At 44.0% G+C, this 57,671-nt stretch carries 56 protein-coding genes and 1 pseudogene (2 of these 57 cut by a window edge); 35 read left to right on the top strand and 22 right to left on the bottom strand.

Annotation, left to right across the window (positions count from 1 at the left end):
• Window positions 1–646 carry the 5' portion of an MFS transporter gene (locus GPLA_RS04300; protein ID WP_007103611.1) on the bottom strand. It extends 626 nt beyond the left edge of the window, so only the first 646 of its 1,272 coding nucleotides appear in the window; the start codon lies at window positions 644–646; its stop codon lies beyond the left edge, outside the window.
• A gap of 263 nt (window positions 647–909) precedes the next feature.
• Between GPLA_RS04300 and GPLA_RS04295 the strand changes: the two genes are divergently transcribed.
• Entirely contained in the window at window positions 910–2,841 is a 1,932-nt protein-coding gene (locus GPLA_RS04295) for an amylosucrase (protein WP_007103610.1), read from the top strand.
• 102 nt (window positions 2,842–2,943) lie between these two features.
• Here GPLA_RS04295 and GPLA_RS04290 read toward each other — a convergent pair whose 3' ends face one another.
• Window positions 2,944–3,978, bottom strand: a complete 1,035-nt coding sequence (locus GPLA_RS04290) for a LacI family DNA-binding transcriptional regulator (protein ID WP_051997632.1) — start codon at window positions 3,976–3,978, stop codon at window positions 2,944–2,946.
• 184 nt (window positions 3,979–4,162) lie between these two features.
• Here GPLA_RS04290 and GPLA_RS04285 point away from each other — a divergent pair, with 184 nt between their 5' ends.
• The 5 genes from GPLA_RS04285 to GPLA_RS04265 all read left to right on the top strand — a co-directional run bounded on the left by GPLA_RS04285 (window position 4,163) and on the right by GPLA_RS04265 (window position 7,250).
• On the top strand, window positions 4,163–4,825 hold the full coding sequence (locus tag GPLA_RS04285; protein ID WP_007103608.1) for a glutathione S-transferase family protein: 663 nt from the start codon (window positions 4,163–4,165) through the stop codon (window positions 4,823–4,825).
• A gap of 69 nt (window positions 4,826–4,894) precedes the next feature.
• The gene (locus GPLA_RS04280; RefSeq protein WP_040513880.1) at window positions 4,895–5,089 is read left to right on the top strand and encodes a CPXCG motif-containing cysteine-rich protein; all 195 of its coding nucleotides are present in this window, start codon (window positions 4,895–4,897) and stop codon (window positions 5,087–5,089) included.
• A 25-nt stretch (window positions 5,090–5,114) separates the two neighbouring features.
• The gene (locus tag GPLA_RS04275; protein ID WP_007103606.1) at window positions 5,115–5,471 is read left to right on the top strand and encodes a hypothetical protein; all 357 of its coding nucleotides are present in this window, start codon (window positions 5,115–5,117) and stop codon (window positions 5,469–5,471) included.
• Window positions 5,472–5,553: 82 nt separating this feature from the next.
• Window positions 5,554–6,459, top strand: a complete 906-nt coding sequence (locus tag GPLA_RS04270) for a hypothetical protein (protein WP_226993053.1) — start codon at window positions 5,554–5,556, stop codon at window positions 6,457–6,459.
• Window positions 6,460–6,581: 122 nt separating this feature from the next.
• A complete protein-coding gene (locus GPLA_RS04265; protein WP_007103604.1) occupies window positions 6,582–7,250 on the top strand; it encodes a hypothetical protein in 669 nt (222 codons plus the stop codon).
• Window positions 7,251–7,312: 62 nt separating this feature from the next.
• Here GPLA_RS04265 and GPLA_RS04260 read toward each other — a convergent pair whose 3' ends face one another.
• A complete protein-coding gene (locus tag GPLA_RS04260) occupies window positions 7,313–8,710 on the bottom strand; it encodes a PhoH family protein (protein ID WP_007103603.1) in 1,398 nt (465 codons plus the stop codon).
• Window positions 8,711–9,060: 350 nt separating this feature from the next.
• Here GPLA_RS04260 and rapA point away from each other — a divergent pair, with 350 nt between their 5' ends.
• The 3 genes from rapA (at window position 9,061) to GPLA_RS23880 (ending at window position 13,992) form a co-directional block, all read left to right on the top strand.
• Window positions 9,061–11,892, top strand: a complete 2,832-nt coding sequence (gene rapA, locus GPLA_RS04255) for an RNA polymerase-associated protein RapA (protein WP_007103602.1) — start codon at window positions 9,061–9,063, stop codon at window positions 11,890–11,892.
• Between the two features lie 709 nt (window positions 11,893–12,601).
• The gene (locus tag GPLA_RS04250) at window positions 12,602–13,504 is read left to right on the top strand and encodes a DUF3530 family protein (RefSeq protein WP_407636142.1); all 903 of its coding nucleotides are present in this window, start codon (window positions 12,602–12,604) and stop codon (window positions 13,502–13,504) included.
• Between the two features lie 155 nt (window positions 13,505–13,659).
• Window positions 13,660–13,992, top strand: a complete 333-nt coding sequence (locus GPLA_RS23880; protein ID WP_226993052.1) for a hypothetical protein — start codon at window positions 13,660–13,662, stop codon at window positions 13,990–13,992.
• Between the two features lie 17 nt (window positions 13,993–14,009).
• Here the strand turns inward: GPLA_RS23880 and GPLA_RS04240 are convergent, their stop codons facing one another.
• Genes GPLA_RS04240 through GPLA_RS04230 form a run of 3 tightly spaced genes read right to left on the bottom strand, consistent with a single transcriptional unit; the run spans window position 14,010 to window position 17,279 of the window.
• Window positions 14,010–15,254 (bottom strand): AmpG family muropeptide MFS transporter, encoded by a 1,245-nt coding sequence (locus GPLA_RS04240; protein ID WP_007103598.1) that lies wholly within the window; start codon window positions 15,252–15,254, stop codon window positions 14,010–14,012.
• Between the two features lie 46 nt (window positions 15,255–15,300).
• Window positions 15,301–16,251, bottom strand: coding sequence for a GGDEF domain-containing protein (locus GPLA_RS04235; protein ID WP_007103597.1), 951 nt, complete (start codon window positions 16,249–16,251; stop codon window positions 15,301–15,303).
• A gap of 11 nt (window positions 16,252–16,262) precedes the next feature.
• Window positions 16,263–17,279 carry a response regulator gene (locus tag GPLA_RS04230; protein ID WP_007103596.1) on the bottom strand — a complete coding sequence of 339 codons (1,017 nt, stop codon included), beginning with the start codon at window positions 17,277–17,279 and terminating at the stop codon, window positions 16,263–16,265.
• Between the two features lie 265 nt (window positions 17,280–17,544).
• Between GPLA_RS04230 and GPLA_RS04225 the strand changes: the two genes are divergently transcribed.
• Both GPLA_RS04225 and GPLA_RS04220 read left to right on the top strand, forming a co-directional pair.
• Window positions 17,545–18,396, top strand: coding sequence for a thymidylate synthase (locus GPLA_RS04225; RefSeq protein ID WP_007103594.1), 852 nt, complete (start codon window positions 17,545–17,547; stop codon window positions 18,394–18,396).
• Window positions 18,397–18,543: 147 nt separating this feature from the next.
• A complete protein-coding gene (locus tag GPLA_RS04220) occupies window positions 18,544–19,422 on the top strand; it encodes an EamA family transporter (protein WP_007103593.1) in 879 nt (292 codons plus the stop codon).
• Window positions 19,423–19,494: 72 nt separating this feature from the next.
• Here the strand turns inward: GPLA_RS04220 and GPLA_RS04215 are convergent, their stop codons facing one another.
• Window positions 19,495–20,787 (bottom strand): outer membrane protein transport protein, encoded by a 1,293-nt coding sequence (locus GPLA_RS04215; RefSeq protein WP_007103592.1) that lies wholly within the window; start codon window positions 20,785–20,787, stop codon window positions 19,495–19,497.
• Window positions 20,788–21,057: 270 nt separating this feature from the next.
• Window positions 21,058–21,690, bottom strand: coding sequence for a CPBP family intramembrane glutamic endopeptidase (locus GPLA_RS04210; protein ID WP_007103590.1), 633 nt, complete (start codon window positions 21,688–21,690; stop codon window positions 21,058–21,060).
• Window positions 21,691–21,958: 268 nt separating this feature from the next.
• Between GPLA_RS04210 and GPLA_RS04205 the strand changes: the two genes are divergently transcribed.
• A complete protein-coding gene (locus GPLA_RS04205; RefSeq protein ID WP_007103589.1) occupies window positions 21,959–22,429 on the top strand; it encodes a Dps family protein in 471 nt (156 codons plus the stop codon).
• A 58-nt stretch (window positions 22,430–22,487) separates the two neighbouring features.
• Here GPLA_RS04205 and GPLA_RS04200 read toward each other — a convergent pair whose 3' ends face one another.
• The 5 genes and pseudogenes from GPLA_RS04200 to rppH all read right to left on the bottom strand — a co-directional run bounded on the left by GPLA_RS04200 (window position 22,488) and on the right by rppH (window position 27,916).
• Complete coding sequence (locus tag GPLA_RS04200; protein WP_007103588.1) at window positions 22,488–23,270, bottom strand: RhlG family 3-oxoacyl-ACP reductase; 783 nt, start codon at window positions 23,268–23,270, stop codon at window positions 22,488–22,490.
• A 157-nt stretch (window positions 23,271–23,427) separates the two neighbouring features.
• Window positions 23,428–24,268, bottom strand: a pseudogene (lgt, locus tag GPLA_RS04195) (prolipoprotein diacylglyceryl transferase).
• Window positions 24,269–24,277: 9 nt separating this feature from the next.
• Window positions 24,278–25,078, bottom strand: coding sequence for a sulfite exporter TauE/SafE family protein (locus GPLA_RS04190; protein ID WP_007103587.1), 801 nt, complete (start codon window positions 25,076–25,078; stop codon window positions 24,278–24,280).
• Window positions 25,079–25,093: 15 nt separating this feature from the next.
• Entirely contained in the window at window positions 25,094–27,382 is a 2,289-nt protein-coding gene (gene ptsP / locus GPLA_RS04185; RefSeq protein WP_007103586.1) for a phosphoenolpyruvate--protein phosphotransferase, read from the bottom strand.
• A gap of 9 nt (window positions 27,383–27,391) precedes the next feature.
• Window positions 27,392–27,916, bottom strand: a complete 525-nt coding sequence (rppH, locus tag GPLA_RS04180) for an RNA pyrophosphohydrolase (protein WP_007103585.1) — start codon at window positions 27,914–27,916, stop codon at window positions 27,392–27,394.
• 146 nt (window positions 27,917–28,062) lie between these two features.
• On the opposite strand from rppH, the gene GPLA_RS04175 reads away from it, so the two are divergent.
• Both GPLA_RS04175 and mutH read left to right on the top strand, forming a co-directional pair.
• Window positions 28,063–28,617, top strand: coding sequence for a lysoplasmalogenase (locus GPLA_RS04175; RefSeq protein ID WP_007103584.1), 555 nt, complete (start codon window positions 28,063–28,065; stop codon window positions 28,615–28,617).
• Window positions 28,607–29,278: a DNA mismatch repair endonuclease MutH gene (gene mutH / locus GPLA_RS04170; RefSeq protein WP_007103583.1), complete on the top strand. Its 672-nt coding sequence runs from the start codon at window positions 28,607–28,609 to the stop codon at window positions 29,276–29,278. Before GPLA_RS04175 ends, mutH begins: the two co-directional genes overlap by 11 nt.
• Window positions 29,279–29,349: 71 nt before the next feature.
• Here mutH and GPLA_RS04165 read toward each other — a convergent pair whose 3' ends face one another.
• From GPLA_RS04165 to GPLA_RS04155, 3 genes are all read right to left on the bottom strand, one after another.
• Window positions 29,350–30,780 (bottom strand): aldehyde dehydrogenase family protein, encoded by a 1,431-nt coding sequence (locus GPLA_RS04165; protein ID WP_007103582.1) that lies wholly within the window; start codon window positions 30,778–30,780, stop codon window positions 29,350–29,352.
• Window positions 30,781–30,790: 10 nt separating this feature from the next.
• A complete protein-coding gene (locus GPLA_RS04160) occupies window positions 30,791–32,431 on the bottom strand; it encodes an acetolactate synthase large subunit (RefSeq protein ID WP_007103581.1) in 1,641 nt (546 codons plus the stop codon).
• Window positions 32,432–32,607: 176 nt separating this feature from the next.
• Complete coding sequence (locus tag GPLA_RS04155) at window positions 32,608–33,996, bottom strand: CYTH domain-containing protein (RefSeq protein ID WP_007103579.1); 1,389 nt, start codon at window positions 33,994–33,996, stop codon at window positions 32,608–32,610.
• A gap of 156 nt (window positions 33,997–34,152) precedes the next feature.
• Between GPLA_RS04155 and GPLA_RS04150 the strand changes: the two genes are divergently transcribed.
• The 13 genes from GPLA_RS04150 (at window position 34,153) to rpoS (ending at window position 44,936) form a co-directional block, all read left to right on the top strand.
• Window positions 34,153–34,752, top strand: coding sequence for a TIGR04211 family SH3 domain-containing protein (locus tag GPLA_RS04150; RefSeq protein WP_007103578.1), 600 nt, complete (start codon window positions 34,153–34,155; stop codon window positions 34,750–34,752).
• A gap of 73 nt (window positions 34,753–34,825) precedes the next feature.
• Complete coding sequence (locus tag GPLA_RS04145) at window positions 34,826–35,464, top strand: LysE family translocator (protein WP_040513879.1); 639 nt, start codon at window positions 34,826–34,828, stop codon at window positions 35,462–35,464.
• A gap of 43 nt (window positions 35,465–35,507) precedes the next feature.
• Complete coding sequence (locus GPLA_RS04140) at window positions 35,508–36,011, top strand: DUF2062 domain-containing protein (RefSeq protein ID WP_007103575.1); 504 nt, start codon at window positions 35,508–35,510, stop codon at window positions 36,009–36,011.
• A gap of 1 nt (window position 36,012) precedes the next feature.
• Entirely contained in the window at window positions 36,013–37,776 is a 1,764-nt protein-coding gene (locus GPLA_RS04135; protein ID WP_007103574.1) for a TIGR03545 family protein, read from the top strand.
• A 206-nt stretch (window positions 37,777–37,982) separates the two neighbouring features.
• Window positions 37,983–38,261 carry a cell division protein FtsB gene (gene ftsB, locus GPLA_RS04130; protein WP_007103573.1) on the top strand — a complete coding sequence of 93 codons (279 nt, stop codon included), beginning with the start codon at window positions 37,983–37,985 and terminating at the stop codon, window positions 38,259–38,261.
• Between the two features lie 6 nt (window positions 38,262–38,267).
• Window positions 38,268–38,963, top strand: a complete 696-nt coding sequence (gene ispD / locus GPLA_RS04125) for a 2-C-methyl-D-erythritol 4-phosphate cytidylyltransferase (protein WP_007103572.1) — start codon at window positions 38,268–38,270, stop codon at window positions 38,961–38,963.
• The gene (ispF, locus tag GPLA_RS04120) at window positions 38,960–39,451 is read left to right on the top strand and encodes a 2-C-methyl-D-erythritol 2,4-cyclodiphosphate synthase (RefSeq protein WP_007103571.1); all 492 of its coding nucleotides are present in this window, start codon (window positions 38,960–38,962) and stop codon (window positions 39,449–39,451) included. Before ispD ends, ispF begins: the two co-directional genes overlap by 4 nt.
• A 2-nt stretch (window positions 39,452–39,453) precedes the next feature.
• Window positions 39,454–40,506: a tRNA pseudouridine(13) synthase TruD gene (gene truD / locus GPLA_RS04115; protein ID WP_007103570.1), complete on the top strand. Its 1,053-nt coding sequence runs from the start codon at window positions 39,454–39,456 to the stop codon at window positions 40,504–40,506.
• Entirely contained in the window at window positions 40,503–41,249 is a 747-nt protein-coding gene (gene surE, locus GPLA_RS04110) for a 5'/3'-nucleotidase SurE (protein ID WP_040513877.1), read from the top strand. The genes truD and surE overlap by 4 nt, the downstream gene beginning before the upstream one ends.
• A gap of 89 nt (window positions 41,250–41,338) precedes the next feature.
• Window positions 41,339–41,977 carry a protein-L-isoaspartate(D-aspartate) O-methyltransferase gene (locus GPLA_RS04105; RefSeq protein WP_007103568.1) on the top strand — a complete coding sequence of 213 codons (639 nt, stop codon included), beginning with the start codon at window positions 41,339–41,341 and terminating at the stop codon, window positions 41,975–41,977.
• Window positions 41,978–42,058: 81 nt separating this feature from the next.
• Complete coding sequence (locus tag GPLA_RS04100; protein WP_007103567.1) at window positions 42,059–43,000, top strand: DUF368 domain-containing protein; 942 nt, start codon at window positions 42,059–42,061, stop codon at window positions 42,998–43,000.
• Between the two features lie 67 nt (window positions 43,001–43,067).
• Complete coding sequence (locus GPLA_RS04095) at window positions 43,068–43,886, top strand: peptidoglycan DD-metalloendopeptidase family protein (protein WP_007103566.1); 819 nt, start codon at window positions 43,068–43,070, stop codon at window positions 43,884–43,886.
• Between the two features lie 66 nt (window positions 43,887–43,952).
• Complete coding sequence (gene rpoS / locus GPLA_RS04090) at window positions 43,953–44,936, top strand: RNA polymerase sigma factor RpoS (protein ID WP_007103565.1); 984 nt, start codon at window positions 43,953–43,955, stop codon at window positions 44,934–44,936.
• Window positions 44,937–45,028: 92 nt separating this feature from the next.
• On the opposite strand, the gene GPLA_RS04085 is transcribed toward rpoS, so the two are convergent.
• Entirely contained in the window at window positions 45,029–45,406 is a 378-nt protein-coding gene (locus tag GPLA_RS04085) for a hypothetical protein (protein ID WP_007103564.1), read from the bottom strand.
• Window positions 45,407–45,421: 15 nt separating this feature from the next.
• Window positions 45,422–45,604 (bottom strand): hypothetical protein, encoded by a 183-nt coding sequence (locus tag GPLA_RS04080; RefSeq protein WP_007103563.1) that lies wholly within the window; start codon window positions 45,602–45,604, stop codon window positions 45,422–45,424.
• A gap of 306 nt (window positions 45,605–45,910) precedes the next feature.
• Between GPLA_RS04080 and GPLA_RS04075 the strand changes: the two genes are divergently transcribed.
• Window positions 45,911–46,690 carry a BPSS1780 family membrane protein gene (locus GPLA_RS04075; protein WP_007103562.1) on the top strand — a complete coding sequence of 260 codons (780 nt, stop codon included), beginning with the start codon at window positions 45,911–45,913 and terminating at the stop codon, window positions 46,688–46,690.
• A 129-nt stretch (window positions 46,691–46,819) separates the two neighbouring features.
• Here the strand turns inward: GPLA_RS04075 and GPLA_RS04070 are convergent, their stop codons facing one another.
• Window positions 46,820–47,215 carry a DUF3718 domain-containing protein gene (locus GPLA_RS04070; protein WP_007103561.1) on the bottom strand — a complete coding sequence of 132 codons (396 nt, stop codon included), beginning with the start codon at window positions 47,213–47,215 and terminating at the stop codon, window positions 46,820–46,822.
• 230 nt (window positions 47,216–47,445) lie between these two features.
• Here GPLA_RS04070 and GPLA_RS04065 point away from each other — a divergent pair, with 230 nt between their 5' ends.
• Window positions 47,446–47,778, top strand: a complete 333-nt coding sequence (locus GPLA_RS04065; RefSeq protein WP_007103560.1) for a PBPRA1643 family SWIM/SEC-C metal-binding motif protein — start codon at window positions 47,446–47,448, stop codon at window positions 47,776–47,778.
• Window positions 47,779–47,816: 38 nt separating this feature from the next.
• Here GPLA_RS04065 and GPLA_RS04060 read toward each other — a convergent pair whose 3' ends face one another.
• Window positions 47,817–48,569: a phosphatase gene (locus tag GPLA_RS04060; protein ID WP_007103559.1), complete on the bottom strand. Its 753-nt coding sequence runs from the start codon at window positions 48,567–48,569 to the stop codon at window positions 47,817–47,819.
• Between the two features lie 327 nt (window positions 48,570–48,896).
• Between GPLA_RS04060 and GPLA_RS04055 the strand changes: the two genes are divergently transcribed.
• Together GPLA_RS04055 and GPLA_RS04050 are read left to right on the top strand one after the other, a co-directional pair.
• Entirely contained in the window at window positions 48,897–49,334 is a 438-nt protein-coding gene (locus GPLA_RS04055) for a nucleoside deaminase (RefSeq protein WP_007103558.1), read from the top strand.
• 485 nt (window positions 49,335–49,819) lie between these two features.
• The gene (locus GPLA_RS04050) at window positions 49,820–50,032 is read left to right on the top strand and encodes a helix-turn-helix transcriptional regulator (protein ID WP_007103557.1); all 213 of its coding nucleotides are present in this window, start codon (window positions 49,820–49,822) and stop codon (window positions 50,030–50,032) included.
• A gap of 138 nt (window positions 50,033–50,170) precedes the next feature.
• Here the strand turns inward: GPLA_RS04050 and GPLA_RS04045 are convergent, their stop codons facing one another.
• Complete coding sequence (locus GPLA_RS04045; protein ID WP_007103556.1) at window positions 50,171–51,733, bottom strand: bifunctional GNAT family N-acetyltransferase/carbon-nitrogen hydrolase family protein; 1,563 nt, start codon at window positions 51,731–51,733, stop codon at window positions 50,171–50,173.
• 477 nt (window positions 51,734–52,210) lie between these two features.
• Here GPLA_RS04045 and speA point away from each other — a divergent pair, with 477 nt between their 5' ends.
• The gene (speA, locus tag GPLA_RS04040; RefSeq protein WP_007103553.1) at window positions 52,211–54,133 is read left to right on the top strand and encodes a biosynthetic arginine decarboxylase; all 1,923 of its coding nucleotides are present in this window, start codon (window positions 52,211–52,213) and stop codon (window positions 54,131–54,133) included.
• Between the two features lie 93 nt (window positions 54,134–54,226).
• On the opposite strand, the gene GPLA_RS04035 is transcribed toward speA, so the two are convergent.
• Window positions 54,227–55,369 (bottom strand): serine hydrolase domain-containing protein, encoded by a 1,143-nt coding sequence (locus GPLA_RS04035; RefSeq protein ID WP_040513876.1) that lies wholly within the window; start codon window positions 55,367–55,369, stop codon window positions 54,227–54,229.
• A gap of 224 nt (window positions 55,370–55,593) precedes the next feature.
• On the opposite strand from GPLA_RS04035, the gene GPLA_RS04030 reads away from it, so the two are divergent.
• The 3 genes in view from GPLA_RS04030 to GPLA_RS04020 are tightly spaced (at most 17 nt apart) and all read left to right on the top strand, a layout consistent with a single transcriptional unit that may run on beyond the window.
• Complete coding sequence (locus tag GPLA_RS04030) at window positions 55,594–56,970, top strand: DNA-3-methyladenine glycosylase 2 family protein (RefSeq protein ID WP_007103551.1); 1,377 nt, start codon at window positions 55,594–55,596, stop codon at window positions 56,968–56,970.
• Window positions 56,967–57,464: a methylated-DNA--[protein]-cysteine S-methyltransferase gene (locus GPLA_RS04025; protein WP_007103550.1), complete on the top strand. Its 498-nt coding sequence runs from the start codon at window positions 56,967–56,969 to the stop codon at window positions 57,462–57,464. The genes GPLA_RS04030 and GPLA_RS04025 overlap by 4 nt, the downstream gene beginning before the upstream one ends.
• Window positions 57,465–57,481: 17 nt before the next feature.
• Window positions 57,482–57,671 carry the 5' portion of a DMT family transporter gene (locus GPLA_RS04020; protein WP_007103549.1) on the top strand. It continues 701 nt past the right edge of the window, so the window shows 190 of its 891 coding nt (coding positions 1–190); its start codon is at window positions 57,482–57,484; its stop codon lies beyond the right edge, outside the window.

Here is a 57,671-nt window from a genome sequence, read left to right as displayed (position 1 = left end):
AGGGGTTTTTGAGCAATTTCAAACTACTCATGAAATTAACCGGTTTATGGTTTTTGTTAACTGGCGCGTGCGCTGGATAATCCGCCTTCCAAGCCATGAGGATCAATAAGGTACATAGGCCACCAGCAAGAACGTATAATAGCTTCCAATCAACCCCCTCTCGCACCATCCAAGCCACGATCAGCGGGCCAATGATCGCCCCTACGCCAAAAAAAGCTTCAGCGCCATTCATGGTGCCAGTATGTTCTTTGGTTGAACGAGATATATCGCCAATAAGCGCCAATGCTGCCGTTTTAAACACGCCAACCGCTAAACCCGAGAGAGTGATCAAGCCTAAGATAAACTCGAAACTGTTACCCACTAGGAATAAGTAACATGACAGTGCAAACAAGGCTAAACCCAAAATAATGGTCTTTTTGCGACCAAACCTATCGGCTAAAAATCCTAAAAATAGCCCTGAAAAAGCAATGCCTATCATAAATAATGAATGCATCAAGCTGGCTTCAGTATTGCTCACATCAAATTCACGTTTGACTTCTTTTATGATCTCGCCCACAGAGTCCGAGGTCATAGCAAACATCATAAACATCAAATAGGTAAGCCAGCGGATTAGTGTTGCATTACTTGTGTCTGGAACATTTTTCATTGCTTATGCCTTGTAAAAAGTGGCTTATGCTCAACGGGCTCTTATATCGACCGCATGATTTAGTTGTTCGTTTAACCGGTTCAAAGAGATTAGCCAAAAGAAACTTAATCGATTAAGATAATGTAAATTGAAATTAACAAATAAAAACCTTATTGTAAATACCTTGTAAAAATAAAAGCCGAATCTATTTACAAATAGAAGTGGAAGTACTATTGGTCCCTACAATAGTTTTTAACTTAAACGAATTAGATGATTTGATAACCATGAACTTAGAACTTGAAAGCAAACGCTCCTTAGAGCGTATTTTACATAGCCTTGATCTGTCGAAAATGGCCAAACGTGACCAAAAGTTATTCATTCGCCGTTTACATGAAAAATTTCCTCAGCTGTTTGTCTTATTGTTTGAAATTTACGGCCACCGTTATGACTTTTTCTTTTATTTACAGTCGGTTATACAAACCCTAGCCGATGCTCACACAAAACGTTCACGCAAGCTTAAAGATAAAGATCAGGCTCGCTTGAATGATCCTCACTGGTATCAGCACGAAAATATGTTGGGCATGGCATGTTACGTGGATTTATTTGCCGGTGATCTCAAAGGGCTTAAAGACAAGATCCCCTATCTAGTCGAAACGGGTGTGACCTATTTACACCTCATGCCACTATACGACTCACCCAAAGGTGACAGTGACGGTGGTTATGCCGTATCAAATTATCGCCAAGTCAATACTACGTTAGGCAACAACAAAGATCTTGAATCACTTGCAAATACCCTTGCTGAAGCGGGCATTAGTTTAGTGCTGGACTTTGTATTCAATCACACCTCAGATGAACATCCTTGGGCGCTCGCTGCGAAAGCAGGGGATATAGATTACAGCGAATACTATTATATGTTTGACGACAAACATATTCCGGATCAGTACGAGCAACATTTACGCGAGATTTTCCCGCAGATAAGACGCGGAAATTTCAGCTGGGATGATGACTCAAGCAAGTGGGTATGGACTACATTTAATAATTTTCAGTGGGATTTAAATTACACTAACCCAGCGGTATTTAACGCCATCACCGACGAAATGCTCTATTTAGCAAATCTTGGATGTGAAGCACTTCGCCTCGATGCATTAGCGTTTATCTGGAAAGAAATGGGCACCAATTGTGAGAACCAAGATAAAGCCCACAAACTTATTCAAGCATTCAATTGTTGTTTGCAAATTGCGGCTCCTGCGGTGGTATTCAAATCAGAAGCCATTGTGCACCCAGATGAAGTACTTAAGTACATCGACAAAGACGAATGCCAGTTATCGTACAACCCACTATTAATGGCCTTGATTTGGAACACACTGGCGACGCGCAATACGCATTTACTCACGGAATCGATGCACAAAAGCTTTGCCATATCACCCGACTGCGCTTGGGTTAACTATGTGCGTTGTCATGACGATATTGGCTGGACGTTCGATGACGCGGTCGCGCAGAACTTGGGAGTTAAGGGACAGGATCACAGGCAGTTTTTAAACCAATTTTATACTGGTCGCTTTGAAGGCTCATTTGCGACAGGCGTGGCTTTTGCGGAGAATCCCAGTAACGGGGACTGCCGAGTATGCGGTTCCCTTGCCTCTCTGGCTGGGCTAGAACAGGGCATCAATACCGACAATGACACCTTAATTAATCATGCGATTGCTCGTATTTTAATGGTGCATAGCATCATTTTAAGTATTGGCGGTATACCGCTATTGTACTCTGGGGATGAATTAGCCCTTTTGAACGATTATAGCTATGAGCAAGATGACAGCAAAAAACACGACGGCCGTTGGGTACACCGTATTCCAGTAACAGACGCGGTGATTGCGCAAAGTAACACCCTCAATACTCCGCAACACCAAGTGACGACAGGTTTACAGCAACGCATTGCTATTCGTAAACAGCACAGTCTATTTGGGCAAGCCGGTACGCGTATTTTGAACAGTGATAATCCAGCTATTTTCGCTTTCGAGCGTTATACAGATGAGGGCAAAAAGTTAATTGCCATATGCAGTTTCAGTGAACACCGGCAAGTTATTAGCAGCACTTACCTAGGGCTAGATAATGGTCAAGTTTGGCATGATCTTTTGACTGATTTTGTTAAAACGTCAGCAGCAAACTCTATTAATTTACAGCCCTATCAAGTGATGTGGTTAACGCAGCTGGATTAACACGACTAACGCCCAAGCGTAAAATACGCTAGTTCATCAACGAACCCACAATAACAGTCTGCCAGCAAAAATTTCACGCTGGCGACGGTTATCAATGTTTAGTTACGCACAGCTTTGACGTACCACTAAACGTGTATCTAACAAGACTTCCTGCTTAGCGTCATGACTAAATAATAATCCTGCGGCGACTCGGCCTTTTTCCAAACTTTGCTGGCACACGGTGGTAAGGCCCGGGACACTTCTCTGTGCTTCAGGTATGTCATCAAACCCGGTGACTTGTAAGTCCTTTGGAATATCAATGTTCAACTCCCCGGCCACCCGAATAACCGCCAATGCGATAACGTCACTCATACACAACACCAATTTAGGCAATGGGCTTAACGTAAGGGCTTCTCGAGCAGCTATTTCAGCCATATCAGGGGTATTAAGGGGAATATGCCAAATCTGACTAGGGGAAAACACAACTTGGTTATCGGTTAACGCTCGCACGTAGCCTTTTAAACGACTGCGCGATATTTCTTTTGACTCAAGATCGATATCTGCAGCGGTTAATCGACAAATACGGTTAGAGTCCACCAAACGCAAACCTAAAATCGCCACGCTGTCCGGCTTAGAGACTAACCCGTGGTTTGCTACTGTATAAGCGCCATCCTCGTTGTTGATATTTACTGATGCGCTATCGTGGGTTTCAAAGTCCACGGCTATTAGTGGTTTTCCACTGCGTTGCACCCGTTCAAAAATATCCCCTGTGGGCGCCCCATAAAAGACAAACCCATCGGGTAACGATTCAGAACTACTTTGGGCCTGCTGATTAGACTCACTGGATAACAAGAGTAATTGCTTGTTCTCGTTAACCAATACCTCTGCCACACCTTGTAAAAACTGACTGGCAACCGGATCTGACAAGCTATAACTGATTGAATCAGCAAGCACCACAGCTATGACCCCTGACTCGCCTTTACGCAACGAACGTGCAGCAAAGTTCGGCCCGTGATAGCCCAGTTCTGCTGATTCACGCAAAATACGTTCACGCAATTTAGCTGACAACTGATCCGGACGATTGAATGCATTGGACACAGTCGCAGTGGATACACCAAGCTGCACTGATACTTGTTTAAGGTTGAGTTTTTTATTGATGACCGCGACGTTCCACTCTCATGATGAAGGGTTTAAGTTAGCACAATTGGCCGTATAGCCGCCAGCGCAACAGGACTCGATAACAAGGTAAAAACCACTTATAGATATCTATCAATACTGCGATGTTGAGAAGCCTAGCAACTTGACTGATTATTGAACGACATATAAAAACTCGAGAATCATTATGCTTAAATTGTACGGATTTGACGTCAGTAATTACTTCAACATGATCAAACTCGCCCTTGCTTACAAAGGCTTAGATTACCAAGTAGAAGTTGTTTATCCCAACCAAGAACCTGAATTTTTGACCAAAAGCCCTATGGGTAAAGTACCGGCCCTTGAAACCGAAGATGGCATGATTGTCGAAACAAACATTATTATGGAATATCTCGACGCCAAATACCCTGACAAACCGCTATACCCGGCAGACCCTTTTGCGCAAGCTAGGGTCAAAGAGTTAGTCAAATTCATCGAACTATATCTTGAACTGCCGGCTCGTCGCTGCCATCAAGAAGCCTTTTTTGGCAGTAAGGTTAGTGATGAAACTCGCAAAGACGTCAAACGCGCGCTCTTCAGAGGTATGACAGGGTTGAATAGATTGGCATCTTTTTCACCTTATGTAGCAGGTGAAGAATTTAGCGCTGCTGACATTATGTTTTTGTACAGTGTTGATTTAGCTAGTTCTGTGGCTAAAAAGCTGTTCGAAATAGACCTGCTCGAAGGATCAAACGGGGCTAAAGCATTGATGGCTAAGTTAAATGAGTTACCTGAGGTACAAAAAATAGCAGCGGATCGAAAAACGGCCAATAAAGCCTTTGTGGAGTATGTTACAAGTTTTCAAAAATAAACCTCGATAAACGGTAGGCTCAACAGGGGTTCTTCCTTTACCATATAAGGCTCATATAGGAGAATCATGATGAGCCTTACTTCAAACGCTAAATTCAGCTGCCCATATTGCATGGAAATCAATGATATAGAAATTGATCCGGACAATGATATCGGTCAACAACAGATCGCTGATTGCCAGATTTGTTGCAGCCCTATAGAAATCCTCATTACCCAAGACAATGATAACGACTTCATTATCCAAGCCCGAACCGACAGCGAATAGTCTATTTTTTATACGGAGTTTTACTTTGATTGATATTTTCCATGCGTCAGACTCTTTACGACGCAAATTACAAGCTATAGAAAACGAGCGTGACCTCATGCAATTAGTACTCAAGAACTTAAGTCAGTACCGCTTTTCCACTCGGGTAGCGCATTCAGAATTAGATATCGCGTTTGCCGCATCAGGCGGACCCAGTCACTTCGCCAATGGTGATGCCACTGAGATTGCGTGTACCCCTGCGGTTAATCGCCCAACACAATTCAACGACATACTTTTAGAACGTAAAACAGGCTATATCAACCTGTCTACACCGGCTGGCTTTATACCCTTGGTTGACGCTGTAGAGCGCAATGGTTTTTTGCATAAAAAACTACTTAGTTAAGTTTGCCCCCTTAATGCAGGGTAATAGTACCTGCAGCCGATTAGGCTGCAGGTTATTACTCATACCGTTCTTGCTCACGTTAGTGTTTGCACGAACAGCCCAGAGTGAGCAAATTCGCTTTAATAAAACGCCCCTCGAAAATGACCTCCAGCTCAGCTACACGTGGAAAGATAAAAGCAAAGAACGTCATCAGTTTTCATTTACCCTGCCCCTAAGTGACATCAAAACCAGTCATCACAAACGTTTTGTCCCTCAGCAAGTCACTCGCTATCAGTATATTGCCATGCAAAAAGAACGAAATAACATAGATGCCAAAGATGCTCGTATTGAGATAAAGCGCATCGGGCAGTCGTTGCAAATCAAGGTCAATAGTCGGTCACAACAAGCCGCGAAAAAATATCAGCAGCAACTACTCGAAGCCAAAGATAATGCCTTTGAACAATATCTCAGTGATAACTACTATAGTCATTTTAGCGATTACCTTGGTCAGCAGGGTATCAAGCCAGATCACTTACGTTATATCAGCGAAAACCAAGCTGTGCTCAAACCCTTTGCTCAGGCCATGTATCTAGAGGCGTCAGAGTCAGGGGATATGCGGGCCTTTTTAAACCTGCTGCTTAGCTGGTTGCAAAGTATTCCCTATGACGATTTAGAAAATCGTTTATCGTCAAATGGCGCGGGCTTTTCACCGCCGCTTGCGCTGCTGAGTAACAACCGTGGTGACTGTGACAGTAAGTCGGTATTAATGGCGAGTGTCATACGGGCGTTATTCCCACAAATTGAACTGGTTATGCTGTATTTACCCAATCACGCGCTTTTAGGCATCGCTATCCCCTTGGTGGATGATGAGCAAGGCCTGCAAATAGCCGGCGAACCTTATGTATTGATGGAACCCACAGGACCGGCGTTAATGTCATTAAATGAAACCGCATCAAGCAGCCAACGGGCTATTGATACTGGCATGTATAGCTACGAAATAATTCCTTGAACCCAGCGGGGGCATTAATCAGCGATAATGCCGTCATGTTTGATAATTGCCATATGCTTTAGTTTTGTAGTTGGTTATACCTAACCTGAATAGTCCTCATTCAGTAAAATGGTAAACGCCTCATGAATCCATACGATATCGTACTGTTAATTCACATTCTGTTATTTTGTTATTGGCTCGGTGGTGACGTCGGTGTTTTCTATTCGAGTCAATTCGTCGTAAATGGTCAGCTCAGTAGAGAAACCCGCATGACCGCAGCAAAAATTATGTTGGGATGTGATCTCATTCCAAAAATATGCATGAGCTTAATGCTCACCGTCGGCGGCATACTGGCTCATTATTTAGGCGTACAACACGAAACTTGGCAGTTTGTGGGCATTATCTTACTTGGCCCTGTATGGCTTAGCATGGTGTTGGTTTTGCATTATAAACACCATGCCAGCTATATACCTATGCTGAGCAAAATTGATTTTTTCTTTCGCTGCATCATGATCTTCGCCATTTTGAGCTCATCCGTGTATGCCTATAACACGGGCCGATTAACAGACACGCCTTGGGTGATCTTAAAACTGTTAGGTTTCGGCTTTTTGATTTTCTGCGGCTTGATGATCCGCGTTAATTTACAAGACTTTTCTTTGATCTACGCCAAAATAATCCACAATACCTATGACGAAAGCGATAACCAAAAAATGGTCCGCAGTTTGAACAAAGTAAAACCTTGGGTGATAACAATTTGGCTGATACTCATTTTGGAAGCGTATGTAGGCATTGCCAAACCCTTTTCCGGCTAATGAAAAAAACCGCCAATTTTTCATTGGCGGTTTTCTATTTCTACCGTGCTGCAGTGTGATAATTATAACTGCTCTTCAGCGAACTCCGCTAAGCGACTACGCACCACACCGTCTAGATTGATCGTGGCACTGCCTGAGAAGTTTTTAAATTTCTCTACTATGTAAGTTAAACCTGAGGTGACCGCAGACAAATAATTACTGTCGATTTGCGCCAAGTTACCACTACAAATTAACTTAGTGCCTTCGCCACAACGAGTGATAATCGTTTTCAGTTGAGAAGCAGTCAAGTTTTGTGATTCATCCAAAATCACAATGGCATTTTGAATGCTTCTTCCGCGCATAAAATTAACCGACTTAAACTGAATGTTGGCCTTTTCCATTATGTAGCTCATGGAGCCTTTGACATTTTCATCATTCTTATGCAGCACTTCTAACGAATCGGTAATAGCCGCCAGCCATGGCGCCATTTTCTCTTCTTCGGTGCCAGGTAAAAAGCCGATGGACTCAGCAATTTCTGGAGTGCTACGGGTAACAATGATCTTGTCGTACATGTTCTTCTCGACCACCATTTCAAGTGCCGCCGCTAACGCCAATAAGGTTTTACCACTGCCAGCTGGTCCGGTCAGAATAACCAAATCAATGTGTGGATCTAATAGCGAATGCAACGCCATAGCTTGACCAATATTTTTTGGGCTGATGCCCCATGCTCTGTGCCCCATTAAGCGCTCGTAACCTAAGTCCAAAACGTCTATTTCTTGTTCGTTTACGGACTCCACTACGCCTGCGAAATGCTCGGTATCATCCAATAAATATTCATTTACGTATGCTTCGGGCAACACATCTCGAGCAAGCGTGTGAATGGTATCTCGCCCCTCAGTACGACTATCGACCGCAGTGACTTCGCCCCAAAAATCCCCTTTGAAACGATGGAATCCTTTTGACAGGTACTTAATATCGCTGACTAATTGGTCGGTTCTATAATCTTCGACATGCGCCAGTCCCGCTCCTTTTGCTTTGAGCCGCATATTGATGTCTTTGGTCACAAGCGTGACTTGCCTTGGGCTGGATTGCCCTTGCAAATGCAGTGCGGTGTTGATAATACGATTGTCATTTTCATCACTGGTAAATATATGCTGATCAGCAGGTAGCGCGTGGTCGACAAAAATAGACAAGCTACCTGTTGGCGCATTATCCCCCGCACCAATCCCCTGCATACTGACGCCTTCCATTAATTGTTCTGGGGTAGCGTCGTGGAGTAAATCTTCCATGGCTCGAATCGATACTCGTGCGTCACGAGCAACATCTTTTTTGCTGTCTTTAATGTAATCGAGCTCTTCAAGGACAGTCATCGGGACGACAACATCGTGTTCTTTGAAAGATAAAAAGGCGAGAGGTTCGTGAAGCAGTATATTGGTATCTAGTACATAAATTCTGGTGTCTAACGCTTTTTTTTCTGGCATTCGTCACTCCGTTTGAGTAAAAGGCACTGCATTACAAATCACCAATAAACAGCCAATTTAATTGTTCACTCAACTGCTATTGGCTATCCGTTAGCTAAACAATAAACCACTTTTCGCCCTTATTCATCTACTTTTATTATATGAGCTTTATGAGCCTATAAAGTTCGAGTGACGCCCTAACGCCTATGGTTTTACCTGTGTAAGCTTGGGTTAAGGGCTTTTATGCACAATATGTTTATAAGAAGGTGGATTCGCCTCCATCCCTGGGCACTATTGGTATACAATGCGCGCCGAAATTATTCGGTCCGCATCAAAAAGTCAGTTATGCATACACTGTTGGGAGACACTCTATGGCGCAAAAACACTCATTCGCACTTGGTCAACGTTGGCTAAGCGATACCCAAACAGAACTCGGCTTAGGTACCGTGGTATCCGTTGATAACCGAGCGGTTAATGTGCTCTTTCCGGCCACCGGCGATAGTCGAGCTTATGCAAAGCAAAGCGCCCCCCTTACCCGTATATCATTTGCCGAAGGTGACAAGATCTCTAGCCACGAAGGCTGGGATATGCAAATAACTAGCGTAAGTGATAACAGCGGCATGCTTACTTATGCAGGCATTCGCTTAGACACCCAAGAAGAAGTCCTGTTAAAAGAGACCTTCATCGACCACCATTTTCAATTGAATCAGCCTGAGCAGCGCTTGTTTGCCGGACAATTCGATCACCCCAAGTGGTTTGATTTACGTGAGCAATGCTTGAATCATCAATATGCCCATAGCACTTCGTCGTTGCTTGGGTTTGTCGGTGCTCGGGTTGATCTTATTCCTCACCAGTTACACATAGCAGCTGAAGTTGGTCGTCGCTTTGCCCCAAGAGTACTGTTGGCCGATGAAGTGGGTTTAGGTAAAACCATTGAAGCGGCCCTTATCATCCACCAGCAACTATTAACGGCTAGAGCCGAGCGGGTGTTGATCGTCGTCCCTTCGAGCTTGGTACATCAATGGTTGGTCGAAATGCTGCGCCGGGTCAACTTAGCCTTCTCTATCTTTGACGAGGAGCGTTGCAGTGCCATGGCGGGTGAAAGTGGTAATCCGTTCGAATCAGAGCAATTGGTTATTTGTAGTTTAGACTTTCTCACCCACAACAGCAGCTATTACGAATTGGCCATGCAAGCCCCGTGGGATTTATTGGTCGTAGATGAAGCCCATCACCTGACATGGAGTGAAGGCCAAGCTTCTCAAGAGTATCGCGTGGTACAGGGTTTAGCACAGGTCACAAAAGGCGTGTTGCTGTTAACGGCTACGCCTGACCAACTCGGTCATGAAAGTCACTTTGCTCGTCTGCGCTTACTCGACCCAGCACGTTTCCATGATTATCAAAGCTTTGTTAAAGAAGAACAACAATATAGCCAGTTAGCAAAAGCTATTTCCCCTTTAATATCCGGTGACGTATTAAGTCAACAGGATATTACCGCGATTGAAGCATTCGCAGCAGACGAAGAGCTTGGTGACATCAATGGCATGACGCCAAAGAAAAAGACCCAATTGCTGCATAACCTGCTGGACAGACACGGCACCGGACGATTGTTATTCCGCAACAGCCGAGCGGGTGTCAGCGGATTTCCAAGCCGCCAATTATTTAGCTACGCCCTAGAGCAACCGGAAGAGTATCTTAATGCGCAAGCTGAAGATCCGACTAACCTGTCATTACATCTGACACCTGAACGTAATCCAGACATGGTTAACACTTGGTTCAATGTCGACCCTCGTGTTGATTGGTTTATCGAGAAGCTTCAAGATCTTAAGGGTGAAAAAGTGCTCACTATTTGTGCTAATGCTGGCACAGCGCTGCAGCTTGCAGAAGTATTGCGCGTAAAAGCGGGTACGCGAGCTACCGTATTTCATGAAGGCATGGGCATAGTGGAACGAGATAAAGCCGCTAACTACTTCGCTCAAACCGAGGAAGGCGCACAAGTTCTTATCTGTAGTGAGATCGGTAGCGAAGGGCGCAACTTCCAATTCGCACACCATTTGGTATTGTTCGATTTACCTCAAGTTCCCGATTTACTCGAACAGCGCATCGGTCGTTTAGACCGTATCGGTCAGGCCCATGATGTCTGTATTCACGTACCGTATTTTGACATGAGTGCCCAGCAAGTCTTACTCGATTGGTATCATCAAGGCTTAAATGCCTTTGAGCATACCTGCCCCACAGGTATGACAGTGTATGAAGAGACCCAAGAGTTATTGCACAGCTGCTTAATGTTCCCTACAGACTTCGCGGCAAGTGAAAAGTTAATTAATCAGACGGCGAGTTTACACACAGAGCTAAAAGCCCGTTTGGAGCAAGGACGAGACAAGTTGCTTGAACTTAACTCCTCAGGTAAAGGTCGAGTCGAAAAGCTGCAAAAAGAAATTTTGCAGGTCGAAGACTCACCGACTCTTGAGCTTTTCATGACTCGCCTGTTCGATACGCTCGGCCTCGCCCAAGAAGACAAAGACGAGAGCTGCTATATTCTTCGCCCCACAGAAACCATGGTCGCAGCCTTGCCCGGGCTTGATGAGGAAGGCATGACCATAACGTACGAACGCACCACTGCGACTCGCTTGGAACATGTGAGCTTCTTTAGCTGGGATCACCCCATGGTGCAGCACGCCATGGAAACAGTGACCACAGAAATTACAGGGAAGAGCTCAGTGGCATTAGCCGAGGATAAGTCACTGCCTGCTGGAGCCTATTGGCTTGAATGTTTATTTGTATTGTCAGGCAAGGCTGAGAAATCATTACAACTTGACCGTTTCTTACCACCAACACCTATAAAGATATGCGTAGATACCAACAATAATGTCGTGGAAAGACAGTTTATTAAGCTCGAAAAAGTACGCGGTAAAATGGGTAATCAGTTGATTAAAGCGCTGACTCCTCAGTTAACTCAAGCCTTGACGGTTGCCCAAAACCAAGGCGAGCTAGATGCTGAAAAAGTCCGTAAGCAATGCCAGAAACAAATGAAAGCCCTACTTGGCGGTGAATTGAAACGTATGCAAAGCCTGCAAAAGGTCAACCCGTCGATTCGAGACGAAGAGATCGAACATTTGCAACGTCAAGTTGACAACCTTAAGCAGGTGATTAGTGATGCCCGGGTCAACCTAGAAGCAATTCGTCTGGTCGTCAATAATCCCTAATGACACCGGTTAACTAAGCGCCGTTTACGCGGCCTATATAGAGATAGTATTCAGGGATGAATATTATCTTGTATTAAATAAGCCAAATGGTCAGCTTACTGTATCAGGTTAAGCTCTGAGCATAAAACCAGCCTCGCGCTAGATACTAAGCGCGTTTAAAGCAAAGTGCGATTGTTTATCGCTTAGATATGGCGACCTCAGGCCTACTGGTCATGGTGCTGAATAAGGACGTACATTGCTCCTGTGTTTGCTTGTGTATCCGAAAAACGCGGCAGCCTCGATTTACCCTGAATATGCGACCGGCCTAATTGGGCCAAACTGATGGTCCGCCAACAAAAAAGGTAAACCTTCGTTAACCCATTGGAATGTACTTGAGCGCCTCAGCGACTGGACACGATTGAAGAGAACACGAGTCACTGGGCGATCTCAGCAGTTAAGAGTTCATATGCTGAGCTTAGTCACCCAATATTGAGTGATAGGTTATATACACACACTGATGCACTTAACATGGCTGACCACCCTCAGCTTCAAGCTTACACTGTGTATTTTATTCATCCGGTAACGAAGGAAATCATAGGTGTCAGCACACAGGCGGCATTTTAATCCACGTAAATTAAAGTTACTTCAATTCATGCCCGATAACAGGCTATGACTAGGTGAAAAACGGCTTTTTATGAACATCCGTAGTACCACTATTTGCTGCTTGGCTATGTATTGTGTGGCCTTTGCCATCAATGTTGCAAAAGCCAGCACACTAGGCGATGTACAAAGACAGCTCTTTCCCGATCGGGCAAAAATCCTGCAAGTTAACAACGCTTCAGTGCCCATGATTGAATCCCAGAATACCACCGCTAACCTAAATGGTGTGGCAATCTTAGTCGGTGAATCTGGCCGCTCTCCAGTGAGTCAACAAAACTTGGCAATGTTGACAACATATCTAAATGACCTCGGCTGGGTCACCATGCAAATTTCCCCTCCGACTATTGGATTCGAGCCCGATTTACCTGATGCAGCAAGCCGCGAAGTAAACGAGCAATCCACTGAATCGCCTAATGCTGAAAGTACATCTACAGCCACGACAGAAAATCAAAGCTCAGGGCAAACTGAGCAGCAAGCCCAAGCGAAGAAGGAAACACCGCCAAGCTCTCCGCAATATCAGGTTCATAGCATTAGTAATGCGCATTTTTTGGTTCACGAACAGCAACTAAGAGAGTTGATGCAGGTGACAATGCAGCGAGCACAAACCTATTCGGGGTTCCGCTTAATCATCGCTCAGGGCAGCAGCGCAGCTTGGTTAATAAAGATTTATGCTGAAAAGCAAATCCCCATCCCAGATGCGATGGTTGCCATCAGTGCGTTTTGGCCCCAGCGCAATCTAAACTCGCTCATAGCGAATTACACGGCCAATACAGAAATGCCGATGCTCGACATCTACAGTCAGCAAGATAATAACTGGAGTTTAATCAGTGCCTCAGAACGCGGAAGCACTGCAAGCAAAAACTTAAAATTAGATTATCGTCAACGACAGCTGACCAGCGCATTTAATACGCAAACAGATAGCGCATTTCTGAGTAAAGAAATCTATGGTTGGCTGCATTATTTAGGCTGGTAAGGTAACTTTCAGCAATGTAGTAACCATATAAAATATCTTGTTTATCAGTGGTATAGCAGAATACTCGCCTATTTTTTGCATAATTTTCAAACAAAACCGATTCGAACCACTATACTTTTGTCTAATTCGACTTATGAATACGAGGGTATTAGGCAGTGATAAGCGTACAAAAATTCTTAAATGTTAAATCTCAGCAACTCGCATACTTTGTTCGGGCTTTTTGGAATAACCGCATAGTCTACACCGAGTTAGATATGTATTTTTGGGATACCATGGAAGAATGGTCTCAAGTCAGTCACCTAGCAGATCAGCCGAGTTCACAAAAAGAACGTGTGTTTTGGTACGTTCTACATCAATTACATTTTTGGCCTGAACAGAATTTACGCGAAGACATCAGTCTACGCAGTGATTTGGACTTATGTGTACACTTCTTAGAAAGCCAAGAAGACTACCCTTTCCCTTGTGAGTACTCAGGCGCTAGACCTTAAGTTAAGGTTTAGTGTTCTTATGCTGCACTGCTTTTCGTGTTCCAAGGTGCGATTTTTAACAGCATTAACATGCCAGGTAAGGCACACACGAAGCAAATAATGAAAAACTGCGTATAGCCTACAGATTCTATAATATAACCCGTACCAGCACTCACAAAGGTTCTAGGCACAGCGGCAATACTGGAAAATAACGCAAACTGGGTAGCCGTAAAGTGGCGATTAGTTGATTTAGCCATAAAAGCAATCAATGCCACTGAGCCTAATCCCACGCCAAAATATTCAAAGCCACTGGCAATCGCCAAAACAAGGTGGTTGTATCCCACCATAGACAACATCACATAACCTAAAATAGAAATCAGTTGGAATATGCCAAATATCCATAAGCTACGATTGATCCCCAGCTTTATCATGGCCACCCCGCCTAAAATGGTCCCTGCGGTGGCGCCTATGGTTTTGGCTATTTTGGCTATGGAACCGATCTCCACAGTGGAGAACCCCATATCTAAAAAGAATGGCGTTTCCAGCGCCGTTGCCATGCTATCACCTAGTTTATAAAACATGATAAACAACAAAATAAGCACAGCTTGCTGCCACCCTTGGCGTTGAAAAAACTCAACAAATGGTTCCACCACAGCGGAACGTAATGTTTGCGGTTCTTCCCCGGCTTTGGATGTTTCGTTGATCATCAATGTGGTCACCAACCCCACTAACATGAAGACCGCGATACTCAAATGCGCTACAGACCAAGGATAAAAACCAGCCAAGATCATTGCCAGTGAACCAGGTACAAATGACGAAATACGATAGGCCTGCGCATAAAACCCATTACCTGCACCTAACTCATCATCGGGCAGTAATTCCCGCCGGTAAGCGTCAATCACTATGTCTTGGCTAGCACTAAAGAATGCGATGGCACCGACAATAACAATGATATGACTAATTTCAGTAGCGGGATCATAGAAAGACAACAAACTCATCAATGCTATCAGCGCAATCTGGGTGATAAACATCCAACCTCTTCGTCTTCCCAGCACCGGAACCACAAAGCGATCCATGACGGGAGACCATATAAACTTCCATGTGTAGGGGAAAAGTACAAGGTTGATTAAACCTATGGTGGACAAATCAATGTCTGCTGAACGCAGCCATGCCGGCACAAATTGGATCAATAAATACAGCGGCAAGCCGGAGGAGAAACCAGTGCAAATACAAATAAGCATACGCTTATTTAACAACGCCTGGCGTAACGTTTTATTATTCATGACAACTAGGTATTCTTATAATTATACTGTGAAGATACGGGTTAAATTAGGCAATAACCACCTGGTTGCGGCCGCCCGTTTTAGCTTTGTAAAGGGCTTTGTCTGCATGCTCTAACCAATGCATATGTTGTTCAAATGCAGCGTCGAATTGTGCTATCCCTAAACTGACTGTAAAGGAAATTATGTGCTGTTCATACTCTATTGTTAGCTTTTCAACGGTCTGGCGAATCCGCTGGGCGAGCACCATGACATTTTCAGAGGCGGTGTCGGGCAATAAAATGGTGAATTCTTCTCCACCATACCGACCGCAGATGTCGGTTTCCCTAGACACATCGCTGATCAACTTAGCCAGTTGGCGGATGACTTCGTCGCCAGCAGGGTGCCCATAAGTATCATTAATTTTTTTGAAATGGTCTATGTCCAACATGATCACAGAGGAATGCCCAGGGTTACGCACATTACGTTTAAACTCTCGACTAAACTGCTCTTCCCAATAATGTCTATTGAATATCCCGGTTAAGCCATCCACCCTGCTCAAGCGTTGCAATTCTTCGTTCAATTCATCCACAGCCTGTCGGCTGACAGCTTGGTCGGTGACGTCGTAAACTACTATACAGATTTGGTCCACCCGACCCGATAACGATGCCAGTGGGAAAATAGTGATATTTTGATACATGAATTGGGAAGGGGACGTTATAGGTCGATTGGCGCCAAAACGAAATAAGTAGGGTCTTTGCTCCCAGATAACGAACACCGGGCTTTTCATGGAAAAGACCGGTTCAGCTTTCGCTCGTAACCAAGATTCATCTATCTCTGGGAAACTCGCGAATAGGGATTTATCACGGATCATGCCCGGTGCGATATTACTGTGATTTTCCATAAACAGATTCCACACCTGTACATGATATTCACGGTCGACAACCACAATGCCGACTTCGATAGAGCTAAGTAAATCATGCTTCCAATGCATTTCAGCTATGTCTTTCATATCTTGCACGAACCGCACTCCTAATGTGTTTGTTTTACAAGTTTTTCGTACATTAACCCCATGGCGTTACCCGGGAACAGCAACAACAGATCAAACTGAATATCTTGCGAGCTGATCGCGTACGCTATTTCAATCGCAAGAATTTTGTCCCAGCGCTGACTGTTATTTTCCAGTACTTGGTCGATATCACAATGGCGACCCAAGATAATCGGGTGATTATGACTGAAAGTCACATGTAACTGCTCAGATAAGGCATTCAAACATGCACCCACTAAGATATTCGAAATATCCATGAGCACCTCTAATTCAAATTCTTCGTCGGTACTTTTATGGCTATATTTTAATAACTTACCCATATTAAAAAAATTCGCGTCATTAAATAGCACAAGCGCTTCACCATTAATGCCGGCACCGATAAATCCATGGGACACAGCAGATACGCTATCACTACTTTTCACATCAGAGATAGCCATATGCAGCTCATTATTGGTAATCAGATTCACATTAGGGATCGGTAACTGAATAAACTCACCCAATAACTTAGCGACTTGTTCACCCGCTCGGCCCATGGCGACATTTGCCATTTCACGATACGCGTCAAGTTCAGCTCCTTGGCTATGAGGTTCAATAACAGCGACCGCTTGTGTACGCCCTACGCAGCTAGCATCACCTGAGTACAAGCCATATTGACGGAGAATATCAGTTAGCTTTTGGTTGTCCACAGGCTTGCCAATAAAGGCCAGCGCACCGAGCCCTAACATTTTCGAGTGGGCTTCAGGCTGCACATCCCCCGACACGACTATCACCAGAGTAGGCAAGTCTTGATCTTTTACAACTTGCATAGTTTGGTAGCCATCCATCACTGGCATGTTCAAATCAAGAAACATTACATCCGCTTTTCCTTGCTTGATACACTCAATTGCTTCTTTACCGTTTTGTGCAAAATGCATTTCGACATCCCAGCCATCCGGGATAGAACGAGCCATTTGCCGGCGAGCAAAACCAGAGTCATCACAAATAAGGACTGACATTGTCATATAAAGCACCGATTCCGTTGTTAAAGCATGGTAGTTGAAACCATATGGGCCACAACCTATTGAGCAATGGCGTGCGAAAATACGCTATTAACTTTAAAGTTAATAGTAATATTCAGCAAGCAGACCTTAGTTCACGGTAAAGATAGCTTAACGTTATTAATGCTCAATAAAAGCTCAGATTTTTTTCACCCCAGAGCATAAAAAATGGTGGTAAACCTGATAAGATCTAAGGAGAAATATTTTAATTGAGTAACCATGGGACGTAATGAAACAATATCTTGATTTGTGCCAACGTATTGTCGACGAAGGTGTGTGGGTAAATAACGAAAGAACCGGTAAAAAATGCCTGACCGTCATCAATGCTGACCTGACTTATGATGTGGCAAAAGGTGAGTTTCCCCTCGTCACCACGCGCAAAAGCTTTTATAAGTCAGCCATTGCAGAAATGATCGGTTATATTCGTGGCTACGACAATGCTGCAGACTTCCGAAAAATTGGCACCTCAACATGGGACGCCAATGCCAATGAAAACCAAGCGTGGTTAGATAATCCTCATCGCAAAGGTGACGATGATTGTGGATTAATCTATGGCAAAATTGGCCGTAATTTCCCTCAGCCCGATGGGGGAAATATCGATCTATTGGCCAAAATAATACATGATCTAAAAAACGGCATTGATGACCGAGGTGAAATTTTCACTTTTTATCATCCTGGGGCTTTCCACATGGGCTGTTTACGCCCCTGTATGTACAGCCATCATTTCTCATTACTCGGTGACACCCTGTATTTAAACAGTACCCAGCGCAGTTGTGATGTGCCTCTAGGTTTAAATTTCAACATGGTACAGGTCTATTTTTTGCTCGCGATAGTGGCCCAAATTACCGGTAAAAAAGCCGGGACTGCGTACCACAAAATTGTCAACGCACATATCTATGAAGATCAGTTAGCTTTGATGCGCGATGTGCAATTAAAACGAGAGCCGCTCGCTATGCCCAAGCTCATCATCAACCCAGATATAAAATCGTTAAAAGATTTAGAAACCTGGGTAACCATGGATGACTTTAGTGTACAAGGGTATGAGCATCATCCTGGGATCAAGTACCCCTTTTCTGTGTAGAGTAAACGTATCATCGCGCCTTTTGAAAGCGATGTTTTATCACTCAATCAGAGAATGCTTATATTCAAACGGACTGCAGTTGCTCTTCGCATCCTAATACGCCTTACCTAAGCTTTTTTGAACGTCTTGGCATCATTAGGAAAAGATATGAGTTTATGGATACCCTTTACCGTCATGGCTGCGTTTATGCAATCTTGGCGCAATGCGTTTCAAAAGCGTTTAAGTGCCGACGTTGATACATTGGGGGTCACTCTAGCCCGCTTTATGCTTGCTGCGCCCATGGCGGCCTTCTACGCATGGTTGTTGTTCGAGCATGACAAGATCACAATTCCCACATTAAACTACCGTTTTTACCTCATCATAGTGTTAGCGGCAATAACGCAAATATTTGCCACGGCCTTAATGGTTAAGCTATTTAGATTACGCAACTTTGCCATGGGTGTTGGCTTAGCTAAAAGTGAAGCCGTAATCGCGGCGGTATTAGGCGCCCTGTTGTTTGCAGCCCCTCTTTCAACTACCGCCTGGTGTGGGGTACTCGTAGGCGGCATGGCTGTGTGGCTAATGAGTGTTCCTAAAGGCGTAAGGCACATATCATGGCTAACTCTGTCACTCGGCTTAGCCAGTGGACTGTGTTTTGCTCTAACTACCTTGTGGGTGCGTGAGGCAAGCTTGATGACCAAACTGCCTTTTTTGCACAGTGCGGCATACGTATTGTTTTGGGTTCTATTGGTTCAAACGATCATCATGCTAGTGTGGTTACTCCTGCGCAGTCCCAAGACTTTGCTCGCGTTATGGGCTCGCCCAAAACTCGTATTTATCATTAGTTTATGCAGTTTTGTTGGCTCAGTTGGTTGGTTCACTGCCATGAGCTTAGAGACCGTCGCGTTAGTCAAAACCTTAGGCCAGGTAGAAATCTTCTTTACGCTATTGATTTCAGCGAAATGGTTTAAGGAAAAATTACAACGCTCAGATAAATTAGGATTAGCTTTAATACTGCTCGGTGCGTTATTAGTGATACTGGCCTAACGAAAAAAGCCGGCTGAAAATAAGTATTTCAAACCGGCTTCAGCAAGAATTAGCCTCGGCTAATTCAGCGTATTAAAATGCGTAATTATATTGAGCCGCTAAGATAAACGCGTTCCCTTCACTATTGAACTCCCATGCTCCGCCCGCGTCATCGGTCTCGGTGAAAGTACGATCTTGGCCACGCACAACACTCAAACCTAAATCAATTGACGAGCTATCATCAACTAAATACGTCGCTCCCGCGCTCAACCACAAGCGGTTAGTATCTGGAATAGAAATAGACAATAATTGAGAGTCAGTAGGTGTTTCATCGTAAGCAATACCAGCGCGCAATTTAAGGTTTGCATTTAATTGGTAATCCGCACCGATAGCGTAACGGAAGCTATTTGAGAAATTTTCTTCTTTTTCAAATACCGGCTCGTCTTGACTCGGAACGTATGCTTCTAAACGCTCAAAGCTGCTCCATTGAGTCCACATTACACTGTAGTGAACACCCCATGAATCATCTAACTGGTGACTACCCGAAAATTCGGCAATGGCAGGTAATTCCAAATCCACCTGCCCAGGCTGTGTTGCGCCAGACTGGCCATTATCGAAGACCCCAGGAATAAGCGGTAACTCATTACTATAGGTACCGTCAAACGTAATATCGATTTTGCTGCGGTAATGAAAGCCAAAGCGTGAATTTTCATCTAAATCATAAGCTACGCCAAAGTTATAGCCGTAACCATAGTCATCGCCTTCTAAATCAAGAGCTGTAGTGCTCGACGGAATAATTAACCCCTGAGCGGCTAATCCGTTGCTCAAATCACCAAGATGGCGAGTGATTGTCGCATCGGCATAGACAGCGTTCAGTCCACCAGCAAGCGTTAACTTTTCATTCACCTTGTATGACACGCTGGTATTAAAGTTAACCGTCACTATCTCCGTTTTACCGGCCAATTGACCTGCGGCATAATCTTCGTCGAATTCAGTGGCTAAGCCAAAGTTTGAGAACAAACCAAACCCGACAGCGAATTTGTCATCTAGGGGCATAACAAAATACGCCGCAGGCACAAACGCTTCAGGCGCAATGCTGTCATCATTTAATGCAGCGGAGCTTGAATACACCGGGGCACTTTCACCCGTTAGGCTAACGTCAGGTACGATGTAGGTTCCCACAACGGATAATTGGTTTTCAGTAAACTGAGACATTAAGGCCGGATTTCGGGCAACAACTGATGCATTTTCTGCAATAGCAGCATCACCGGCAAACGCACGACCTAAACCAGAAGCACTGTGCTCTGATAATTGAAAAGCAGCAGCCAAGGTATTGAGTGATAAGGTACTTAAACCTGCGGCTAAAAGAATTTTATTTAATCTCATACGTCCTCTTTTTACGAATCAACAACGCACCGTAAATAAACGGCGAGTTTGTCCAAAAATTAGGAAGCGGATAATATAGCGTTTGTTAAGAAAATGTCAGCATTAGTCGATAAAATACGGTTACTTTGCGGTAAAATCGCACAAAATGCTTTTTTAGTGCTTGTCAAAAACCGGCATTTAACAGTAAGTACCGTATTAATTAACGTTAAACCAACAACTGAGTAAGTAATGCGACGACCGACAACTCACTGCCAATATAAATACCTGTGTTTATATATTTTGCGTCAGCAGAAAAACGCCCACCCCTAGGGTGAATAAATAAGACCCCCATAGGGTATGTTCCACAACCACCACCAATGTTGAGCGTGACTTAATGTATCGGTAACCAAAAAGTCCGCCCCCGATAAACGACAATCCGACCGCGATCCAATTTCCGTAGACCACATGGGCAAGTGAAAAACTGACTGTGCTCAACGCCCAACGAATGTTCTTTGACGGAATAATATGTTTGTAACGGTGAAAAAAGAAAGTTCTAAAAATCACCTCTTGGGGGATCACCGACACAATAGGATAAATCGCCAAGGTCAATAACCAAAACTGCACATCTTCTCGAGGTAATTTAAATAAAATGTGTGGCGCAAAAAAATACACCAGCAATGCAAGTGCAATTGCCACGGGTACAAAAACCTTTAATGATGCTCTGATATGCAGCCAAAATGCGTCCGTATGCCACAGACGAAAACGCTTAAAATTCACGTCTTTCCATAACAACAACAGACAATACCCTCCCATTAAAATCAACAATGGCATGAGCCAAGTATCGTAATCAGTCATGAGAAATAGAATTAACAATGGGGTACATAAAAATAGAAAGGTCAGCTCTGACCAACGTAACAATTGCATAAATACACTCCCAGGTGATTTATTATACAATTATTGACCGCATTTTGTTCATTAAAACGTCACCTAAATATGCAAGCAAGTTATATGGGTTAACGAGTATTTATCAAAAGGATAATTTTTACATGCTGTAAAACGGATCGAAGCGCAATTACGTTATTTTTCGACCTTCCCCTTGTAAAGCACAAGCTTGCGACGCATATCACTAGAGTATTAAGTGAATATTTTTAAATTTTCGTTCCTTTTCATAACTTTATTTAGGGAGATAGACATGACAACCATCGATATTGGTATCAGTGAAACAAATAGATTAAAAATTGCTGAGGGACTAAAAGCCTTGCTAGCAGATTCTTACACCTTGTATCTACAAACCCATAATTTTCATTGGAACGTGACTGGTCCACAATTCCGTGAACTGCACTTAATGTTCGAAGAGCAATATACCGAGCTTGCGACCGCAGTGGATGATATTGCAGAACGGATCCGTACCCTAGACGTTGCCGCCCCTGGCACATACAAAGAATTTGTTAAGTTAAGTTCAATTAAAGAAGTTGACGGTGTACCAAAAGCAGCTGAAATGGTTGATCTTCTTACCAAAGGCCATGAGCAGGTGGTAAAAACGTCTCGGGATGTACTGAAATTAGCCCAAGCAGGTGATGATGAATCAACGGCAGCATTAGTTTCTGACCGCATGCGTATTCATGAGAAAACATCTTGGATGTTGCGCGCTACCCGCAAATAATAAGCGCCATATTAAGGGCTAGTTTGCTAGCCCTTAACTCTTTAGCAGTCCTGTGTTGTTAGTTTACTAGGGTTGTTCCGCCGTCAACCGGTAGAATCTGCCCTGTCATAAAACCACCAGCACGACTAGCCAACATAACGGCAACCCCTGCGATGTCAGCACCTTCTCCCCAGCGACGCATGGGAATTGACTGCAACTCTTCTTCAAACGCTTCTTTATCGTCACTTAAAAACTCGGTCATTTTCGAGTAAAAACGCCCTGGTGCGATGGCATTAACCCGAATATGCTTGCCCACCAACTCGTTAGCCAGTACACGAGTCACTTGATGTATAGCGGACTTAGAAACTGCATAGCTAAAATTATCTAATCCATTGCCTACAATACCGGCTATCGAGCCAATATTGATTACCGAAGATGTGTTGCTACTCGTCGCGTTTTTCTCCAAAAGCGGTGTTAACGCTTGTGTTAAAAAGAACGGGCTTTTGACGTTAAGATCCATCACTTTATCCCAGCCTTTTTCGGGAAACTGACCAAATGGTGCCCCCCAAGCTGTACCCGCATTATTCACCAACACATCAATGTGCTGTTCACGCTCAGTGAGTTGCTTAACCAAGTCCATGACACCTTCACTGGTGGCAACGTCACCTACCAGCGCCACACAATCACCAAATTGACTCAATTCTTGTGCCGCATCTAAACATGCCTGAGCTTTACGTGCGGTGATGTAGACCCGTTTAGCGCCAGCTTGCAGGAAACCTTGCGCCATGAAAGCACCTAAACCACGTGAACCACCGGTTACCACACAAACTTTGTCCTGCATTGAAAACAAATTTTCCAACATTTTCTTCCTCCTGAACATAAATCAACCATCGTTGATTGAGATTAACAAGAAGTCTTGATGCTGATTATTTTTTAGGGTGATAAATAAGTATCGCGCGTAGCAATAAAATGACTAACAGAACTGACCCACGTTTAACGTGGGTCAGATAATCGAGGAACTATGTTTTTGCCGGTTTACTTGCAGTAGTTGATGTTTCGGCCATTTTGTTGCGGCGCAATGCCCAAACCATTAGCGCAATGCCACCTATGATCATAGGCGCTGACAGAATTTGACCTTGGGAGATGCCTAAAGAAAACGCACCTTCATACAGACCAATGTGCTGATCTGGCTCGCGGAAAAATTCCACAAAGAAACGGAAACTACCGTAACACAGCAGGAATAACCCACTGACAGCTCCAATAGGTCGTGGTTTGCGAGAGTACAACCAGAGGATCAAAAACAACGCGACCCCTTCAAGCGCAAACTCGTATAGTTGTGACGGGTGACGTGGAAGCGCCCCAGCCCCCGGGAATATCACCCCCCCAGGATACATCCGTCGTGCGTCCCCACAGCTCTGCATTAATGAAATTACCAATACGTCCAGCGCCTAGACCAATAGGCACTAAAGGAGCGATGAAGTCTCCTACCTGCAAAAAAGTACATTTCGCTTTGCGAGAGAACCACCACAATGCGGCAATAACCCCCAACAAACCACCATGGAAAGACATGCCTCCAGTCCAAATTTTAAATAAATACATGGGATCAGACAAGAATAATTCAAACTGATAGAAGAGCACGTAACCTATACGGCCACCTAAAATAACCCCCAAAAAGCCCCAAAATAATAAATCGCTGAGCTGATCTTTACTCCAGTTGGTACGCGACAAACGCACACCAGCCAACCAAAACGCGGCAGCGAAGCCAACTAAATACATTAAGCCGTACCAGCGTAAACTAAGAGGTCCAACACTGAAGATGATGGGATCTATCTGGGGAAACGTAAAATAACTACTGACCATGTTGCGTTTTTATCCTAATAACATTCGAAGACTAACAATGACTAAAAAGCCGGCAAAAATTTTCTTTAAAAGCTGTGTATCTAAACTACGACTTAGTTTTGCCCCCACGCCAGCAGTAAACACCGAGGTAGTCACAATCCCAAAAGTAGCGGGCAAATATATGTATCCTATAGCCCACTGGGGTAAGTGGGCGTTATCCCAGCCTGCCACGATAAAACTGGCAGAACCAAACAACGCAATAACTAACCCGCTAAAAGCTGCACAACCAATCGCTATGCGTATATCAACCCGACACCATAACAATGCAGGCACCATAATAGCACCGCCGCCAATGCCCATAACCGACGATATACAACCCGTTACCACACCGATAACAATCAATAACTGCTTAGAGACATCTCTTTTCGCCTCCTTGTTCCCCAAGAACACCATTTGCCCTGCAATCACTAACACTAAAGCAGCAAATAAGGTTTTTAGCGCCTCAGCAGGGATCGTGGTAGCAAACTGAGGGCCAATAATGGCTCCCATCGAGATGCCTAAACCAGTCCACAATAAATAAAACTGACGTAAATTTCCTAGTTTATAGTGGGCCCGAGATGAAGATATAGCCGTCAGCACTATGGTCGACAGTGAGGTAGCAATTGCCATGGGCATAGCCACCTCAAGTGGAAGATGCACGTGTTCAATGAGCAAATAGAGTAAAGAAGGAACGATAATTAAACCGCCGCCTATGCCTAGCAGGCCAGCAAACAAGCCCACAACTGCACCAAGCACTAAACACACAAGTAAGACCAATAATGCGGGATCCACGTTACATCACTCCTGTTAGATACCCGCGCGGATTAAACCGCCAAGACCAACCGATTCTAAATACAAATTGACCCGCTCACGGACTTCCTTGGGCTCGTTCATTGCTAAAACTTCGTCCAGTAGCACTTTCGCTTCATTTAAGCTCGCACTGCGCACAACCCATTTTATTTTCAATAAACTATGACTGTTCATACTCAACTTACGATACCCCATCGCCATCAAAAGAATGGTTCCGCCGGGCTCACCTGCTAACTCGCCACATAAGGTGATAGGTACGTCTAACACGTTTGCCTGCTGAGCAATATGATATAAAGCGGCTAAAACAGCAGGGTGATAACTATCATATAGATCAGAAACGCGTGCATTATTTCTGTCTACCGCGAGCAAATATTGAGTTAAATCGTTACTGCCTACCGAGAAAAAATCGACTATTTTAGCTAATTGTGGCAATTGATACATCACTGCTGGCACTTCAAGCATGACGCCAATTTGCGGATGATACAATTCACCGTCTTTTTCTTTTGCTTCTTCTTTTACTTCAAAAAAAGCCTGACTGATTAAACGCTTAGCTTCAAGTACTTCACTGACTGAGGTAATCATTGGTAGCATTATCTGCAAATTACGGAGCCCGATACTGGCACGCAGCATAGCTCGAATCTGTACCAGAAAAATCTCTGGATGATCTAACGTTAGCCGAATTCCTCGCCAGCCTAAAAATGGGTTCTCCTCAGTTATCGGAAAATAAGGTAGAGGTTTATCACCGCCCACATCCAGCGTACGCATGGTAAAAGGTTTATCTGGCTCGGCACTGAGCATTGCTCGGTACAGCTCCACCTGCTCTTTCTCAGTTGGAAAGCGTTGGCGCATCATAAACGGAATTTCGGTACGGAATAACCCGACGCCGTCAGCATAGTTTGAATAGGTGTTTTCTATTTCAGCTGACAAACCTGCATTAACAAACAGATGCAACTGACAATTATCTTTCGTTAGCGTAGGCAAATCATCTTGAGCGAGAATTTTCTCACTCAACAACTGCTCTTCATGAATAAGCTGCTGGAACTCACGGTCAATCGTCTGGTTAGGCGATACGATGATCGCACCGGTATAACCATCGAGTAAGATTTCTTTATCATTGAGCAATGACAAAGGCACGCCTGTCACCCCCATAACCGCGGGAACGCCCAGTGCGCGGGCCATGATGGCGGCATGCGAGTTACTCGAACCGCGAATGGAAATCAAACCGCACAATTTGCCTTTCGGAAACTCTGCCAACATAGTCGCGGTCAGCTCTTCTGCTACCAAAATACATTTATCTGGCAATTCAGCACGCGTCAAACGACTCGTATCTAGATTCAGTAGGTTGGCCAAAATACGGTTGGAGAGATCTTCCACATCAACCGCTCTTTCACGCATGTACGCATCACTCATGGCCTGAAATTGCGCGATATATGTTTCTACCACCATTTTCAATGACGTCGGTGCGTCCCATCCTGCCGTAATTTTTTGCTCGACTTCCCGTCCCAAACTATTGGCATCCAGCAAGTGATGGTACAAGGTAAAAATAGCTTGTACATCGTCAGGCACTTGCCCTTGAATACGCTGGGATAACACTTCGACTTGTGCTCTGGTCTCCATAACGGCAGCGCGATAATTTTGTATTTGGATTTCACGATCTGGACTGCGCTTGGCTACGTGGTTACGCAAATTAACCAATAAATTCTGTACCACCCCCACACCAGCAGCAAGTCCCGAAGAACCCGGCACGCCTTTCAGGCTTTTTATATCATTTTGCTCGGGATGATCGTCACTCAAGCTAAAACGACCGCGAGCCTCAGCGTTGACTATTTCCACCGCCAATTGCATGGCCAGCGTCACTAAAAAAGCTTCTTCATCTTGGCTAAAAAGGCGCTTGCGCTGTTGCTGTAAAGTAAGTACCCCCAAGACTTTACGTTGATGAATAATGGGGGCGCCTAAAAAAGCGTGGTACTGTTCTTCTTGCACTTCAGGATAGTGTTTGAATCTGGGATGAGTCTGGGCATTGCTTATGTTTATCGGTTCTTCACGCTGACCAATTAAGCCGATGAGACCTTCTGAAAAACCTATGGAAACCTTACCAATAGCACTTTTCGCCAAGCCTTCGGTTGCACGCAATGTGAAGTGTTGCTTTTCGTAGTTCGCCAGATAAATACTGACCGAGTCGACTTTAATCGCCTCTTTGAGACTCTTTGCCACGCCGCTAAGCGCATCATCTAGGACGGGATTTTGATTGACCTCTTTAACGATGCGTTTTAGCTTGGTTAACATATCAGCCCTTTAATTTTTGCGTCTACGTTTACTTCTTTGACCTTGGGCAGGTTTGGAACTTAATGCCATAGCCGTGGGCGCAAACTCTTTCATTGCTCTGCGATACACCTCACGCTTAAACGATACTACATTGCGCACCGGGTACCAAAAACTTACCCAACGCCAGTCGTCAAACTCAGGATGACCTGATTGTAGCAAATCAACATCTTGCTCTTTACATGTCAGTTGTAACAAAAACCATTTCTGCTTTTGTCCAATACAAACAGGCGCACTGCCTTGACGGATCAAGCGCTTCGGTAGTTTGTATCGTAACCAATTCTTGGTTACCGCTAAAATTTTTACTTGTTCTGGTTTAAGCCCTACTTCCTCGTAAAGTTCGCGATACATGGTTTGTTCAGCAGTTTCACCTTCATCGATTCCGCCTTGCGGAAACTGCCAAGAATGTTGACCATAGCGCCGGGCCCAAAAGACCTGACCTAAGCTATTGCAAATTACTATGCCAACGTTGGCGCGGAATCCTTCGGCATCAATCACTTAGACTCCCGAGAATTCAATTCTTTTATTGACTGGCATTCTTCCATAAACTACTGACTATGCATAGAATAATCACAATAATTTACGGGGTATTAGCCCTTAGCTATATTGCAACGACATTCGTTAACACGTATTCGTGGAGCTTTTTGCATAAAGCGACGCCCATCTTGTTGCTCTGCATAATCATCTGGCAACGCACTTCACTTCCGAGCAAACTGTTATTATGCGGGGCATTAATACTCAGTGCCACTGGCGATATGTTACTCGCTTTGCCCATTGAAAAGAGTTTCCTGTTAGGGCTAAGTGCCTTTGCTGCAGCGCATATTTTATACGCGCTATTTTTATATCGATGGCTGAATTGGCAACAAATTAACGTCTTATCAGTGGTTATTTTTACCGCATACCTTATAACAATGATGTTTGTATTATTACCGGCCGTCGTCGAGTTACGTGTGCCAGTGTTAGCTTACTTTTGCGTTATCAGTGTTATGTTTGTCACGGCATTTGCGGCCAATACACAAGATTATACATTACGTATTGGCGCGCTGTTTTTTGTCGCATCAGATAGCCTTTTGGCCATAAATGCCTTTATCACTCCCCTACCGTTGCAGTCCGTATTGGTTATGGGTACTTATTACGCAGCCCAGTACTTTATTGCACTAGGCTGCCTGCAATTAACAAAAGAACACCATGTTTCCTAATTCACCACCAAGCAGTATCGATGAGCTACTTCAGCGGGCAGAACAGTTAGCTGGGTTGACCTTAGGAGAACTAGCCCACAGTGCCAATATTCGCGTACCAAAAGACTTCAAGCGAGAAAAAGGCTGGAGCGGTCAGTTACTCGAGTTAGCCTTAGGCGCACAAGCAGGCTCCAAGGCGCAACAAGACTTTGCCAATATAGGTGTCGAACTAAAAACCATTCCGATTGATGCAAACGGTAACCCCCTGGAAACAACTTATGTTTGCTACGCCCATTTAACAAACGTGGCTGGTAGTCAGTGGCAAACCAGCAGTGTGCGCAATAAACTGGGTAAGGTATTGTGGGTACCCATTGATGGTAGACGCGATATTCCGCCAAGTGAGCGCTGTATCGCTACACCATTTTTATGGTCTTTACACGGACAGCAAGAACAGTACTTGCGCCAAGACTGGGAAGAAATAATGGATATGATCGCCATGGGTGAAATAGAAAGTATTACCGCTCGCCATGGTGAGTACCTTCAATTACGTCCTAAAGCTGCCAATGGTAGCGCCCTAACAGACGCCATTGGCCAAAATGGCCAAATAGTGCAGACACGGCCCAGAGGGTTTTATCTAAGAAAAGAATTTACCGGTAAAATCCTAGCCGACTACTTTGCATAATCTTTCCCACGAGATTAAAAAATAAAAAAGGCGCCAATTGGCGCCTCAATTTAATGACTAAAATGACTAACTTACTGAGGTGTACGCAGCACCATCAATCTAATTTCGGTCATATCTTCCATGGCATATGTGATCCCTTCACGGCCAAGGCCTGATTCTTTCACCCCACCGTAAGGCATGTTGTCTACCCGCCAACTAGGCACATCACCAATGACCACGCCGCCTACATCTAGCTCGTCCCAGGCTTTATGGGCTTTGTAAATATCACGGGTGAACACACCAGCCTGCAGGCCAAACTGACTATTATTCACTTCTTTCAACGCTTCATCAAAGTCACTGAACGAGCTAATGATAGACACGGGGCCAAACGCTTCTTCAGAGTTGACTGTTGCGTCGTGGGCAACGCCTTCAAGCAAGGTAGCCTGTAACATAGCACCATCACGCTTACCACCGGCTAACAGTGTTGCGCCGCCTTTGACCGCCTCTTGGATCCAATTATCTAAACGCTCGGCTTCTGATTCAGAAATCATCGGCCCGATAAACGTATCTTCATCAAGTGGATCACCGTGTACTAGGTTAGCTACTTTGTCGGTGTATCGCTGTTTGAATTCGCTATACAGTTTTTCGTGGATCAAAATACGTTGCACACTGATGCAACTTTGCCCTGATTGGTAATAGGCGCCAAAAATAATACGCTCAATCGCATCATCAAGGTCAGTATCTTCATCGACCACACATGCAGCATTACCACCAAGCTCTAAAATTACGGGTTTTTTACCTGCTTTGGCTTTTAAATCCCAACCGACTTGTGGTGAACCGGTAAAGCTGAGTAATTTAAATCGTTCATCTGTGGTGAATAAGTCAGCACCATCACGGCTACAAGGCAAAATTGAGAATGCCCCTTCAGGTAAATCCGTTTCAGCTAAAATTTCGCCGATGATAATCGCCCCTAACGGAGTACGGCTTGCTGGCTTCATAACAAACGCACAACCTACCGCAAGCGCTGGCGCGATTTTATGCGCCGCCAAATTCAATGGAAAATTAAACGGTGAAATAAATGAACATGGACCAATCGGCACTCGTTTATACTGACCTTGATATCCCTTAGCGCGAGGAGTAATTTCAAGATTAAGCACTTCGCCTTTCATGCGCACCGATTCTTCAGCAGCAATTCTAAAGGTGTCGATTAGACGTGTGACTTCACCTCTGGCGTCTTTAATCGGTTTACCAGCTTCAATACACAGTGCATGTGCTAATTCATCAAAGCGTTCTTCAAAACGCTTAACACAATGGTTCAGAATGGCCTGTCGTTCATAAGGTGCCATTTTATTAAGTAATGGCTGCGCTTTTTCAGCAGCTGCGATGGCTTTATCAATGACCTCGGCGTCAGCCAGCGCGGCATAAGTAGCGACCTCTCCGGTGTATTTATTAGTGATCTTCAAATCGCGGTTTGCATACACTGCTTTACTTGCCAAATAATAGGGATATTCTTTTTCTAACATGCTGTTTTCCTTATAATTTCTGACTACGTTCACGGATGGTTTCGTTCAACATTTTGTCATTTAGGCTATAGTCGACCGGGACGTCAATAACGTGTACACCGGGATCTGCCAAGCAGGCTTTTACCAGAGGCAATATTTCATCAGCCGCTTCGATTCTCCAACCTTTGGCACCATAGCTTTCTGCGTATTTAACAAAATCAGGGTTGCCGTAATCTAAACCGTAGTTTGCAAATTGCATGTTGGCTTGTTTCCATTTGATCATGCCATACGCATCATCTCTTAGAATGATGACGACTATGTGCAATTTCAACCGTACGGCGGTTTCCAATTCTTGACTGTTCATCATAAACCCGCCATCTCCACACACAGTCAACACGGGTTTATCTGGGTGAACCATTTTTGCGGCCATGGCTGAGGGCAAACCTGCCCCCATGCTGGCCAAAGCGTTATCTAACAACAAGGTGTTGGTCAATGCTGCAGGGTAGTTGCGCGCAAACCAAATTTTATATACGCCATTGTCTAACGTGACTATGCCATCTTTAGGCATCGCTTCACGTATATCGCGCACAAACCTTTCTGGTAATACAGGAAAACGATCATCGTTTTCACTTTCAGCTTTATGCTCTAAAAATGCTTGATGCGCCTTCTTGAAAAAACTAAATTCCCATGCACTTTGCTGCTGAATTTTTTCTTTGATCTGCCAAATACTATTGGCAATATCGCCCACCACTTCAAGTTGTGGAAAATAAACGGGATCGACGGCGGCGGTTTCAAAATTAATATGAATAACTTCTCGACCACCGTGTTTCATGAAAAATGGTGGCTTTTCTACCACATCATGTCCAACGTTAATGATTAAGTCAGAGCTGTCGATGATTCGGTGCACAAAGTCACCTGATGAAAGCGCGGTATTACCCATAAATAATTCATGGGACTCGTCCAGTACCCCTTTCCCCATTTGAGTGGTTACATAAGGAATGCCGGTTTTTTCAACGAATTCTTTTAGCATTTTTGACGTCAGTTTGCGATTTGCCGCAGCGCCAATCAGTAGCAAGGGGGAACGTGCTCCCTCAATCATCTCGATGGCTTTATTAATCGCTTTATATTCGGCAATCGGACGACGAGAGATACTGGGTTTTAGTAACTGAGCTTGGGTTGTTTCAGCGGCGATATCTTCCGGCAACTCAATGTGTGTTGCGCCAGGGCGCTCTTCATGAGCAAGTCGAAATGCTTCTCGCACCACAGACGGAATACGATCACCGCTAACCACTTGGGTAGTGTACTTGGTAATAGAGCGCATCATATCGACTACATCTATCACCTGAAAACGGCCTTGCTTACTGGTTTTTACTGGCTTTTGTCCGGTGATCATCAACATGGGCATGGCGCCTAATTGCGCATAAGCACCGGGCGTAACTAAGTTAGTGGCCCCTGGACCAAGAGTCGATAAACACACGCCCACCTTACCGGTTAACCTGCCGTAAGTGGCAGCCATAAAGCCGGCCCCCTGCTCATGTCGGGTTAAAATTAACTTAATATCTGAGTCTCGTAGGGATTCAAGTAAATCTAAGTTCTCTTCACCGGGGATCCCGAAAATATATTCAACACCCTCCGCCTCTAGGGCTTTAACAAATAAATCTGACGCTTTCATTTCATCTCCACTTTGTTGTTAAGCGCGCTCAGTGCGCAGGTTTTCACCATTATGCTTTTCATGATTGTGCGCTGCTGGCGCCGACCGGTATTCAATCAACCGCGCTCGCGTTATGTTAACTAGCATGCCATTTAACAAAAAAGATGAAAGTACGAAAAACCGATTAGTTAAATCGATTAAATCTTAGTACACCAAATACGTACTTTTTCACTTATTTCAGGCGTTAACGCTAATTCACCTTGTTTCAGCAACGCAATAAGACCAGCACTCAAGCTAGTTTGATCTTCTTGACGTAAAACAGACCATGGAGCAACAGGACAATCAAGAAGTTTTGGCAATTTCAGCTCTAACCACAAGACCTTGCAAACGGCTAACTTGTTGCATTCATTTTCTGAGTGGCTATCGAGATGACGCAAAGTCCTGTGCACAAAACTCTTCAAATCACTATCATCAGTTATATGCGCATTTACCCCTTCCACAAGGAGTGCACCAATACTCAGTTGTAACTGCATATATTGCCGATCAGTGAGTAGCTCGTTTAGTTTTGTCAGTAAGTCTGAACTGGCAACCAACCTTACCAGCTCAGCTTTAAGTACAGACGCTTGTGGTGCATCGGCAAGAAAGCTACTTTCAGTGAGATTGAGTGCCTGTATATATAAATCAACCTCCTGTTGTTGGTGCAGTAGATGTGCTACTTGCTCACTGAGTGAGGAGATCTCTTGGCCTAATGACGAGGCAAATTGGGCTTGATACAAATCCAACGAGCCTTGCACCAAACGCATACCGGCAGTCATGGTGCGCCAGTCATCTATGCTCTGACTTTGATAAAATGCAGCTTCCCCTTGCTGCCACACAGCAAATGCTTGCTCCAGACCGGACAGTGCATTTTGGATAATAGATAGGCCAGCGTTTACGGTGAAATTTTCCGGCGCTTGGTAATGCTCCTGTTGAAGGTTATCTGCTAAGCGGTACCCGCGCGCGGCTTTAGATTGCAAGCCGAAGCGTAAGGGAGTGATGTCAGCGAGTTGTTTAGCAATATAAAATATAGCGCCGGCAGAGCCACTTTTTAATTCGAGCTCTACTTCACAAATATCAAGATTGCGTCCGCCAGCACTAACGCTGCCAATATCTATGACTAACTCGATCTGTGAGCCGTCGGTCAACGTCAGTAAAAAGGTATCCCTGAAAAAGTCAGTTGAAAACATCAGGTATAACTCTTTCTCTAGCATGACAATACTTACTGATTCCGGCCAAATCCTAGGATCAAATAGCGTTAACTGTAAGTCTGGACTGGCGATAGGAACATTATATTCTGGCCGATGGTGCATACCCGCTACCACACGTCCTTTGGTTTTTATCGTTTGTTCAAATTCACCGTTGCAGCCACGAATGCGCAAACCGATGTCATGCTTGCGTAATGTTCTCTGGGGAGTTTCGAAGTAATCATTGCGCAGTTGCTTACCGGCAGAATCCGTGTAATTTATCGCACTTTGCATTAACCAAGATGAAATATCTTGCTGTGCGCTTGGGGTTGCGAGCAACTTTAATTCAATTTCTATGTCCATAGTGACTGTCATTTAATTTTAAAAAAGTACCTTACCTTTCCCCCTTAAGCAGTACAACGCAAAGGTCAAGGTTTAAGACTAATCCGGTTCACCTCTTGCCTTTCCAATAGCTAGGCCATAAGATCGAGCCAGACATTCAGAGACTATATATTTATTATGCTAAAGCGATTTTTGATCAGTGTTACCTGCGCCTTATTTTTGTTGCCAATTACCCAAGCAAGTGCTCAACAGCCACAAGGGGAAACGCAATATATTTCGGATGATTTATTTACCTTTTTACATTCAGGACCCGGTAGAAATTACCGTATTTTAGGTTCTGTTATTGCAGGCGCTGAAGTACAAGTATTGCGTACAGACAGTGACAGTAATTACGTAGAAATTGTCGATGACAAAGACCGCACAGGCTGGGTAGATGGCGAGTTTGTCAGCCCGCAGAAAAGTTTACGAGAGTTAGTACCTGGGCTTCAACAGCAACTTGCTGATGCAACGCAAAATACCAGTGCGCAACAAACTGAAAACGAAACCTTACGTCAGCAATTTTCTGAGCTGCAAACCCAGAATAGTAAGCTCACCAAACAGCTTAAAACCCTTGAAGAACAAAATGCCGATTTTAGCCAAAAACTAGATTCAGCAGATCAAACAGCCAAAATGCAGTGGTTCACACGCGGTGGTATTGTGGCACTCATCAGTCTGATTTTAGGTGTGATCGTTGCTTACTTGCCGAAAAAACGTCGCAAAAGCGACACTTGGATGTAAATTTGTACGCTATCCCGCATAAATTATAAAGCCGCCCAAAGGCGGCTTTTTTTTTAACATTAAGGATTTATTGATGCCATCAATGGACATATTGCTGTCTTTCTCTCTTGCAGCATTGCTGTTAAGTCTGTCACCAGGTCCATCCAACCTTTATATAATGGCGCGCAGCATAGGCCAAGGACAGCAAGCTGGTATCGCCGCGGCAGGTGGTATGGCAGTGGGATCGTTTGTCTATGTTCTGGCCACGGCATTTGGTTTGGCGGCGATATTTATCTACTCCCCTTTAGCCTTTATGTTATTAAAGCTTGCCGGTGCAGCTTATTTGCTCTACCTAGGTTGGCTATACCTCTTTAGTAACAAGCATGACGACAGCAAACCTCGTGTTACTTTGATGCCTATTCCGCGTATTTTTGCCCAGAGTATTGTCGTTGAACTAACCAACCCAAAAACTGCGCTGTTTTTTATTGCTTTTTTACCGCAATTTATTAAGCCTGAGTCAGGCGCAGTGATCGGCCAATTTGCTGTATTAGGTATGATGTATGCACTGATCGCCTTTATTTGCGACGTATGTGTAGCACTACTTGCGGGAAAATTGGGGAAATGGTTAACCCGTCATCCCGCTTTTGAAATATGGCAAAACCGCCTCAGTGGTGGTCTTTTGCTATCACTTGGCAGCTTTATTGCGGTTGATGAACTGGTCAGTCGCAGCTAACGTTATTCATGATTGAAATTACAAGTAATATAAGGACTTACCTATGCAACTATTAGCTAAGCTGCTAAAAGCATTGAACTCGGACGATAGCCCCTGGCAACTGGCTTTTGGTGTCATGTTAGGAATGATAATGGGTTTAACCCCTTTTCTGGGTTTACACAGCGTTTTGATTCTGTTTATCGTACTTTTTTTACGCGTTAATCTTAGTACGTTTTTACTCGCCTACGCACTATTTTCCGGCTTTACCTTAATACTCAACCCTATGATGGCGGATATTGGTGAATCTCTACTCACATCCTCAGACTTAAATGGGATGTGGACTAACCTCTACAATTCGACCTTCGGTCAGCTTATGCAATTTTACCATACCCTCACATTAGGCAGCTTATTGTTCAGCTTAATTTTAGCCCCTTTTATTTTGGTTATCAGCAAAGTATTGATTGTTCAATACCGCGTAAGGTTCATGCAGTGGGTCAACAAACTGAAAATTGTTCAGGTCATCAAAAGTAGTCGTGTGTTCCAACTTTACCAAGCATTAGGAGAGTAATATGCAAAAACTCATTCGTTGGCCTGGGCTTATCGCATTCTTCGTTATCACAGGGCTGATTGCTGCTATCGTTATTCTGTTTTTAGATTTTTGGATTAAGCTCGCCGCAGAAAAGGGCTTAGAGTCCAGCACAGGTGCGGAAGTGAATATAGCCCAAGTCACCCATACATTTTCCCCATTTGGGGTAACGTTAACCGGCATTCAGTTAACGGATCCCGCTACTCCCACGTTGAACCAAGTGCAAGCCGATGAAGTCACGGCGCAAATTGAGCTGGCTCCCTTATTATTGCGTAAAGTGATTATTGATGACCTGACCATTAGTGGTGTGCAATTCGCTCAACCGAGAGAATCTGAGGGCGCGGTATATCGCACTGCTAGTGCGGCAATAAAAGAAGAACTGCAAGAAGCGTTCGACCCTAAAAACCTGCCCAGCGTGGATGAAATACTCGCCCAGTCGCCGCTCAAAACGACCAAAGCAGTAGAGGAAACTCAAGCGGCCTATAAAAAGCATAGCGAGATATTAAAAGAAAAATACCAGCAACTACCCAGTAAAGATGCTTTAGAAAACTACAAAAAACGCGTTGAGACGATCACTAACACTGATTATAAAAACCTGGTAGAACTGGCTAAGGCAAAAGAAGAATTTGATGCCCTGCGTGCAGAAATTCAAACCGACAAGCGCAAACTGACAGAGTTTAAAGAAGCAGCAAGTGCAGCAAAGGGCGACATGGCACCTAAGCTAGCTAAGTTAAAATCAGCACCAGGGGAAGATTACGCACAACTACAAGCGTTAATTGCCGGCGATGAAGGGGCGATTAAAGATGTCACCACTATGGTATTTGGAGAAAAAGCCGGCGAATTCAGCCAGTATGTGCTGGGCGCTTACGATTTAGCGGCCCCAATGTTAGCCAGCAGCAAAGCAGAACAGGCGGAAGAGCAAGCGTATAACGGTCGCTGGGTAGCGTTCGACGATACCGCTGCGCTACCCGACTTTTTGGTTCGAAATGCAGATATTTCTATCAAATGGCGTACGGAAAGTGTGCTAAGTATATGGCATGACATTACCAACCAACATGACAAAATCGGCCGTCCTACCACATTTAAAGTCGATTCAAATGCCAGTTCGTTATGGCAATCACTAAAATTAAATGGCGATTTTTGGTTGAACGACACGGGCGTAAAAGCCAATCAGGATTGGAATTTACGCGGGCTGGCGTTAGCGGATGTAGACCTGCTGAACCAAGAAAAACTGTCATCTACTTTACTTAAAGGTTTATTGTCTAGTTCAGGTAAGGCAAGTATCAATAAAAACGTCATTTCAGGTTCAGGCAACGCGGCGCTTAGTCAATTGCAACTTACCGCAACCGGCAGTAACAACCTCACGAATGTGATTGCTGAAACCTTAACAGGTTTATCTAATATGAGCATCAACTCAGATATTAGCGGTACTTTGGGTGATATGGATTTAAGCTTTAGCTCTGATTTAGACAAACAATTGGCTAGTGCCATGTTGTCTAATCTAAGTGGCGACCAAAATAGCAAGCTCGCTGAGCTTAAACAGAAACTCAATGCTAAAATCGAAGGGCCGTTAGGCGCAACCGATTCTGAAATGAGCCAATGGTTGGATTGGGAAAAACTTGCTGATGGTGACTTAAGCAGTATACAAGGCATGCTGGATAGCAAGTTAAATAGCGTGGTAGATAAAAAGAAAGACGAACTCAAAGATAAATTAAAAGATAAGCTAAAAGGCAAACTTTTTAACTGATCCTGATGTGCTTATGAACGCGATCCTCTTTGTTGTTGGCGCAAATCATCTATTGATATGAGGCCAGTTTATCCCAAACTGGCCTTTTTTATCCGTCAGCTGGCAGAACACCAACCTAGACCAAGCGTTTCACTAGCCGCGCCGTTAAAACCTCGGCATAATACGCCCAACGAATTATTCATCAGTCTTACAAGGAGCCAACAATCATGAAAGTAGTACCCATACTCCTTTTTGCTTTGTTGGCTGCATTACAATATCGTTTATGGTTTGGCAAAAATAGTATTCCCGAGTATGTTGCAATGGAACAATCAGTGGCCGAGCAAGCAGAGCAGAACGCGGGGCTGTTACAGCGAAACAACTTGCTTGAGGCTGATATTCGGGATCTTAAAGTAGGTCTTGAAGCGGTAGAAGAAAGAGCAAGAAACGAGCTTGGTTTGATTAAACAGGGTGAAACCTTTTATCGTATATTACCCAGCGAAGATTGACCTAATATGTCCTCACTCCCCCAATACACAGTGATCGTGCCTGCCGCAGGCATAGGTCAACGAATGCTAGCCGATAGACCCAAGCAATATTTGACCATAGCCGGCAAAACAATTTTAGAACACACCCTAGAAAACCTTTATGCACATCCACAAATTAAACATGTCATCGTTGTTCTCAATGCAAAAGACGATTACTTTGCCAGCTTACCCCTAGCATCAAAATCTTGGATAACACGGGTTGACGGAGGCAATGAGCGCGCCGACTCTGTACTTGCTGGGCTCGATAGCATGAACAACGAAAAATGGGTATTGGTGCATGATGCGGCACGTCCATGCTTGGATCATGACGACTTGAGCAAACTGTTGCTAGTCGCTCAACGCTCAGCATACGGTGCGATACTCGCTTGTCGTGTTCGCGATACGATGAAGCGTGCTAATGATTTACAAGAGATAACCCACACCGAAAGTCGTGATAATTTATGGCATGCCCTTACACCACAATTTTTCCCGTTGGTTCAACTGCGTGACGCCCTGCACAAGGCAGCTAGGTCTCAGGTTAAAATAACCGATGAAGCCTCCGCTATAGAATGGGCACAAGGTACGGTGCATTTGGTTGAAGGCCGAGGGAGTAATATTAAAGTGACCCAACCAGAGGACTTACAATTGGCCGAATTTTATCTTCAACACAAGGCAGCTTTATGAATATACGTATAGGTCATGGTTACGACGTACATAAATTTGGCGACAGTGGGCCCATTACCATTTGCGGCGTTAAAATTGACCATGAACAAGGTCTACTCGCCCACTCCGATGGTGATGTTGCCTTACATGCATTATGCGACGCTTTACTCGGCGCACTCGCCCTAGGTGATATAGGCCGACACTTCCCTGACACTGACGCACAATTCAAAGGTGCTGACAGCCGAGTATTATTGCGTCATGTAATGAAACTAGTAGAAGAGCACGGTTATCAAATCGGCAACCTGGATTTAACCATAGTCGCTCAGGCGCCTAAAATGGCTCCTCACATAGCCACTATGTGTGAAAATATTGCACAAGACGTAAGCGCACAATTGAATCAAGTCAACGTAAAAGCCACCACGACAGAAAAATTAGGCTTTGCTGGACGCAAAGAAGGAATTGCCTGTTACGCAGTGGTCTTGTTAACAGCAAGCGAAGTAATCAAATAACGATGCAAATTGACAATTGGTTTTACCTGCATCCCAAACCTGCTACCTGTGGCATATTTAAACAACAAGCTGACGATTTTGTTGTGCAAGAAATACTCGGCTACGATCCCCAAGGTGAAGGTGAGCATATTTACCTTTGGGTGCGAAAAGAGGGACTCAACACTGCTTATTTAGCGGAACAAATTGCCAAATTTGCTCAACTGCCGTTACGCGCAGTCACATATGCCGGTCGTAAAGACAAACATTCGGTCAGTGAACAATGGTTTGGTGTACATAAACCAGGCAAAGCCGAATACGACTGGTCAGCCTTGAATGTACCCGGCGCCAAGGTCGTTAAAGCTATCCGGCATAATAAAAAACTGCGCACAGGGGCATTGAAAGGGAATAAATTTACAATTTTACTGCGCAATATCACGTCCCCAGACGGCTTGGCCGGACGTATCGAACAGGTATGTAAAAATGGCGCGCCAAACTATTATGGTCCCCAGCGATTTGGTGATAGCCGCTACGATCCCAAGGGCAGTAACTTAGTACTCGCTGAAAAAATGATTAACGGAGAAGCGATACGCAACCGCAACAAGCGTTCGATGGCGATATCTGCGCTGCGCTCATGGTTATTCAACGAAATACTCAGTGAACGTATCCAAGCAGGTCATTTCGCCACTCCCATCAGCGGTGATGTAATGTCACTAGCCGGTAACGCCAGCTATTTCGTTAGCGAAGCCATAGATGACGACATCAGAAAACGTTTAACAGAGCGTGACATAACGCTGTCAGCACCCCTATGGGGCAAAGGTGAATTGCCTTCGACGGGTGCGACCTTGGCATTTGAAACGCGCGTTGCTGCAAAACACCCTAAAGTCACGGAAACTTTGATTTCTTTGGGCTTAGAGCAAGAACGACGTCCTATCGTTTTGTATCCTGAAAATCTAAGTTGGTCGAGGGAGCAAGACCATTTACGTATTGCCTTTGATCTGCCCGCAGGTACCTTTGCTACTTCTGTATTACGTGAGATATTGAACGTAGAAACAGCAGAAATAGGTCCCTCAGAATGAGAATTCTCCTCAGCAATGATGATGGAGTGTTTGCCCAAGGTTTAGCTGAATTATACCGAGAGCTAAATGAGGAACACGAGTTAACCGTTATCGCACCTGATCGTAACTGTAGCGGGGCGAGCAACGCGCTATCGTTACAACATCCTTTACGCATGGAGCGTATGCAAAGTGGGTTTTATGCGGTCAACGGCACTCCTTCTGATTGTGTGCATGTGGGGGTAAACAGTTTTTTGCAGCAAGATCCTGAATTGGTCATATCAGGAATTAATCACGGTGCAAATCTGGGAGACGATGTTATTTACTCAGGCACAGTGGCGGCAGCAACTGAAGGTAGATACATGGGATTACCCGCCATTGCGGTATCGCTATGTGCGCACACCAGTGATAACTTTATCAGCGCGGCTAAGTTTGTGCGGCGCATTGTAGAGCACTTACAGGCCCATCCATTGCCAGCCGATCAGATTTTAAACGTCAACATTCCTGATTTGCCCTACGACGAAATCAAAGGGATAAAAGTGACTCGCCAAGGCCGGCGGCACAGAGCTAAAACCATGATCAAGGATGTAGACCCAAGAGGGAAAACAATTTATTGGTATGGCACCGTAGGTGACGAGCAAGATGCAGGTCCAGGGACCGATTTTCATGCAATTAGTGAAGGGTATTGCTCAGTTACCCCTTTGTCAGTGGATATGACCGCTCATCAATCCCTTGAGGATGTGCGACAATGGATAACGAAAATATAATGATTAGAAACGGCATAATACACTCGATTAAGTGATTATCGCCGTTCACCATTTGGCATTAATAACACACACGTTGGATAAACAGTTAAATGAGAGTTTCTTCACGCAAAGGGGAAAGCCTAGCCCACCTGTTAAAACATGAAGGCATCCATAATGCTTCGGTCCTAAATGCAGTGGCATGCATTCCTAGAGAATTGTTTTTGCCCGACGCATTGCGTCACAAAGCATATCAGAATACGGCTTTGCCTATTGGTCAAGGCCAAACGATTTCTCAGCCTTATATTGTCGCAAAAATGACTGAGTTGCTGTTAGCTTCAAGCAATGCGCCAAAGGCAGTACTCGAAATCGGCACGGGCTCAGGTTATCAAACCGCCATATTGGCGCAATTATTTGACAAGGTATTCAGCGTAGAGCGGATCAAGAGTCTGCAATTTCAAGCAAAGCGCAGAATGAACCAATTAGATTTACACAATGTCTCCATGAAGCACGGTGATGGGTGGCAAGGTTGGGCAAGTAAAGGGCCGTTTGATGCCATAATTGTCACAGCCGCAGCAAGTCAGGTGCCAGCGAAATTAGTCGAGCAACTCAACGACGGTGGTCGCCTAATTATTCCTGTTGGCGAACAAAGTCAGCAACTGCATTGTATTACCCGAGAGGGAGAAGAGTTTAACGAACAAATAATTGAAGCGGTACGCTTCGTACCACTTGTCGCAGGGGACATCATTTGATGTGCCTTATACCAATCTGACAAAGCTACCCAAGACAATGAATCTTGGGTACTGATAACAATTTTTATTGGCTGGAAAATAATGCAACGTAAACGATCATGGAAAGAATCCCTAGCCCTAATGGCAAAAGGCATGGTAATGGGTGCAGCAGACGCTGTACCTGGTGTATCCGGAGGTACAATTGCGTTTATTACCGGAATTTATGAAGAACTCATCTATTCCTTAAAGCAGTGTGGCCCCGAAGCAATTAAGGTGCTTCTTCGTCAAGGGTTTGGCGCAATGTGGCAGCATATTAATGGCACTTTTCTCACTACCCTGCTGTTTGGTATCTTATTGAGCATCTTGACCGTTTCTAGGATCGTATTGTACTGGCTAGACACCTATCCCGTCTTATTATGGTCGTTTTTCTTCGGTTTAATATTGGCCGCAATCTGGTCGCTTATAAGACATATTGAGACATGGAAACTCAATACCGTGATTTTCTTTTTAATGGGTACTCTAGCGGCCTATTTAATAACCATGATCCCCCCAAGTGCGATTGAGCCCACTAATTTATTCATCTTTTTATCTGGCATGTTAGCCATATGCGCCATGATTTTGCCCGGTATTTCAGGCAGTTTTATTTTATTGCTATTGGGAATGTATACGCCAATTTTAACGGCCGTGAAAAACCTCGAAATATCAATTTTGAGCCTTTTTGCTGCGGGCTGTGTGGTAGGGCTGCTGAGCTTCTCACGCATTCTAAATTGGATGTTTAGCGTGCATCGCACGCTCACGTTAGCACTGCTGGGTGGCTTTATGCTCGGTTCGCTGAATAAGGTCTGGCCGTGGAAACACACCTTAGAATCAACGGTGAATAGTCATGGTAAAACTATCCCCTTGGTGCAAGAAAATATGTTACCTCACTCATTCGAAATAATGACGGGTCAGCCCTCTTATGTATGGTACGCCATCGCGCTAACGATATTTGGGGCGGGCATAGTATTATTACTGGATAAAGTAGGTTCAACACCTCGGGAGTGAGCTTGTTAGCCTTAGACCTAGTGTTACATTCAGCGATTTTTTGCCACCACCTAAGCAAGCTTTGCCCATGAAAGGAGCATACGGGTGGTGTGTGCTTTTTTGTTGTCTGCTATTAACGGCTTGTTCGGGTCGTAAGGCCCCCGCGCCAGTAGCCGAACTGTACCAAGGAAAAACCTTTCGGGATGTCCAAAAATCATCCTATAATTCGCAAATCTATACCGTTGAAAAGGGCGATACACTCTTTTCAATTTCCTGGAAAAGCGGACAAGATTACCGCGATATTGCCCGCTTCAACAATATACGACCTCCGTATAATATCTTCCCTGGCCAACGTTTAACGCTCAAAAAACAATCAAGGTCAATCATCAAAAAGTCTAATAATGGCACTGGTCTGAGTTCAAAATCAAAATCAAATCAAGTAGTTGACCCCCCTAAAAAGCAGGCGTATGGTGAATCTAACGCCACTGTTAAAAAAGAGGTGATTACCTCTTCCAGTAGTGAGTTCCCGAATAAGATCACAGCATGGCTATGGCCAACTAAAAATACCGTTTCACGTGGTTTTTCCAACACAGAACACGGCAACAAAGGCTTAGATTTTAATGGAACTTTAGGGTCACCTATTTTGGCGACTGCTGCAGGCAAAGTTGTTTACACAGGGGATGCCCTGCGTGGATATGGAAAGCTAGTTATAGTGAAGCATTCAGATTCATTTTTGAGCGCTTATGCACACAACGACAGCATCCTAGTGAAAGAACAACAGTGGGTTAGGGCAGGACAAAAAATTGCGACTATGGGAAAAAGCGGTTCCGACACAGTCAAACTTCATTTTGAAGTGCGCTACAAGGGCCAATCAGTAGACCCGCTACGCTATCTGCCTAAACGATAATAACAATAAATAAATATAAAAAAATCAGGAGAAGTTTAGGAATTTGTTTTAGCTAAGGAGTCACCCATGAGTCATCAAGACAGCGATACCATAGAGTTAGATATAGTTGACGACATAGAACAAGCCGTTGAGAAAGAATTAATCAAAGCAGAAAAAGCCTCTGAAGATAAATTCAGAGACATAGTCTCGAGCAAAGAAGCTCCCAGTAAAAACCTCGATGCAACCCAATTATACTTAGGCGAAATAGGTTTTTCTCCGCTGTTATCAGCAGAAGAAGAAGTGTACTTCTCTCGCCGAGCCCTTAAAGGCGACGAAGCCTCCAGACAACGAATGATCGTCAGCAACCTACGCTTAGTCGTTAAGATAGCAAGGCGTTACAACAACCGCGGTTTGGCTTTGCTCGACTTAGTGGAAGAAGGAAATTTAGGCCTTATTCGAGCCGTTGAAAAGTTCGACCCCGAGCGTGGCTTTCGTTTCTCTACATACGCGACTTGGTGGATCCGCCAGACCATTGAACGGGCCATAATGAACCAGACCCGCACCATACGCTTGCCCATTCACGTAGTAAAAGAGCTAAATGTCTACTTGCGTACCTCGCGAGAATTAGCCCAGAAACTCGATCATGAGCCCACCGCCCAAGAGATTGCAGATGCCGTACAAAGGCCAGTCGCAGATGTGACTAAAATGCTGCGATTAAATGAGCGTATTACCTCAGTCGATACCCCCATAGGTAGCGAAAACGATAATGTATTGTTGGATATCATCGCCGACGACAAAGGCCATGATCCTGAAGAGGATCTGCAAGACAAAAATATAAAATTGAGTATTGTAGGCTGGCTAGAAGATCTGAATCCAAAACAACGTGAAGTGTTAGCGAGACGTTTTGGGCTTTTGGGCTATGAGCCTTCCACATTAGAAGACGTGGGGGTCGAAATTGGTTTGACCCGTGAACGGGTTCGCCAGATACAAGTTGAAGCATTACGCAGATTAAAAGATATGCTGGGTCATAAAGGATTAAATTTAGAATCGCTGTTCAACCAACTCGCATAACTTAAATAACATAAAAAATGCCGCTCACCTATATGAGCGGCATTTTTATATGAATTGATATCCCCCTTGTTAACCTAAGGGAAGAAATATTATTAGCAATCAGTGTCTTCTGCGCCCATTTTCGACTTTGCGTCTTCACAAGCGTCTTCCATTGCATTAGCTGCGTCAGTTTTCATATCGCTTGCTTTATCCTTGGCATTTTCATAGGCTTCTTTTGATGCATCCTTAGCATCTTCATATGCCTCTACACTCTCTTCTTTTGCATCTTCATACGCTTCAGCACTTGAATTTTTCGCGTCTTCGTACATGTCTTTGCTCTTCTCGCCAGCAGATTCCATTTTTTCTTTACTGGTTTGCACGGCTGAATCTAATTGTTCACCTGTAGTCGCTTCTTTTTTCTCACTACATGCAGCAAGAGAAAGTGAAGCAACAAATATCACCATAGCTGTTTTAGTAAATGTATTTTTCATATTAGTTCCTTTGATTTACGCTGCTCGAATATTCAAGCGATTGAGTATTGCTCTTACTAAGGTATTAACCATGAATAAAATTAAACCTAAGTAACAAACTATCTTGCCAAGACCATGCACTACTCCTTCTAACATAGCCACATTTCGCAATGATAAAAGTGCCGTCAGAGCACATACTATGATGACGAAGAAATACATGATTGTCTCCTGTAATTTTTAATGAGTAATTTATTGCTCCAAATGAAATCGATTGACAGCAATAACAGACTTATTCGGTTAAACAGTTAATGTCAAAACATACAAAGCAATTATTACGCCAATACATAAACAACTGAAATCATTGGACTTTTATAAATAATGTAATGCTATCCCTGTGTAAATGTGGGACATTAGCAACACAGAGTTACAACATGTAATACGGTTATTTCTTGTTCTCGCCGACTCATTTTGACAGGATACGCCAATCGCTAAATCTAGTTTAACCAACCACGAGTGAAGTTCTTTATGCAATCGTCTCCCCACTCCCCTTTATCGCCAGATGGTGATGAGTATCGTCTGGTCTTTCCAAAAGCATGTAAAACTAGGGATGTCGTCTCTTGGTTACGGGAAGGTAAACAACAATTCAAACGTGCCCCAGGCCCATGGGTAACCTGTATATTGATTTGGTTCGTTTTGTCGATATTACTGTCTTTTATACCCATCGTTGGTCAGCTAGTCTCAGGGCTGATGAATTATGTCTTCATTGCTGGCTTGATGCTAGGGTGCCATGAAGCACATAAAGGAAACGCATTTACCAGCAATTACATGTTTGCCGGGTTGAAACAGAATCTGCCTAAACTTGTGGGTCTGGGCCTTGTCAGCATGTTGGTATCGGGTGCTATCATGTGGATATCATTGGGGGATATGTACCCAGCTATGTTAAGCGGAAACTTGGAAAGCTTACCAACCGATATAGATTTTAACGGTCTAGCATTATCAGTATTAATCGCCAGCCTATTATTGATCCCACTAATGATGGCCTTATGGTTTGCGCCGGTACTTATCATTCGTCACGACTTGTCTATATATGCTGCACTACGACTAAGCTTTGTTGCCTGCTTCTTAAATACACTACCGTTTTTTTGGTATGGTTTGATTATGCTGCCTATGCTGCTGTTCGGCATGTTTACCCTAGGTTTGGGTATGTTAATTGTGTTACCTGTGATCATGGTTAGCATCTATGCGTCTTATGTGCAGATTTTTTTAGAGCCTGTCACTGCAACAACAATTGCGGCTCAAGACTAACGCTAGGCACAAGGGTGTATTAACCCCCCTTCGCTAAACACCAGCGGGTATATTTGTATTGATCGCAAATACAAAAAAGCGGCTTAACATAAGCCGCTTTTTAGGTGTGAACTCGATAGTATAAAAACGCTAAATACGCTCGTTCAACACGACCGCTATAGGTGACCCCATTAACTGACGCTCAGACACCCAAGCGCGTAATGTTTTACCGTCACTTTCAGGCGCATTCAATAAGCTTTTTGGCATCTTTTTTATCATTAACTCGCCTGTTTCCAGTGCGTTGTTTAGGAAAGCGATACGAATTAAACTCTCGCCTTCACAGCTTATACCTGTGTAATAATCCTGTAATTTCAAGCGATAATCGCTTTCTACTTTCTTCATTTTTTTACGTAATTCGCCTTTATCATCTGCTTTTACTATGGTGCAAATGTTTTGCAAATCTTCAACGACATCCGCATGGGCAGATGAAAAAGTAGTACAGCAGGCGATAGCAATAGCAGTGGCGGTTTTAACAATTTTCAACATGGTTATTCCTTAGATTAATACGAGCCGTGCTCAGATGACGCGGATTAAACAGCAATACGATTATTGAGGAAACAATCAACGCAATACATGGGTATGCATTAATATACTTTTTGGTCATAAATTGCTGGCAAGGTAATTATAATTACCATTGAAAATATAGGTATTAATAGGGACTTAGTGAAAAGGCTGCTAGAATCTGCGCCCATTTTTTAACGTTATTAGGAATGAATATGTCTAAATTATTTTTTAAAGGCCGCATCGACCCTCGGGAAAAATATCAACGATTTGGTTACAACACCAAACGTAAAACAAAATTAGGCAGTGAAAACGCACCGCTTATATTAAGTGTGCAAACGCAAGAACGACAAACAGTAATTGAAACACTGTTAGCGCAACACGAGCTGCATGGCGAAATCACTTTAGAGCCAACGAAACCAGAAAACACTGTACAACTTGATACTCTGTTAAACCTACCGGGTACCCAGACTTTCGAGAAAAAGCCGAATCGCAATGATCCCTGTTCGTGCGGCAGCGGCAATAAGTTCAAAAAATGCTGTGGCTAAGGTTAATGCTTAGCTCCCTCGCATACCGCTTGGCTAAATTAGAGCGTAGCTAACCAGTCTTTGAGTTCTACTGCTACGGCCTTGTTATGTTCAGCGAGAAAGGCCAAAAAACTATGTGCATCTCGATTGACAATCCGCTCCTGTGGAAAACCCACTTCGTTTGCACAAGCCATGCTCAAAGTGTCATTGCCCACATCGTAAGCCACATGAGCATCACTGGCCAACACCACCTTCCAATCAAGTCGATCGGTTACCTCTAGCACTTGCTTACAATTAGGAGCACTGCCTAAGCGTGAACCTTTGAAAGAACTGTTGTTAATTTCGAGCACAACATTATTGTCTTTCGCTGCGCGAATCACGTCACTGAGATCAATCGGGAAATTTGGATTACCTGGGTGACCAATAATTTGAATATCGCCTGTCTCAATGGTCTTTATCATCGCCTTAGTATTTTGCGCTTTGTTAGCAGGAGCGAAAACAGGTTCATGAAAACTTGCAATGGCAAAATCTAGAAATGGATGCAGCCCATTTGGAATGTCATGCCCGCCATCTGTCGGCATTATATTTGCTTCGATTGCACGTAAAATAGCCACCCCATCGACCAGCCTTGGTAACACGTGGCGGTTGCCAAAATGCCACGGATGAGGCGAGTCCGGCATAGTAGGGCCATGCTCAGTAAGGGAAAACATCTGCATACCCTTTAGCTTCGCTTGTACTGCATATTCTTGCACTGTGCTGTATGCATGCGTGCTGGCGACAGTATGCGAATGGGTATCAACCAAAAGTGTCATTCAATTCTCCTAAATTTTAATCAATGATAACGAATACTCATGACATTTTTCTTAAATTAAGATGAAAATATATCAGTGGCAGCAATGAGCGATGAATGAATGTAGAGCCAGAACATAAGGAATAAACATGTTACTTCCAAAGGGATATTATCATAGCATATTGATATTCTTGCTCTAAAAACGTGTCTGGATATTTCGGTATCATGTATGGTTAAACTGACCTGAATCTATCAAGGCTCACTTTTATCACAGTGCGCTGGGGTACACCTCACTGTGAATATATCTTAGCGACCATATCTAATAATCAACAAAGTTTAAGAGGATCCCATGGACAAGTTTATGCTGGCAGCTATCGATGAGGCAAAATTAGGATTAGCGGAGGGCGGTATACCGATCGGCTCTGTTTTAGTTTACGACGGAGAAATCATTGGCCGAGGCCACAACAAGCGTGTACAAAGTGGCAGCCCTATCCTGCACGGCGAAATGGACGCTCTCAATAATGCAGGTCGGCAGCCAGCCAAGGTTTACCAAGCCTCTACACTCTATACAACTTTATCCCCATGCAGCATGTGCAGTGGCACAATATTGTTATACGGCATACCCAAAGTGGTGATTGGTGAAAACCGAACCTTCCAAGGTGAAGAAGCACTGCTCACGTCTCGTGGTGTAAGCATAGACGTGGTGCACAGCGAAGCATGCATCACTTTGATGAACAATTTTATTCGCAACAAACCAGAATTGTGGAATGAGGATATCGGAGAATGAAAAATAAAACACTAAGAAATAAAAAGTAACAAAATGAATTACAAAACCAACTTAAAGTTAAAAATACTTTACTTTAATTGAAGATTGTTTTAACGTCCTGCGAATGGGAATTTATTCAGGTCGAGCCATATTTTTTAAAGAGAAAAGTATTTAAATTTCACTATAACATTCATTTTTTGGTTTTTATTTTCGCTTATTGAGGTAGCTGACCTACCCGTTAATAACGTCGTAATGCCCATAAGTCAAATTTTCTCACAATCCCTCAAAATGACAATAATGGTGAAGTGGTTTTACATGTGATAATTGCGCTTTTCAATCAAAAATATACCCAGCATTAGGACAGTGAACGAGGCAATTTGTACTGATTAAAAATCAATAATATTACTTATTATTTTTTAATTTTACGGTGGGCTCCTCAGGTTAAAACACATGTTGTTTAATACGTTTTTCGAGCCAGTTGTTTTACTATAAAAAAGGTGCCTAACGTGGCAAACGTTCCCATTAAAAATAAGATCCGAGAGTTACGATTTTTTGCCGATGAAATGACGCAAAAAGAATTAGCAGAGTTAGTTGGTGTGACACGCCAAACCATCATGGCAATTGAAAAAAGTAAGTATTCACCAACCTTAGAAGTTGCCTTTAAAATAGCGGAAGTATTTGGTCAATCTCTGGAAGAAGTGTTCCAATACCAAGGATAGAAAATTAATTTGTTAGCAATGACTAACGACTCGAAATAGCCATGTTGCGAGTGTCAAAAAAGAAAAGGAGCAGTCAGTATAGTGCGCCTATTTACGTCTATACTGACTTTAACATACCCCCTACAAGTGAATACTCACTTACCTCTCACCTTTCCATTTAACTTCATATAAGTCACGGCGACGATCTAAATAGTTACGTACAGAACCTTCATTTTTTAACTGTTTCAATTTATCGAAATCTAAATCAACAATTAAGGTCATTTCCGTATTCGGTGTGGTTTCGGACACAATAGCATCATGGGGAAATGAGAAATCTGACGGCGAAAACACAGCGGTTTGGCCATACTGAATATCAACATTATCCACCTTAGGTAAGTTACCCACACTACCCGCGATGGCCACGTAACATTCATTCTCAATAGCTCTTGCTTGAGAGCATCTACGTACTCTTAAATAACCGTTTTTAGTATCCGTCCAAAAAGGTACAAATAAGATTTGAATGTCTTGATCGGCCAGCAACCTTCCCAATTCAGGAAACTCCACATCGTAACAAATTAAAATTCCGACTTTGCCAAAGTCAGTATCGAATGCTTGCAGCTTGTTACCCCCTTGCATGATCCAATCTTTCTTTTCGTGCGGAGTAGGATGCAGTTTATATTGACTTTCTACGCGTCCATCTCGGTGACAAAAATAACTAACATTGAATAATTCATTGTCCTCAATAACGGGCACAGATCCAGCGATGACATTAATATTATAAGACACCGCTAGGCGTGAAATCTCAGTGAGTATTTCATCGGTATAAGTCGCTAAGTTCCAGATGGCATCGATTGATGTATCTGCTTGTTTAATGCCCATTAAAGGCGCGTTAAAAAATTCAGGGAACAATGCCACATCACACTTATAATCTGACAAGGCATCGACAAAATACTCCACCTGCTGCAATAGCTCGGGAATATCGTTGAAGTAGCGCATCTGCCATTGTATGCAACCAATGCGTGCTGAGTTACGCTGACTGCCCAATAATTCTGGCTCTTCCGGGTCATAATATATGTTGTGCCACTGTAAAAGTGTCGCATAGCCGTGTGAGGCTTTATCTTCCGGAAAATATGCTTTGAGTAACTGTTTAACTTCAAAGCCATTGGACAATTGAAAAGTCAAAATTGGATCGTGAATATCCTTTGACTTAACCAATTCTACATACTCATATGGCGACATCTGAGCTGCGTACTTCATGTAGTTGGGGATACGTCCACCCGCTACTATCGATTTTAAGTTTAAGTTGCGACAGACTTCTTTTCGCGCCTCATACAAACGACGCCCTAAACGCAAACCCCGGTAGTCTGGAGACACAAATAAATCAACACCATACAATACGTCTCCTTTTGGGTCGTGTGTCGACATATAGGCATCGCCGGTAATATCATCGTAGGTATGTTTGTCACCAAACTTGTCATAATCAACGATGACTGAAATGGCCGCAGCCACTACCTTACCTTTGTCTTCAATACATATTTGTCCTTCAGGAAAAACATTCAACTGAGATTGAAAGTTTTTCAGAGGCCAGGCACCACCCACTTGTGAATAGACGATGTCCATTAGCTCTTTTACATCTGCGTAATCTTCGATGGTTAAGTGACGTAATTCTAAAATATGTTCAGGGTCATCGACCGATGGGGTTGAGCAATTGTTATCCTGCATAAGCGTACCTAGAGGCTCCGTTGTGATAGGTTTTGTTTGCTAGTAACAACCTGTACCAGCAGCGTTGTTTCGTCAAGCAAAGTTTAGTGTTACTCAGCGTAATATTGCGCCGTTCAGTGATGCGTTTCACTGCGCTCAAATTTCAATATTGCGATTAATATATTTCTCAAACCGTTTTGTAAAAGTAAAGATTCAGCAATTAGTGAGCCAGAGCTACCAATGAGAATAATTTATTGTACCGACTCATTAATGTATGCTGGATACCGCCCCAGTTAGACGGTTATCAAGAGGGGGGTATCAAACAGGTATTTTTAGTGTGCTATACGTGCCTAAACACAGCCGCAGTTTACATCCAGTAACTGAATTTTTATTCAGCAATTAAAGATTTATATAAACTGTCTTCAGTTCCGTAGCGTTGAAGATATTTGTTCACTATAATGCGCGACTTTAGAGTCCCGTAACTAGGTATTTAAGGTAATGGCAGAGCAAGCTGATTGGACAATCGATGATGCTGAGCGTGTATATGGCGTTCAACGTTGGGGTGCAGGTTACTTCGAGATCGGAGCAAACGGTAATTTAAAAATTACACCCGATCTTTCAAACAAAAATATGCGTATCGACTTCCAATCCGTTATTGACGAGATTAAGCAAGAAGGTATTCAATTTCCAGTCGTTGTGCGCTTTCACGATATCTTGCGTTCACAAGTTGCGGCACTGAATAAGACCTTTATTAACACCATCGAAGAAGCCCAATATCAGGGTAAGTACATGGGTGTTTATCCGGTTAAAGTAAATCAGATGCGCGAAGTAGTAGAAGAGATAGTCGATGCGGGCGCGCCTTTTAATTACGGACTGGAAGCTGGTTCAAAGGCAGAACTTATCACGGTGATGGCCTACAACACCAACATTGACTCTCTGACTATCTTAAACGGTTATAAAGACGCCGAGTTTATGCGGCTAGCTTTGCTTGGGCGCAAACTCGGCCGAAAGATGATCGTTGTTATCGAGAAATACTCAGAATTGAGTCTACTCATTAATGCAGCCAAACAACTCGATGTCATGCCGATCATTGGGCTACGCTCAAAAATGACCGTTAAAGGTCGTGGCAAGTGGGAAAGTTCAGGTGGAGACCGAGCTAAATTTGGTCTCACCACCAGCGAGATGATTTGTGCGGCCCGTTACCTAGAAAGCGAAGGTATGGGTGAGTGCTTAAAACTGCTGCATTTCCATATTGGCAGCCAATTAACCGACATACGTGCCGTGAAAGAAGCCATCAGCGAAGGTGGGCGTATCTATGCTGAAATGCACCGTATGGGCTTTAAATTAGAGTACGTAGATGTAGGGGGTGGTTTAGGCATCGATTATGACGGCAGTAAATCAACCAATGATTCTTCACGTAATTACACCATGGAAGAATACGTGGCTGATGTCGTCTATGGCATGCGTGAAGTGTGTGACTTAGAAAATGTCCCTCATCCAACTTTAGTAAGTGAAAGTGGCCGGGCTATTACGGCTCATCATAGCTGTGTGGTAGCGCAAGTTGTCGGTGAGATCCGTGCGAATAGCGCAGAATTACCGACCGATAAACTACCAACCGATCATATTTTACTGAATAACATCCGTGAATTAGCAGAGAGCGTTGATAGCCAAAATAATCTGCAAGAGATTTTTAACGATGCATCTCAATGGAAAGAACAAGCAATTGGCGCTTTCAAGTTGCGTGTTATTAGCCTTGAAGAGTTGGGTAAAATCGAAACCTTGTATTGGCAAATTATGGTGAAATTACAGCATCGCCTAAAAGATGCGGAGTTCGTCCCAGAAGAACTACAAGAGTTGGATTACAACTTATCGTCTCAGTATTTGTGTAATTTCTCAGTTTTTCAGTCCGCAGCTGATACTTGGGCTATTGATCAGGTATTGCCGGTCGTGCCAATTTCTCGCATGAATGAAAAGCCAACCGTGAATTGCTCTTTGGTCGATATTACCTGCGACAGCGATGGTAAATTGGATCAATTCGTTGTGGATCACGGCATCTCAGATGTGCTGCCTATGCCACCACTTAAGAAAGGCGAAGATTATTATTTGGGTTTATTCTTAACGGGGGCATATCAAGACGTTATGGGCGACATGCATAACCTATTTGGGCGCCTTAACGAAGTACACATTTTTGGTGATGACGACGACCCAGAAGACTTCTACATCGAAGAAGTGGTCAAAGGCTCATCAGTACAGGATGTATTGTCTATAATGCAATACAACCCAGATGCAATGGCGCAGTCGATGAAACGAATGATCGACCAACATATCTCAAGTGGTGCGATGAAACCGCGAGAAGCCGTGAAATGGACCGACTTCTATGAAGATTGTTTAAAAGGGTATACCTACTTAAAAACCAGTTAAGTACAGGGTAATAGTCAACAAAAAGCCCAGTATCGTTTTGCGATACTGGGCTTTTTAATGGTGTTATTCACCATAACTTACCAGCAGATACAGCTAAGGTTTAGCTGTGCTCAACAATTTTTGCTTTTCGTCATATTGCTCAAAATAACTGGCCCAAAAATCCGCGGTAAAATCGTTAATCAGGTTGGACTCAGCATTCATTAACATGAAATATCCTACTTTCTGATCCGGAGCAAAAGACACAGCCGCTCGGTAACCTTTTACCCAACCACCATGATAATTCAACCTATGGCCATCAAAGTCATATACGCGCCATCCAAGACCATAATGGGCATCTTTTAAATAACGTTTCCATAGCCGGCGGTGCATTTCGCGCTTGGTTTTCACCCTTGGCTGAGTTACTTGGTCGATAATGTGCGGCCCAATAATATTTGGCTTTTCGCCTAATAACGCACCAACCCATTTCACCATATCAGCACCACTGGCGTTCACCCCTGCGGCAGGAGAGTAGCGATAATAGTCTTCACTGACTGGCACACTGCGCCATTTGTTTTTTGCTATTGCCACATGAGGTTTAGCCCAAGACGATGATGCTTGCAGTGATGCTCGTCCTACACTGGCACCTTTCATATTTAATGGACGCAACACTTCGTTTTCTAATTGTTGCCCATAGGAAGTGTTGTTTTCTTCAAAGTATTCTTCGATGACGCCAAAAAGCGTATTTTGGTAGGTATAACATTCACCTGGGGTACACAAAGGTTTTAACGCCGTCAGCATACTCAAGACACGCTTAACGGGGTAATTAGCCTCAATTAAATTGTCATACGCATTCGGCGAAAAGCCACTGGACTGGCCAACAACATGGGCCAACTGTAAGTTTTTGGCGTTATCAAAGCTGAATTCATTGGTCATTTGTTTTACAGGTGTTTGCCAACTCAGCTTATTTTCTTCGACTAACTTCGCCATGAGTATCGAGGTGAACGTTTTCGACACTGAGGCCAAACGAAATACGGTTTGCGGTGTAATAGCCGTTCCATTGCTCGCCGTTTTCCCGGACACCACCATTTTTGCAGGCTTGCCTTCTTCAACTAAAGCAAACAAATACCCCGGCACACGCTGTTTTGAGGTCTTGCTCTTTACGCGTTTAGCAAAATCGTCTAACCACTCTTCACTGTGCGCGAAAGAACTGAACAAGTTGACTGAGACCATGCATAACAATAAGAAAAATCTAAACACGTGAAATGGGTAACTCCAAAGTAACGGTAAATAACATGGCAATTTCCTCTTACTGACTATGGGCAAAACGGCCGCGTATTATCAGCTTTATTCACCCCGAAATTCAACAAGCAATTATTCACCCCTTACTTGGGTAACTATTTTGCTTTAAGTTCCGTTTTCGACGCATAATACTCACTCACCGGTTTACCATTAGTCCATGGCTTAACACATTCGGTTCATTCATGTTTACAACGCAACATTTCCAACAAGCAAGATTAGCGCGAGATCATCGTTTTGATGGACGCTTTTTTGTTGCTGTGAAATCAACCGGTATCTTTTGCCGACCCATTTGCCCGGCAAAACTGCCCCATGAAGAAAATGTTGAGTACTTCACACTGGCCCAACAGGCGATGCTGGCGGGCTATCGGCCCTGTTTACGCTGCCGTCCAGACAGTGCTCCCCATTCACACGCCTGGAATGGGGTAGATACAACCGTGAGCCGTGCGCTTACACTACTGAGCGAAAACCTACACTTAAACATGACATCTATCGCCGAGAAACTCGGGATCAGCGATCGTTACCTACGTCAGCTACTTGTATCTCACATTGGACTTAGCCCAAAGCAATATCAACTGTATGAGCAAATTTTATTTGCCAAGCAACTATTGCAGCACACACAGCTCCCTGTAGATCATGTGGCCGATGCGGCAGGATTCAGTGATGCCAGACGGTTACAATATAATATGCAGCGGGTAATGCGCCGCACGCCAAAGGAATTACGTAGAAAGCCAACCAATATCCTACAGCCCATTGTGATTCCGCTCGCTTATCGTCCCCCTTATAATTGGCCGCACATGCGAGATTTTTTAGCTAGGCGCGCGATTGCTGGCTGCGAATACATTGACGAAACAAGTTATACACGTTCATTTATATTTAATGGCACCCAAGGGTATTTTCACGCTTATCATCAACCGGATAAACACCGCTTTTTAGTGACGCTTGGGATAGATGACTTGTCACTACTTAAGCCTGTACTGCACAACATACGACGCCTATTAGATGTAGACGCCGATAGTACAACCATAGATACGCAGCTTATATCTAGTGGACTAAACCCTGCACAAATTACCCCAGGTATCCGGATCCCCGGCATTTGGGATACGTTTGAGGCAGGTTGCCGGGCGATCCTTGGTCAGCAAATTTCCGTTACCGCAGCGATAAATTTAGTTGCAACTCTTGTCGCTACACTCGGCCAACCTATGTCGCCTGAACAACCATCACACTCCATGCTAAGCCGCTACTTTCCCACTCCTACAGCGGTTGAAAACAGCGATTTGAGTTTCTTACGCATGCCTAACAGTCGCCGGGAAACCCTTCGTCGGTTTGCCGTTTTTTACGCTCAGCAACCCACTGTCGATCCTGATGACTGGCTATCACTCAAAGGTATTGGCCCATGGACGGTGGCCTATGCTAATTTACGCGGACAGTCTCAGGCAGATATTTGGTTAAGTAGTGATCTGGTCATCAAAAAGCAGCTGCTAGTACATAATATAGACGCTGACAAAGCCCGCCCTTGGCGCAGTTACCTAACCTTTACTTTGTGGAGCCTAGCCCAATGAAAAATAAGCCTAGCTGTCATACCTTTTGTGATTATTTAGCGACCGAAAGTGGATTGCTTAAAATATCCGCTAATGATGAAGCCATTACCGCCATTGCCTTTGTTGAGCAACAAGACGAGCCCTACGGCAGCACACCTTTGCTGCAGCAGGCGAAACAACAGCTCACGGATTACTTTGAGCAAAAGCGCAAAACGTTCGATCTCCCGCTAGCACCTGCGGGTACTGAATTTCAGCGTAACGTTTGGCGAGAGCTGCGTGCAATACCTTATGGCGTCACCTGCAGTTACGCTGACATCGCTAAGCGCTTAAACAATCCCAATGCAGTTCGTGCCGTCGGCAGTGCCAACGGTAAAAACCCGATTTCAATCATCGTTCCTTGCCATAGAGTCATTGGTACAAACGGCACACTTACTGGGTATGCCGGTGGCTTGCAACGTAAAGCGTTTTTGCTCTTATTAGAAAATCCACTGTTTAGTGCGCGTGAGCCTAAATAGGAACATAAGGAACATCAATGCAACCGCGTAACTTCATTGAGCTTATATTTCTGGCCGGGATCTGGGGAGCAGCCTTTATTTTTACCCGTACTGCCACCCCGGAATTTGGTCCTATTAGCCTAATTACTATGCGAGCTGGCATAGCCAGTCTGATCTTGCTGCCTTTTGTATGCAACAAAATAGCAGTCACGCAAATAGCACAGCATT

Source organism: Paraglaciecola polaris LMG 21857, assembly GCF_000315055.1.
GTDB classification, from domain to species: Bacteria; Pseudomonadota; Gammaproteobacteria; order Enterobacterales; family Alteromonadaceae; genus Paraglaciecola; species Paraglaciecola polaris.
Note: the sequence above shows the minus strand (reverse complement) of the source record. Positions and strands in the feature narration are given on the sequence as shown.

Excerpts from the sequence above, each read along its gene's own strand:
- GPLA_RS04295 (WP_007103610.1), top strand. The coding sequence starts at position 910 with ATGAACTTAGAACTTGAAAGCAAACGCTCCTTAGAGCGTATTTTACAT.
- GPLA_RS04285 (WP_007103608.1), top strand. The coding sequence starts at position 4,163 with ATGCTTAAATTGTACGGATTTGACGTCAGTAATTACTTCAACATGATC.
- GPLA_RS04280 (WP_040513880.1), top strand. The coding sequence starts at position 4,895 with ATGAGCCTTACTTCAAACGCTAAATTCAGCTGCCCATATTGCATGGAA.
- GPLA_RS04265 (WP_007103604.1), top strand. The coding sequence starts at position 6,582 with ATGAATCCATACGATATCGTACTGTTAATTCACATTCTGTTATTTTGT.
- GPLA_RS04260 (WP_007103603.1), bottom strand. The coding sequence starts at position 8,710 with ATGCCAGAAAAAAAAGCGTTAGACACCAGAATTTATGTACTAGATACC.
- rapA (WP_007103602.1), top strand. The coding sequence starts at position 9,061 with ATGGCGCAAAAACACTCATTCGCACTTGGTCAACGTTGGCTAAGCGAT.
- GPLA_RS04250 (WP_407636142.1), top strand. The coding sequence starts at position 12,602 with ATGTATTGTGTGGCCTTTGCCATCAATGTTGCAAAAGCCAGCACACTA.
- GPLA_RS04240 (WP_007103598.1), bottom strand. The coding sequence starts at position 15,254 with ATGAATAATAAAACGTTACGCCAGGCGTTGTTAAATAAGCGTATGCTT.
- GPLA_RS04230 (WP_007103596.1), bottom strand. The coding sequence starts at position 17,279 with ATGACAATGTCAGTCCTTATTTGTGATGACTCTGGTTTTGCTCGCCGG.
- GPLA_RS04225 (WP_007103594.1), top strand. The coding sequence starts at position 17,545 with ATGAAACAATATCTTGATTTGTGCCAACGTATTGTCGACGAAGGTGTG.
- GPLA_RS04220 (WP_007103593.1), top strand. The coding sequence starts at position 18,544 with ATGAGTTTATGGATACCCTTTACCGTCATGGCTGCGTTTATGCAATCT.
- GPLA_RS04215 (WP_007103592.1), bottom strand. The coding sequence starts at position 20,787 with ATGAGATTAAATAAAATTCTTTTAGCCGCAGGTTTAAGTACCTTATCA.
- GPLA_RS04210 (WP_007103590.1), bottom strand. The coding sequence starts at position 21,690 with ATGCAATTGTTACGTTGGTCAGAGCTGACCTTTCTATTTTTATGTACC.
- GPLA_RS04205 (WP_007103589.1), top strand. The coding sequence starts at position 21,959 with ATGACAACCATCGATATTGGTATCAGTGAAACAAATAGATTAAAAATT.
- GPLA_RS04200 (WP_007103588.1), bottom strand. The coding sequence starts at position 23,270 with ATGTTGGAAAATTTGTTTTCAATGCAGGACAAAGTTTGTGTGGTAACC.
- ptsP (WP_007103586.1), bottom strand. The coding sequence starts at position 27,382 with ATGTTAACCAAGCTAAAACGCATCGTTAAAGAGGTCAATCAAAATCCC.
- mutH (WP_007103583.1), top strand. The coding sequence starts at position 28,607 with ATGTTTCCTAATTCACCACCAAGCAGTATCGATGAGCTACTTCAGCGG.
- GPLA_RS04165 (WP_007103582.1), bottom strand. The coding sequence starts at position 30,780 with ATGTTAGAAAAAGAATATCCCTATTATTTGGCAAGTAAAGCAGTGTAT.
- GPLA_RS04160 (WP_007103581.1), bottom strand. The coding sequence starts at position 32,431 with ATGAAAGCGTCAGATTTATTTGTTAAAGCCCTAGAGGCGGAGGGTGTT.
- GPLA_RS04155 (WP_007103579.1), bottom strand. The coding sequence starts at position 33,996 with ATGGACATAGAAATTGAATTAAAGTTGCTCGCAACCCCAAGCGCACAG.
- GPLA_RS04150 (WP_007103578.1), top strand. The coding sequence starts at position 34,153 with ATGCTAAAGCGATTTTTGATCAGTGTTACCTGCGCCTTATTTTTGTTG.
- GPLA_RS04145 (WP_040513879.1), top strand. The coding sequence starts at position 34,826 with ATGCCATCAATGGACATATTGCTGTCTTTCTCTCTTGCAGCATTGCTG.
- GPLA_RS04140 (WP_007103575.1), top strand. The coding sequence starts at position 35,508 with ATGCAACTATTAGCTAAGCTGCTAAAAGCATTGAACTCGGACGATAGC.
- GPLA_RS04135 (WP_007103574.1), top strand. The coding sequence starts at position 36,013 with ATGCAAAAACTCATTCGTTGGCCTGGGCTTATCGCATTCTTCGTTATC.
- ftsB (WP_007103573.1), top strand. The coding sequence starts at position 37,983 with ATGAAAGTAGTACCCATACTCCTTTTTGCTTTGTTGGCTGCATTACAA.
- ispD (WP_007103572.1), top strand. The coding sequence starts at position 38,268 with ATGTCCTCACTCCCCCAATACACAGTGATCGTGCCTGCCGCAGGCATA.
- ispF (WP_007103571.1), top strand. The coding sequence starts at position 38,960 with ATGAATATACGTATAGGTCATGGTTACGACGTACATAAATTTGGCGAC.
- truD (WP_007103570.1), top strand. The coding sequence starts at position 39,454 with ATGCAAATTGACAATTGGTTTTACCTGCATCCCAAACCTGCTACCTGT.
- surE (WP_040513877.1), top strand. The coding sequence starts at position 40,503 with ATGAGAATTCTCCTCAGCAATGATGATGGAGTGTTTGCCCAAGGTTTA.
- GPLA_RS04105 (WP_007103568.1), top strand. The coding sequence starts at position 41,339 with ATGAGAGTTTCTTCACGCAAAGGGGAAAGCCTAGCCCACCTGTTAAAA.
- GPLA_RS04100 (WP_007103567.1), top strand. The coding sequence starts at position 42,059 with ATGCAACGTAAACGATCATGGAAAGAATCCCTAGCCCTAATGGCAAAA.
- GPLA_RS04095 (WP_007103566.1), top strand. The coding sequence starts at position 43,068 with ATGAAAGGAGCATACGGGTGGTGTGTGCTTTTTTGTTGTCTGCTATTA.
- rpoS (WP_007103565.1), top strand. The coding sequence starts at position 43,953 with ATGAGTCATCAAGACAGCGATACCATAGAGTTAGATATAGTTGACGAC.
- GPLA_RS04085 (WP_007103564.1), bottom strand. The coding sequence starts at position 45,406 with ATGAAAAATACATTTACTAAAACAGCTATGGTGATATTTGTTGCTTCA.
- GPLA_RS04080 (WP_007103563.1), bottom strand. The coding sequence starts at position 45,604 with ATGTATTTCTTCGTCATCATAGTATGTGCTCTGACGGCACTTTTATCA.
- GPLA_RS04075 (WP_007103562.1), top strand. The coding sequence starts at position 45,911 with ATGCAATCGTCTCCCCACTCCCCTTTATCGCCAGATGGTGATGAGTAT.
- GPLA_RS04070 (WP_007103561.1), bottom strand. The coding sequence starts at position 47,215 with ATGTTGAAAATTGTTAAAACCGCCACTGCTATTGCTATCGCCTGCTGT.
- GPLA_RS04065 (WP_007103560.1), top strand. The coding sequence starts at position 47,446 with ATGTCTAAATTATTTTTTAAAGGCCGCATCGACCCTCGGGAAAAATAT.
- GPLA_RS04060 (WP_007103559.1), bottom strand. The coding sequence starts at position 48,569 with ATGACACTTTTGGTTGATACCCATTCGCATACTGTCGCCAGCACGCAT.
- GPLA_RS04055 (WP_007103558.1), top strand. The coding sequence starts at position 48,897 with ATGGACAAGTTTATGCTGGCAGCTATCGATGAGGCAAAATTAGGATTA.
- GPLA_RS04045 (WP_007103556.1), bottom strand. The coding sequence starts at position 51,733 with ATGCAGGATAACAATTGCTCAACCCCATCGGTCGATGACCCTGAACAT.
- speA (WP_007103553.1), top strand. The coding sequence starts at position 52,211 with ATGGCAGAGCAAGCTGATTGGACAATCGATGATGCTGAGCGTGTATAT.
- GPLA_RS04030 (WP_007103551.1), top strand. The coding sequence starts at position 55,594 with ATGTTTACAACGCAACATTTCCAACAAGCAAGATTAGCGCGAGATCAT.
- GPLA_RS04025 (WP_007103550.1), top strand. The coding sequence starts at position 56,967 with ATGAAAAATAAGCCTAGCTGTCATACCTTTTGTGATTATTTAGCGACC.